Origin of the sequence: Aquirufa antheringensis, from assembly GCF_023921165.1 — a bacterium.
Lineage (GTDB): Bacteria > Bacteroidota > Bacteroidia > Cytophagales > Spirosomataceae > Aquirufa > Aquirufa antheringensis.
The window spans coordinates 2,289,481-2,347,151 of record NZ_CP049835.1 but is presented as its reverse complement, the minus strand read 5'-3'; the positions used below and the strand labels follow the sequence as shown (position 1 = coordinate 2,347,151).

Genomic DNA, 57,671 nt, shown 5'->3' with positions numbered 1-57,671 from the left:
TTTTTAATTCACCTGCAGACGCTAAATAAGGAATTAGGGTCAAGTGAATAAATAAAGTGTTCTTCTCTCCTAAATCCCATTTTAATTGACGCGCAGCCTCAATGAAAGGCAAGGATTCGATATCACCTACACAACCACCAATCTCTGTAATGACGATATCAAACTTACCTGATTCGCCTAAGAGCATAATGTTGCGCTTAATTTCATCGGTAATGTGAGGAACTACTTGAACGGTTTTCCCTAGGTAATCCCCACGACGCTCTTTGGTAATCACATTATGGTAAATACGACCAGTTGTGATATTATTTGCTTGACTAGTAGGCGTATTTAAAAAACGCTCGTAATGGCCTAAGTCAAGATCTGTTTCGGCCCCATCATTCGTTACATAGCATTCGCCGTGTTCATATGGATTCAGGGTGCCTGGATCGATGTTGATATAAGGGTCAAACTTTTGGATTGTACAGGTTAGACCTCGCGCTTGAAGTAGCTTCGCTAAAGACGAGGCAATGATGCCTTTTCCTAACGAGCTTGTTACACCACCCGTAACAAAAATGAACTTGGATTTCTTGGGATTCCCTTTACCAGACATTGAAAGAATTGTTGATTTGGTTACGGGAAACAAAGATAGGTAAATAAAAGCATACCGAATTAATCCTATTTTTATTTTATCTTGCATTCTTAATAGAATTTCGATGAAACCTCAACAAATCACCCTCTTTTCTGCCTCAGCCGGATCAGGTAAAACCTATACCTTGACGATTGAGTATATCAAGATGGCGCTCTCAGAGGTGGAATCGAAGGGATATTTCCGTCGGATTTTGGCCGTCACCTTTACGATCAAAGCGGCGGAAGAAATGCGTCAAAGAATTTTGCAATTTTTAGCAGGAATGGCAGATTATCCCACTTTCACTTATACATCCTCTGCTGAACAATCAAAAGTTTTAGCGATTCTAGATAAGGTGCAATCCGAATTAGCAGAAGACGGTATTCATTTAACAAAAGAACAATTAGCGGAGAGGGCGGGTACCACCTTGCAACAAATCCTTCAAGATTATGGATTGTTCTCCGTGATGACGATTGATTCTTTTGTCCAAAGACTCAGTGCCTCCTTCATTGATGAATTAAATCTCCCTAGTCAATATGAGGTAGTATTAGATTCCAATGGATTGATTCATGAATTAATTAATCGGCTGTTAGATCAGGTAAATAGTACGGGAGATGCCGAACTGAGCGAATTAATTTTATCGTTTGCGAATCAAGAAATAGCGGAAGGACGGAATTGGAATCGAATGCGGGATAGTTTGCATGGTTTTCTAAAGATTTCGTTAGAAGAGAAGTTTTTAGCGATTGAGCCGAATCTATCACTTTTTCAAGTCAGTGATTTTCTTCGTTTAGAAGATCAATTACGCGGCTTACTTCAACAGATGTTACAAGAAGTGAAAGGGGCGGCTGAATCCTTTATAAGGATTATAGATTCGCTTGGTTTACCGGATGCCTTCTATTATTATGGAGGGACCGGTCCAGTGGGAAATATGCGATCCTTTTTGCGTAATCCTGAGATAGCCGATAAAGCTTATGCTAATTTTAAGAAAGCGATTGAGGCAAATATGTGGACTTCAGCTAAAGCAACTGGTGCAGATAAAGCTATAATTGAGCAGCATGCAGCTGAATTAGGTGATTTAGGAAGTCAGTTCATTGACTTGCAGTCGTTGTATGTAAAACGGTATCGTTTTTTGCATTGGGTTTTGAAGGATTTAAAGAAGCTTGCCTTGTTAAATCTAATTCAACGCGAAATGCGGGTTTATCAACAAGAAAATTCCGCAATTCCCATTTCTGAATTTTCTAAACGGGTGTACGAAGTGATTTCACAGGATCCCATTCCGTTTATCTATGAGAAATTAGGCGATCGCTATTTCCATATATTCATTGATGAGTTCCAGGATACCTCCATTTTGCAATGGAAGAACTTTATGCCTTTAGTGGAGAATGCTACATCAGTGGGGAAACGTAGTTTATTAGTAGGGGATGCAAAGCAATCAATTTATAAGTTTAGGGGAGGGGAAGTTAGCTTGATTGCTTCTTTAGCCACTCAGGATGTATCTTTAGTTTCTGACCATTTTGTAGCGGACTCGCTTGATGAACAACGATTTGATTATTTATTAAACCAAATAGGCCCTAAAGCCCTGAATGATAATTACCGAAGTGCCACTGAGATAGTTGAATTTAATAATCGTTTTTACCATTCTTTAGTGGAGAATGAATCAGTTTTAACCTTGTGCCATTTAATAGAGCCTCTTTATGGAGCTAATTTAAAGCAAAATCCGAAAGTGGCTTCATCTGATTTTAACGGTAAGGTTGATTTAATCGTATACCATAAATCTCAAGAGAACTTTGGGTTTACAGAACCAGAAAATGAGTTTATGTTTGAGCAGGTGATGAATTTGATCAGACATAATCGACATATTGGATTTAGGTATGCAGACATCGCTATTTTGGCGCGAAAGAATAAACATGCAAGGTATTTAGCCTTGCGTTTAAAAGAAGAAGGAATTCCTGTTATTTCATCAGACTCTCTTTTAGTCCATTATTCACCTGTTGTAGGATTCATCCTTTCTTTTTTAGCTCTGAAAGAGCATCCTAAAGAATCGCTTTATTTGTATGAAGTGATCTATCAATATGCTGAAATTAAGGGACAGGAGGTTTCGGCTTTGGATTTAACCTATCTGGAAGAATTAGCAGGTGACGCTTTTGAAAAAGCTGAACAGTATTTTTTAAGTAAGGGAATGGAGGTGCCTGCATTTTCCGATCTTTTACGTTGGGTGTATGATGTGGTTGCAGCTTTTGATCTTTTGATTGATAGCACAGGTCAGGAGTATGTTTGGAAGTTTTTAGATATTTTGAATGAATATGTTCTTTTGAAGGACAAATTGGTGGCTGGATTCCTGCTTCATTTTAATCTAAACCGAAATTCGTATTGTATTACTAGTTCTAACCAAGCGGATGCCGTTACTATTTCGAGTATTCATAAGTCCAAAGGTTTAGAATATCCCGTGGTCATTCTGCCTTTCGTCAATTGGACATTCCAAGCTGATTCAGAGAAGATTTGGTATGAAATGGGAGAGGAGGAATCGGAAGATTTAGGTATGGGTGAAATAGCACGCTTAAAACATATATATGGGAGAGTGACCTCCTCGGAGGTTTTGGCTTTTCCTACTTTGGCACTACAAACAAAAAAGGAAAAAGAAGCCATTTTTCTAGATGCGTTAAATATGTTGTACGTCGCAACCACACGACCTAAACAATCCTTGCATCTGCTACTTACTGTCCCAGAGCCTGATATGCACACGAAGACTATTTCCACTTATACTAATTCCGTGGGCAGATTAGTCTATGATTATGCGCAAACGCTATCTGAATCAACCGAATTGCCTCTTTATTTAAAGACAGAAACAGATTGGAAAACTGCCTATTTTACATTTTCAAACGAATCAGTCATTCCGTCATTAACGCATGATGTAACATTTGACCTAGAGAAAAAGGTTCAAATACGTTTAGGAGGTGTCAATGCCCCTGTTTCACTTAGGGTGAATTCAGCTAAATCGGATTTGTATACCTCCGCTTCTAAAAAACGGGAAATAGGAAATCAATTGCATGATTTATTAGCTCAATTGCCTGATATGGAGGCATGGTCACAGGTGAGAGCGAAATCAAAGGTGGATGTATCTTCTTTAGATGCCCTTTTTGAATCTCAGCAAGTGCGTGACTTCTTCGTAAAAGATATTTTAGCCTTTAAGGAAGTTGATTTATTATGCCCGGACGGAAAAATTATTCGCCCAGACCGGGTTAATAAAATAGGAGAGGCTTTACAAGTGATTGATTTTAAAACGGGGAAACAAAAGCCGGAACACCAGGGGCAAATACAACGCTATAAACAAACTTTAGTGGAAATGGGATACCAGGTGACACAAGGAGTTTTAATTTATATTGAAACGAAAGAATTAGTCTATGTATAAGCGTTTACTTTACCTCGCCTTTTTAGTGTTGATTTTAGATTCTTGCTCATTTGTAAAGAGAATTTTTCACCGATCAGGTTCTTCGTATTATAGTAGCTCTGAAATTAAAGCTATCGTGAAAGAGGCGAAAAAATTTAAAGGAGTTCCCTACAAAACGGGCGGCATGGATAAAAAGGGGATGGACTGTTCTGGATTATTATTCACATCCTACGCCGTTAATGATTTCTCTATCCCTCGTGTTTCTTCGGATCAAGCGAAATTTGGGGAAGAAATTAGGTTGAAAGACGTTCAGTTGGGGGATTGGGTGTTTTTTGCAACGGGGAAAGTGGGGCTCATTAATCACGTCGGTTTAGTGACCAAAGACCAACCCGCTATTAGCTTTATTCATGCGAGTACCACGTACGGCGTTCGAGAGGATTTGTTGTACCAAAAGTTTTGGCTCGATCGTATCGTCAAAATTATTCGTCCATTTAAAAATTAATATGGTTTTTAGGCATTGATGTTCTATTTTTGCATTTCTTTTTAAAATGCTATGTCTAAAAAAATTGTAATTATTGGTGCTGGTGGCGTGGGTAATGTAGTCGTAAAGAAATGCGCGATGAATCCTGCTTCCTTTTCTGAGATCGTTTTAGCTTCTCGTACTTTATCAAAATGTGATGCCATTGCCGCTGAGTGTGCTGCGATAGGTTTGCCTACTGCCGTGAAAACACGTCAGGTGGATGCAGATAATGTACCGGAATTAGTGGCTCTTTTCAATGAGGAAAAGCCATTCTTAGTTATCAATGTGGCTTTACCTTACCAAGATTTGACCATTATGGATGCTTGTCTTGAGGCAGGTGTTCACTATTTAGATACCGCGAATTACGAACCTAAAGACGTAGCTAAGTTTGAATATTCATGGCAGTGGGCTTACCAAGAGAAGTTTAAGAAAGCCGGATTAATGGCTTTGTTAGGCTGTGGGTTTGATCCAGGTGTGACAGGTGTTTATACGGCTTATGCAAACAAGCATTATTTCGATGAGATGCATTACCTAGATATCATCGATTGTAACGCAGGAGATCACGGAAAAGCATTCGCTACTAATTTTAACCCGGAAATTAATATCCGCGAGATTACGCAGAAAGGTAAATACTGGGAGAATGGCGAATGGATTGAGATCGAACCGATGTCGATTCACAAGCCCATCGATTATCCGAATATTGGACCAAAAGAATCCTATGTGCTTTACCATGAAGAATTAGAGTCACTGACGAAGAATTTCCCTACGCTAAAGCGTGCGCGTTTCTGGATGACCTTTGGTCAAGCCTATTTAACGCACTTAGAAGTTCTACAAAATGTAGGAATGACTTCTATTTCACCTATTAAGTTTAATGGGATGGATATTGTTCCTTTGGAATTCCTAAAGGCGGTTCTTCCAGAGCCAGGAACCTTAGGAGAGAATTATTCAGGCCAAACTTCGATTGGTTGCCAAATCAAGGGGATCAAAGAGGGGAAAGAAGCAACTTATTACGTTTGGAATAACTGCCACCACGCAGATTGCTATAAGGAAGTTCAAGCACAGGGAGTTAGTTATACGACGGGTGTTCCTGCGATGATTGGGGCCTCTTTAATGATTGATGGTTCTTGGTTTGCTCCAGGCGTATTTAACGTGGAAGAATTTAACCCAGATCCTTTCATGGAATTATTGAACATCCATGGTTTACCTTGGGAGGAACAACATAACATCACTTTACCTCACGAATACTAAAATGACCTATTATCCTTCGATTCCATCTCCTTGTTATGTATTGGAGGAAAATTTATTGGTTGCAAATCTTGCACTTTTGAAGCGAGTTCAAGAAGAAGCAGGTATAGAGATTATTTGTGCATTAAAAGGATTTTCTTTTTACCATGAATTTCCACTCGTAAAGCAGTTTTTAGCAGGTGCAACAGCCAGTTCCCTACATGAAGCGCGTTTAGCTTTTGAGGAAATGGGTGTTAGACCTCACGTGTATTCTCCTGCTTATTTAGAAGCAGATTGGGTTGAATTAGCCTCGTATGCTGGTCACATTACCTTTAACTCACTGAATCAATACCATCACTTTAAGGATCGTGCACACGCTGCAGGAATTTCATGTGGTTTACGTATTAATCCGGAGTATGCAGAAGTGGAAACAGATATGTACAATCCTTGTGTGGCAGGCTCGCGTTTAGGTATTCGTCGTTCTGATTTAGGCGATTTACCGGATGGAATTGAGGGTTTACATTCGCATACGCTATGTGAAAATGATTCCTTTGTATTGGAACGTACGCTTGCGGTTATCGAAGCGAAATTTGGGGATTTGTTACCCAGCTTACAATGGTTGAATTTAGGTGGTGGACACTTGATTACTCGAGCGGATTACGATGTCACACATTTAATTGGATTATTAAAAGGTTTTCGAGAAAAATACCCAAATCTGCAGATTATTCTAGAACCGGGTTCTGCCGTAGGTTGGCAAACAGGTTTTTTAAAATCAACTGTTTTAGATATAGTTGAGTCTGCTGGTATTCTGGTGGCTATTTTAGATGTCTCTTTTGCAGCTCATATGCCAGACACTTTAGAGATGCCCTATAAACCACGGATAAGAGGAGCGAATTTAGAGCCTGAAGCAGGAAAGCCTACGTATCGTTTTGGTGGAATGACCTGCCTTGCGGGTGACTTTTATGGAGATTATTCGTTCGAGAAGGAATTGCAAATCGGTGATGAAATTATCTTAGAAGATATGATTCATTATACGATGGTAAAAACGACAACTTTTAACGGAGTAAATTTACCTAGTATAGGTAAGGTAGATTTTCAAGGGGATTTCCATCTGCTGAAATCATTCGGTTACGAATCTTTTAAAGATCGACTGTAAATGTGGAGAAGATCGGTCTCGAACCGACGACCTCTTGCATGCCATGCAAGCGCTCTAGCCAACTGAGCTACATCCCCATTAAAAATTGACCTTAACTCCCACACCACCTTGGATGTGCAGGAAAAATGGGTTAGGTAGTATTTCTGAATACATCCCTAACTCCGCAAAAAAAGATAGATTAGGCGCATCAATCGGAAAATATTCTAAGCCAGCGATGCCTGCCGCACCTAATCCCCGTTTTGTTTCAGGAAAAACTGAATTATCGGAGAAAAGATTTCTGGATACAAATTGCGGGCCAGCCCCATAATAATAATGTAAATCGGAATTGACTAGGGTAGGACGGTGCCATAAATACAGGGCACTAATAGAAAAACCAATATTCTGAAATGACCCATTTTGGTATGAGCGATTAGTTCCCCAAAGCCCTCCATACGTCCCAAAATTAACTTCAACCGCATTTTTTCCATTAGGTAGGTAGCGCTTAATCATAAATCCACCTGGTTCTCCCACTCTAAAACCAGCTGCCCAATCTTTGATCTGTGCCTTAACCGAAGTCAGGCTACAAAATAAGAATAGGAATAGAATAAAGCGTTTTAACATGTTATGCAGAATAGAATTGTTTAATTAGTTGAACTAATTTATCGTTTTCTTCTGATAACCCAATCGTAATTCGAATAGAATCTTCACATAAGGCGACAGAACTTCTGTTTCTAGTGATTAATTGGGACTCAATTAAGTAATTAAATAACTCAGTAGCACGCTTGAAATGAACTAAAATGAAGTTAGCATCTGATGGGTAGATCTGAATGATATCTGGAATGTTTTGTAAAGAGTCTACAAGCCGAGTTCTCTCTGCCAAAATTAATCGAACAGAATCATTCTTAAATGAAGGGTTTTTTAAGGCTTTAAAAACAATCTCCTGTGTTGCTCCTCCAATATTATAGGGAGGTTTTATTTTATTTAATAATTGAATAAGGGTGGGATGTGCAAAGGCCATTCCTAATCGCAAGGAAGCTAATCCATAGGCTTTGGAAAGCGTCTGCATCACAATGACCTGAGGGTATTTCGCTAATTCTAAAATGAAACTAGGTTCATCTGAAAAATCGATATATGCTTCGTCAATGACGACAAAACCTGTTTTAAAGGATTCAATTAGCGTATAGATATCCGAACGTTTCAATTTGTTCCCGGTCGGATTATTAGGTGAACAAAGAAAAAGCAAACGAGTATTTTGATCAATCGTCTGTAATATTCCCTCCACATCTAATTGATAATTCTTGCTTAAGCTAACTTTACGCTGCTCAATATGGTTGATCGATGCACTCACCTCATACATGCCATACGTAGGAGGGCACAATATAATGTTGTGGACACCTGATTGACATGTCATACGCATGAGTAAATCGATAGCCTCGTCAGATCCATTTCCCAGGAAGATTTGATTCGTAGAACACGATTTGATGGCGGCTAACTGATCTTTAATGGCTAATTGTAACGGATCAGGATAGCGATTCCAGTTCTCAGAAACGCCTGAACCTAACGGATTTTCATTCGCATCTAAAAATATGCCTTCCTTCCCTTTAAACTCATCTCGTGCTGATGAATAAGGCTTTAAGTTCCAAATATGGGGTAATATGAAGTTTTCGAAATTCATACTTAGCTTAATCTAATTTTAACGGCATTCGCGTGAGCTTGCAATGATTCTGCCTCAGCCATATCAATAATGGTCTTACCTAATTGCTCTAAACCTTGTTTAGTGATCGACTGCAAAGTGATTTTCTTCGTAAACGAATCCAAATTAACTCCTGAATAAGCTCTTGCAAATCCATTAGTAGGTAACGTATGATTAGTTCCTGAAGCATAATCACCTGCAGATTCGGGAGTATAATGTCCTAAGAAGATCGATCCAGCATTTCTAATGTGCCCTGAGAATTCTTCCGCATAATCACAAGCCAAAATCAAGTGTTCTGCGGCATACTCGTTTAATAAGTCTATCGCCTCAGATGAAGTATTTACTAAGACAAATTTAGAGTTAGCTAGGGCTTTTTCAGCTAAGTCTCTTCTAGGTAACTCAGCTAATTGAATACGGATCGCTTCCATCGTTTCTTCAACTATAGAAGATGACGTGCTCACTAATATGACTTGTGAATCCGCACCATGTTCTGCTTGCGATAACAAATCGGAAGCGATATAAGCTGGATTAGCCGTGTGATCAGCATAGACAGCTACCTCAGATGGTCCAGCCGGCATATCAATCGCTGTGCCTAATCGGTTAGCATACATTTTAGCCGCCGTAACGTATTGATTTCCTGGGCCAAAGATTTTATAAACAGAAGGAACACTCTCCGTTCCTAGGCTCAATGCGGCAATAGCTTGTGAGCCGCCCACTTTAGCCATCTTCGTTACGCCACATAATTTTGCAGCGTAGAAAATAGCAGGGTGAGTAGCAGGTGTACAAAGAACCACTTCCTGACATTCAGCAATACGAGCCGGAATGGCCAACATCAACACGGTAGAGAATAGGGGAGCTGTTCCTCCGGGAATGTAGATACCCACTTTATCTATGCCTGTTGATTTCTGCCAACAAACTACACCCGGATTAATTTCAATTTTATTGATTTCTAACTTTTGTGCTGCATGAAAGGCATAAATATTAGCATAGGCATGATCGATTGCCTTTTGTAATGCTATATCTGTTTTTGAGGCTAAATCCTCCATTTCTGCGGCCGTATACAGTATATCTGTAATCTCTCTTTTCTCGTAGGTAGCAGTTAATTCCCGTAAGGCTTGATCGCCTTTCGATTTAACTTGGCTAAAAACGTCAGAAATTAAGGCATCTAATTGTCCCTGCTCTAAAGCTGGACGCTGACATATAGCTGCATAATCTATACGAGAAGGATAATTGATTTGTGTAAACATGATTAGAGAATCATTTTTTCAATTGGTAAAACTAAAATACCTTCAGCACCTGCATCACGCAGGTTTTCAATGATATTCCAAAAGTCATTTTCCTCAATCACCGAATGCAATGAGAACCAGCCTTTCGTAGCTAATGGCAAGACCGAAGGAGATTTCATGCCCGGTAAAAGAGCGGTCACTTTATCAATGTTTTGTTCTTGTACGTTTAAAACTACGTATTTCGCATTTTGGCCTCTTTGAACCGAGTCTATTCTAAATAATAGTTTATCTAAAATGGCCTGCTTCTCGGATGATAAGGTCGCGTTTGCGATCATCACGGCTTGGCTTTGGAAAACCGTAGCCACTTCTTTAAGGCCATTGCTTAGTAGCGTACCTCCAGTAGAAACGATATCACATATGCCTTCTGCGAGTCCGATAGAAGGGGCTATCTCTACAGAACCTGAGATCTCGTGCATTTCTGCCTTAACACCGTTCTTGAGTAGGAATTGACTTGTTAGGTTCGGATACGAAGTCGCAATACTTTTTCCTTCGAACTGTTTTAAATCCGTATAGTTCTCACCACGAGGGATAGCTAATGAAAGGCGACATTTAGAAAAGCCTAATTCTTTGACCACATCCACTTTTCGCGTATGTTCCATTAACACATTTAAACCAACAACACCTAAATCAGCTACACCATCTTCCACATAACCCGGAATATCGTCGTCACGTAGGAATAGAAATTCAATCGGGAAGTTGCTCGAAATAGAACGAAGCTTAGAACCACCGGACTCAAACTTAATGCCACACTCCTTGAATAATTTCAAAGAGTCATCGCTAAGGCGTCCTGACTTCTGTACCGCAATTCTGATATTGTTTGTGCTCATCGTATTTAATCTAAAAAAAGCAAGCCTCGAGGTTATTCGAGGCTTGCAGAATCAATTTTATAAAAACATTTTGATTGGGTCCTCTAGGTATTGTTTCAGGGTTAACAGGAACGCAGCTCCTGTAGCACCATCTACCACGCGATGATCACAAGTCAATGTTAATTTCATAATGTTGGTGGCATAGAATTGGCCATTCTTCACACCTACCGTTTCTTTAATTCCACCTACGGCAAGAATACAAGACTCCGGTGAGTTGATGATGGAAGTAAATTGATCAATACCAAACATACCTAAATTAGAAACCGTAAATGTGTTACCTTCCCAATCTTTCGGTTGTAATAATTTACCTTTAGCCTTAGCGCCTAAATCTTTAGCTTCTGCAGAGATTTGTGCGATTGACTTTTCTGATGCAAACCGGATAACAGGAACTAATAAACCGTCTTCAACAGCAACTGCCATACCGATGTGTACATGCTTGTTGACACGGATACGATCTTCCATCCAGTAAGAGTTTACTTTCGGGTGTTTCGCAAGAGATAGGGCAGTAGCCTTAATCACCATGTCGTTAAATGAAATCTTCACCGGGAATGTTTCATTCATGCTCACACGTGCTTCCATTGCTTTGTCCATGTTGATTTCCATCGTTAGATAGAATTCAGGAGCACTGAATTTAGATTCTGATAAACGACGTGCGATGGTTTTGCGCATTTGGCTGTTCGGAATATCCTCGAAGCTTTCTACTCCTCCGGTGAAGTTCGCATTTGCGCCACCTGAATTAGGATTGTATTCTTCCACGTCTGCTTTCGTGATACGTCCACCTTCACCCGTTCCCGTGATCCAGTTTAAGTTATATCCTTTTTCTTTTGCCAAAGCACGAGCTAAAGGACTAGCCTTCAATTCTGCACCTGGTTTTGAAGCTGTTTTTTCTTCCACCACTGGCGCTTTAGTAACGACAGGCGCTGGTGCACTTGCTACAGGAGCAGCTACAGGAGCTGCTGGCGCTGGTGCAGGAGTACTTGCTTTAGGAGCCGCTTCTGCATCCAAGATTAACTGGAAATTAGCACCCGGCTCACCTACAATGGCAATAATACCATCTACAATGACACCTTGTCCTTCTTTTGCACCAATATATAATAGAGTACCATCTTCATAGTTCTCTAATTCCATCGTTGCTTTATCCGTTTCTACTTCTGCAATGATATCGCCATTCTTGATGACATCACCCACCGCTTTTAACCATTTAGCGATGACACCCTCGATCATGGTATCACTCATCTTAGGCATGCGAACTGCCACTGCTTTCACACCACTTAAATCAATGGCAGGAGTTGCAGCTGGCGCTTGCGCTACTGGAGCAGCCGCTGCGGCAACAGGTTCAGATGCTACGGGAGCAGGAGATGTGGCTGCAGCTGGTGCGGCTAATAGTGCTGAATAATCTTCACCTGGTGTACCTACGATCGCAATAATTCCATCTACAGGAACTGCTTCGCCTACTTTTACACCAATATATAATAAAGTACCGTCTTCGTAATTCTCTAGTTCCATCGTTGCTTTGTCTGTCTCGACTTCCGCAATAATGTCTCCAGATTTAATAACGTCACCTTCTTTTTTAAGCCAATTAGCGATCACACCTTCTAACATCGTGTCGCTCATCTTGGGCATTCTAATAATTTCAGCCATCTTATTTTGTTTGAAAGTTTAAAATTACGCTTTAAACCCTGTTTTTAAAAATTTTATGTGATAATTATTCCGTATTAATCTAGTTTAAGAACGGCCATAAATGCCTCTTGTGGAATTTCTACGTTACCGACTTGGCGCATCCGTTTCTTTCCTTTCTTCTGCTTCTCTAATAATTTACGTTTACGAGAAATGTCACCACCATAACATTTGGCCAAAACATCTTTACGCAACGCCTTCACCGTCTCACGAGCAATAATCTTCTGCCCAATCGCCGCTTGAATCGCAATTTCAAATTGCTGTCTCGGTATTAATTCACGTAATTTCTCACATAAACGTTTACCCCAGTCATACGCCTTATCACGGTGTACAATAGCTGATAAAGCATCCACTTTGTCACCATTTAACATGATATCAAGCTTCACCATTTCACCTGGCTCGTAATCTTTGTATTCGTAATCTAGGGAAGCGTATCCTCTCGAAATTGTCTTTAAGCGATCAAAGAAGTCAAATACGACCTCAGATAAGGGCATATCAAACGTTAATTCAACACGATCCGTCGTCAAGTAGATTTGATTCACCAAAATACCTCGCTTATCCATACAAAGGCTCATGATGACCCCCGTATACTCAGATTTGGTAATGATTTGTGCCTTAATATAGGGTTCCTCGATGATGTTAATCAAATTCGGTTCCGGTAAATCAGCAGGAGCAGAAACCCATAATACTTCATCAGCCGTAGTGATCACTTTGAATTTAACGGATGGAACCGTCGTGATCACCGTCATATCAAACTCTCGTTCTAGGCGTTCTTGCACAATTTCCATGTGTAACATGCCTAAGAAACCACAACGGAATCCGAATCCTAAGGCAGCAGAAGTCTCAGGCTCCCATACTAAAGAAGCATCATTTAACTGAAGCTTCTCCATTGCATCGCGCAAATCCTCAAATTCCGATGTTTCTACTGGATAAATACCGGCGAAAACCATCGGTTTTACTTCTTCAAAACCTTGGATCGCAGAAAGGGTAGGGTTTGCCACGTGTGTGATCGTATCACCCACTTTTACTTCCTTCGCCTCTTTAATACCTGAAATCAGATAGCCTACGTCACCGGTTTTAATGATTTGTTTGGGTTCTTGTTCTAATCCCAGCGTACCAATTTCATCCGCGTAGTATTCTTTACCCGTATTAATGAATTTTACTTTATCACCTTTTCTGATTTCTCCATTATACACTCGGAAAATAACCTCAATGCCGCGGTAAGAGTTAAACGTAGAGTCAAAGATCAAGGCTTGTAAGGGCGCTTCAGGTTCTCCTTTAGGAGCAGGGATTCTAGCTACAACCGCATCTAAAATATCCTGTATACCAATTCCTTCCTTACCGGAGGCGTGAATAATATCTTCTTTTTTGCATCCGATTAAATCAATGATTTGGTCCGAAACCTCCTCCGGCATAGCTCCCGGTAAATCGATTTTATTTAAGACTGGGATAATTTCTAAATCGTGGCTGATAGCCAAGTATAAATTGGAAATCGTCTGCGCCTCAATACCTTGTGATGCATCCACAATTAATAAGGCGCCTTCACAAGCAGCAATAGAACGGGATACCTCATAGGAGAAATCGACGTGTCCAGGTGTATCAATCAAGTTAAATGTATACAATTCCCCATCTTTAGGGTATTGCATTTGAATGGCGTGAGATTTAATCGTAATGCCGCGTTCGCGCTCTAAATCCATATCATCGAGCAATTGATTCATCATATCGCGCTTTTGAACGGTATTGGTGAATTCAATTAATCGATCGGCCAAAGTACTTTTACCGTGATCAATATGGGCAATGATGCAAAAATTACGCAGGTGTTTCATATAGAATTATTTCTCCTTAGGGCTTCCCCATAAACTAAGCTACAAATATAGCCAAAACAAGGCATTTAACCCGTTTTATTGATTCATTAAATCTTCAATTTCCTCCCAATCCAACGGAATATTCTTCATTAGATTGATATTCGAACCTGATTGAATGACTAAGTTGTTTTCTAATCTTATTCCTAATCCTTCCTCTTGGATATAGATACCAGGTTCACAGGTAAGAACCATTCCTTCTTGAAAAGGTTTGTATTTATCCCAAACATCATGCACATCTAAACCTAAATGATGCGCCACTCCGTGCATAAAGTATTTCTTAAACAGTGGATTAGCCGAATTTTGTTTTTCTACGTCAGCACGAGAAAATAAACCAAGATCAATTAATTGGCCTTCCATGAAGCGCTCGACCTCTTTTTGGTAATCTACCCAAAACACACCCGGCTGCATGATTTCGGTAGCATAATTTAATACAGCATGGACTGCTTGATATACTTGCTTTTGACGAGGATTAAAACGACCATTTACTGGAATCGTACGCGTCATATCCGCATTGTAATTAGCATAGGAAGCTCCCACATCTAATAAAAGCATATCTCCGTCCCTGCAAGGAAGTGCATTGTCGATGTAATGTAACACGCACGCGTTAGCACCAGAAGCAATAATTGGAGTATAAGCAAAGCCTTGTGATCGATTGCGTGTGAATTCGTGAATGAATTCCGCTTCTATCTCGTATTCTGTTACACCTGGTTTAGTGAAATTTAATACGCGTCTAAATCCTTTATCTGTTATATCGCAAGCGACTTGCAAGGCTTGCAATTCTTCAGGCTCCTTCAGCATGCGTAAATCACTCAAAATAGGAGCGAGGCGACCTATGGCGTGATTAGGATACGTCTTTCGGATGGTATTGCCTAAGCGAGCATTCTGCGTCTGAACGACTGAAGCATTACGTAAATGCTCATTATCAGTTAAATAGATATGATTTGCAGAGTAAACTAAGGTTTTTAGAAGTGATTCAAAATTAGACGACCATTGGATATTCTTAATCCCGGAAGTCTGCGTCACCTCTTCTTTGGTATATTTATGTCCTTCCCAAATTTCAATTAACTCAGATGTCTCCCGAACAAAAGCAATTTCTCGCCACTGTGCTTCTGGAGCATCCGGATACAAGATCAAAAAGGTCTCTTCTTGATCTAAACCGGATAAGTAAAACAAATCACTGTTTTGTCTGAATCCCATCGTCCCATCGGCATTCGTGGGCATGATGTCGTTTGAACTAACAACCACGATGGATTTAGGGGGTAATTGTGCGTACAATTTGGCCCGATTCTTTTTAAATAATTCAGCTGAAAATGGAGTATATCTCATCTTATTTGCGACAAACGTAAATAATCTCTTCTAGTGGCAATGCCATTCTTTGGCTTTCATTCAAACCTAATTTCTCAATTAGATTGACAGGTTCTACCGTAAATCCGGACTTTTCTAATTGTGTACCATAATCACGTCCATAGATGCGCAAATGATCATCTTGTAGGAAATGAATTTCGCGTTCCCGTGGATCTGTGATGCTGGCATCTTCATAGGTCGTTGCCAGATCGTATCGTTGTGGACTTTGGCATAAAGCAAAACCTGTAGGTTTTAATACCCTTCTGATTTCCTGCATACAACGGACATCGTCTTTAACGTGTTCTAAAACGTGATTACAGAACACGGCATCAAATGTGTTGTCTTCGAATGGAATATCATGTAAATCCATTTTCACTTTAGCCAAAGGGCTTTCGATATCAGCTGTAATATATTGATCACCTAAATGCTTCTCGAAACGTTCAATAAAACAATATTCCGGAGCGATATGTAATAATTTAGGCTTCTCTGTAAAAAAGGACGTCTCATTCTTCAGATACAAATACATTAAACGATGACGCTCTAAACTTAAACAAGAAGGACAAAGGGCATTTTCACGCGGAGTTAACCGGCCATAGGGCAGGAAATGACGAAAGGAATGGTCACAAACGGGACAATAAACTTTATTTCCGGTCAAGAAAATACTGTATATTTTGATAAGTCTGTGGGCAAATAATTGAATGAATTTTCTCGGGATAAATCGTAAAACCCAGCTAATGATGTATTTCATAGAAACAAAAAAAGGGAAGGCTTTTATGTTGAAAACCTTCCCTTCAAAATTAAGAAATTAATTACATTTTTCTTAACCAAATATTACGGAAGCTTACTGCATTTCCATGGTCCTGTAAACTAATAGGTCCGGGTCCGTGAACTGGATTCAAAGGCTGTCCAATATATTCAGTCGTTCCTTGAATCTTGGTGTGGTTTTGCACTACAATGCCATTGTGAATCACTGTTATGTACGCTGGAGTCTCAATTCCCCCATTCGTAGTAAATACAGGAGCGGTATAAATGATATCGTAGGTATTCCATTCCCCCATTTTAGAAGTAGCATTCACTAAAGGAGGTGTTTGCTTGTATATTGCGCCTGCTTGACCGTTGCGGTAAGTCGGGTTTTGATAGGAGTTCATCACTTGAACTTCATACATACCTTGCATAAATACCCCACTATTCCCTTTTCCTTGGCTTTTTAATGTCTCTGGTTCGATAGGCGATTGCCATTCGATGTGCAATTGATAGTTCGTGAATTTTTCTTTTGTAGAGATATTTCCCTTGCCACCTACAACGGTCATTTTTCCATCAGCTACTTTCCAAGCTGCAGGAGAGCCATCTTTTGCTGATTCCCAGTTGTCTAAATTTTTTCCATCAAATAGAACGATCGCATCGGATGGAATGGCACCAGGAGTTACCACAGTAATGCTTGGCTCCCAATATTCCGTGTCATTCGGGTTTGTTGGATTTACTTTTACGTGACGATGATCTTGCGCAAGTGTTAACGTTGTTGAACCTAAAAGTAGGGCTGAGATAGCAAATAATGTCTTTTTCATAGTTGAATAGGATTGGATTGAGCATAAAAAAACCGGCAAAAACCGGTTTAAATATAAAGAATATAATTCTTATTTAGCAAAGCTAGCTTTAATAGCTTCTACATCAACTAACTTGATGATAGGTCTTGCTTTTAAAATTTTGATAGCCGCAACCTTGTTGTTAGCTACTGCTTTATTTCTTCTGTCTTTACGTTTTAGTCTAGTTACTGCCATGTCTTTGATAATTTGGTTTGCAAAAATAGCTAAAATCGACTATTATCAAAAATATTATAGCATAATTAATTAAATTTGTTTTTTTAGAAATATGCAGAAACCAGCAAACGCACGAGGTACAAGGGATTTTGGTCCTACAGAAATGGCAAAACGGAATTACGTTTTTGACATCATAAAGACTCATTTTCAAGGATTTGGCTTTCAAACAATCGAAACGCCAGCTATTGAGAACTTGTCTACCTTGACGGGTAAATATGGTGAGGAAGGTGATCAATTATTATTTAAAATTTTGAATAGCGGTGATTATTTGTCCAAAGTGTCGACTTCAGATATCGAGGCTGGTTCTAAATCATTCACTTCTAAAATTTCTGAAAAAGGTCTTCGCTACGATCTAACGGTACCCTTTGCCCGCTTCGTAGCTATGAATCGCAATGACTTAGCTTTTCCTTTCCGACGTTATCAAATCCAACCAGTATGGAGAGCTGATCGTCCACAGCGTGGTCGCTACCGCGAGTTCTATCAATGCGATGCCGATATTATTGGTTCTGATTCCTTAGTAAATGAGGCAGAGCTTATTGCCTTATTTCAATCGATTTTCAATTCATTGAAGCTTCGGGTAAACTTATTCATAAACTCCCGTAAAATATTAGCTGGTATTGTAGATAGCCTTGGGGAAAGTGCCCGTTTTGTGTCATTTGCCGTTGCCTTAGATAAACTGGATAAGATTGGTTGGGAGAATGTAGCGAAGGAATTGATTCAGAATGGATTTACGGAAGAGAAAACGGTTGCTATTAAAGATCTAGTTTTATTCGAAGGATCGAATGAAGAGAAAATTGCCAAATTAACCGCTTTTTTTAATACGAATACCATGGGTTTACAAGGTTTAGTAGAGATTAAAGAGGTTTTGTCATTATCTGAGACCAATGGTTTTTCTTCGGATAATCTTGTTTTCGATTATAAATTAGCCCGTGGCTTAAGCTATTATACAGGGTTGATTTATGAAGGAAAAGCAGTAGACCTTCCTTTTGGCTCCATTGTGGGAGGTGGACGTTACGATGATTTAACGAGCTCCTTTGGATTACCTAATATGTCTGGCGTGGGAATCTCTTTTGGTATCGAACGTATTTTGGATGTCATGGAAGAATTAAAGCTTTTCCCTGAAATTGCAACTAGTGCAAGTGCCATTCTGTTTACCTACTTCGATGAAGAAGGACGCAAAGCTAGTTTAGTTATGGCCAATGAATTACGCAAAGCAGGAATTCCAGCGGAAGTTTATCCAGATATTGCCAAAATCAAAAAGTCGTTCGAATTCGCAGACAAGAAAAAAATCGCCTATGTAGCGGTGATAGGGGAGTCGGAATTGAAAGAAGGTAAAGCGAATGTAAAGAATATGAAAAATGGAGAACAGAACCTGCTCTCCATCTCTGAAATGACTGCTTTGTTAAAAGTCTAATTATCTCCAAGCCTTGAATTGATTGATCAATCCGTTCGTAGAAGAATCGTGGGAATTAATTTTCTCTTCATTCTCTAATTCAGGGAGAATTGAATTAGCTAATTGCTTTCCTAATTCTACACCCCATTGGTCGTAGCTAAAGATGTTCCAAATAACTCCTTGGACAAATATCTTGTGTTCGTACATCGCAATTAAAGAACCCAAGGTAGCTGGATCAATTTGTTTTACCAGGAATGAGTTAGTAGGTTTATTTCCTTCAAACACCTTAAATGGTGCTAATTTCTCAATCTCAGCCTCGCTCAAGCCAGCTTTCTGCAATTCAGTAACAACTACTTCTTTCGACTTTCCATTCATTAATGCCTCTGTTTGCGCAAAGAAATTAGACATCAATAAAGTATGGTGATTACCTATTTTATTGTGCGTTACTGCTGGGGCAATAAAATCAGCTGGGATTAATTGCGTTCCTTGGTGAATCAATTGGTAGAAGGCGTGTTGACCGTTAGTTCCTGGTTCTCCCCAAATAACTGGACCTGTTGCATAGTTAACACGCTTGCCCGTACGATCAATCGTCTTTCCATTTGATTCCATATCTCCTTGTTGGAAGTAGGCAGCAAAACGGTGCATATATTGGTCATAAGGCAAGATAGCGTGTGTAGGCGCGTTGAAGAAATTGACATACCAAATACCTAATAATCCTAAAATAACAGGAATATTAGTCTCAAAGGAAGCTGAAGCAAAATGACTATCCATAGCTTCAGCACCCGCTAATAGTGCCTCGAAGTGTGAATATCCAACGGATAAACAAATAGATAATCCAATCGCAGACCATAAAGAATAACGACCGCCTACCCAATCCCAAAACACAAACATATTCGCAGTATCAATACCAAATTCAGCCACCGCTTTTGTATTTGTAGATAAAGCCACAAAATGCTTAGCAACAGCCGCGTTATCTTTAGCCGCTTCTAAGAACCAATCTCGAGCAGAGAAGGCATTTGCCATCGTTTCTTGCGTGGTGAATGTTTTGGAAGCAATTAAAAATAAGGTTGTCTCTGGATTAACTTTCTTTAATGTCTCTGCAATGTGGGTTCCGTCCACATTACTAACAAAATGTACGTTTAATCGTGTTTTATACGGTTTCAAGGCTTCAGTCACCATGACGGGACCTAAGTCAGAACCACCAATACCAATGTTTACTACATCCGTAATTTCCTTGCCAGAAAATCCTTTCCAAGCACCTGAGATAACTTTCTCAGAAAATTCTTTCATCTGTGCTTTAACCGCTTGAATCTTAGGAATAATATCTTCTCCATCTACTTTGACTGAAGCGGATGATTTAGCTCTTAAGGCTGTATGTAATACGGAACGTCCCTCTGTCTGATTAATCTTATCCCCTGAAAATTGCGCCTTGATGGCTTCTTCTAAACCACACTCTTTGGCTAATTGAATTAAAGATTGAAAACTCTTTTCATCGATTAGATTCTTTGAATAGTCGAAGAAGATACCATTAAATGTTTGGCTATAGGTAGCTTGCCTATTGGAATCGCCAGCGAATAATTGTGCGATGGTAGTGGAAGCTAAACGAGTTTGATCAGATAAGAGTGCCTTGTAGGCAGTGGTAGAAGTAAAATTAATCGTTGATAACATGCGGATTATATTAATGAGCTACAAAAATACGGTTTTAAAATAAAAAATGCCAAAATCCACCAGTAATGAATTTTGGCATTTAAGATGAGTTTCTACCTACTATAAATTCGGTTGAGGTGTTTTGCGTAAATAAGGTTTTACAGAAGTGAAGCCTTTAGGGAATTTAGCTACCGCATCTTCATTCGATACCGCTGGCACGATAATCACATCGTCACCATTGACCCAATCAGCCGGTGTTGCCACTTGGTAATTCGCTGTTAATTGTAAGGAATCAATCACACGCAAAATTTCAGTAAAGTTACGCCCTGTTGAAGCAGGGTACGTAAGTGTCAATTTGATTTTCTTATCTGGTCCAATGACAAAAACCGAACGAACGGTTGCTTTCTCTGAAGCATTCGGATGAATCATATCATATAATAAAGCCACCTTTTTCTCAGGATCAGCGATAATAGGGAAATTCATTTTAACTGAATTTACTTCCTCAATATCTGGTACCCATTTATTGTGGGATTCTAAGCTATCTACTGAAATAGCGATAGGCTTCACGTGACGTTTTTGGAATTCACCATTTAAAAGAGCTGTTTTACCTAATTCTGTGGTACATACAGGAGTGAAATCGGCTGGATGGCTGAATAATAATACCCAAGAATCACCGATGAATTCATGAAAATTAATATGGCCTAATGTGGTGTCTGCACTGAAGTCTGGTGCAATGTCTCCTAATCTTAATGACATAATTTAGGGGTTAAGGTTATTTAAAACTAGTTCGTCTATCAAATATATAGATTACAGGTCAATAAAAAAAGCAATCCTAAAATAAGATTGCTTTTAACATTACACTTCATCAACAAACTAAAAACCAAATTAATTAAAATGCTGTAGGAGAAGGATTCGAACCTCCAAGGTGCAGTTAGCCGCGACACAGAACTGATTTAGTGGTCAACCCATTATGAAGCGTTTATCCTGAACTCACCACCCCCGAGACAGGAGGGCACGTCTGCCAATTTCATCACCCTACAGTGAAAATTATTACCTTTGCAATAATTAGTAGGACAAATATAAAAGGAGATTTTTAATTTTTCAAAAATTTTCAAAAATAAATGTCTTTTTTTGCATAATTTTTAATTCGAACCTGAAATAATTACGAAAATTCAATGGAAAAGAAGTTTGAGCTTGATCCTCTAGATTATAAAATACTGGAAATTTTAGTAAAAGATGCGAATTTGCCTTACACGGAAATTGGTTCTCGCTTAGATGTTTCAGGTGGTACGGTTCACGTACGGATGAAAAAGATGGAATCTTTGGGAATTGTAAAAGGGGCTCAATTGCTCATTGATTATTCGAAAATAGGGTGGGATATAACCGCTTTCTTAGGCATCTATTTGGATAAAAGTAGTTTATATGAAGATGTGGCCAAACAGCTGGAACAAATCCCTGAAGTGGTCAATATCCATTATACGACCGGTATTTATTCCATCTTTGCTAAAATTATCTGCCGTGACACCCAACATCTTCGCGAAGTATTACATGATAAGATTCAGCGCGTTACAGGTATTCAACGGACAGAAACCTTTATCTCTTTGGAAGAAAGTTTAATCAGAAACACGCCTTTATTTTAGTTGTTTAGATTTATTCTAAACTAAGTCTATTTTTCTCCAAAATCCTTTTGTAATTTTGTAGTCTAAATGCAAAATGATGGCAGAGAAAGTAGACGATATTTTACAAGAAGTAACTTCAACCGATTATAAATACGGTTTTGAATCTCATTTCGAGACAGACGAAGCTCCTATAGGTTTAAGTGAATCAATCATTCATTTTATTTCAGAGAAAAAGAATGAACCGGATTGGATGTTGGAATGGCGATTATCCGCTTACCGATACTGGAGAACGTTAGCCGAGCCAGATTGGGCTAATCTATTGTATACTCCCACAAAATACGATGAGTTAAAGTATTATTCAGCTCCGGTTCAAAAGAAGCAATTGAATTCATTGGATGAGATTGACCCCGAATTACGTAGAACTTTTGAGAAATTAGGTATTTCGTTAGATGAACAAAAGCGTCTATCGAACGTGGCTGTGGATGCTGTTATCGATTCTGTATCAGTAGCGACAACGTTTAAGGAGACTTTGGCAGAAAAAGGAGTGATCTTTTGTTCTATTTCTGAGGCTGTTAGAGAGCATCCAGAATTAATCAAGAAATATTTAGGCTCCGTTGTTCCGGTGAAGGATAATTACTTCGCTGCGTTAAATAGTGCCGTATTTTCAGATGGATCGTTTTGTTATATTCCCAAAGGCGTTCGTTGCCCAATGGAATTATCTACTTATTTCCGTATCAATGCATCAGGCACTGGTCAATTTGAACGTACCCTGATCGTGGCGGAAGATGAATCCTATGTTTCGTACTTAGAAGGTTGTACAGCCCCGATGCGCGATGAAAATCAATTACACGCTGCGGTGGTAGAAATTTATGTACATGCGGGTGCTGAAGTGAAGTATTCAACGGTACAAAACTGGTACCCTGGCGATAAAGAAGGAAAAGGTGGTATTTATAATTTCGTAACAAAACGGGGTATTTGTGATGGTGCGCATTCAAAGTTGTCTTGGACTCAGGTAGAAACTGGTTCTGCGGTGACTTGGAAATACCCATCAGTTATCTTAAAAGGGGATTATTCGATTGGTGAATTCTACTCTGTTGCGGTAACTAATAATTATCAACAAGCTGATACCGGCACTAAAATGATTCACTTAGGGAAGCATTCTAAGTCCCGTATTGTATCGAAAGGTATTTCGGCTGGATTCTCTCAGAATTCGTATCGTGGTTTAGTTCAAGTAGCTAGAAAAGCAGATGGATCTAAGAATTTCTCGCAATGCGATTCTTTATTACTAGGAGATAAGTGCGGTGCACATACATTCCCCTATCTTGAGGTAAAGAATAATACGGCATCTGTTGAACACGAGGCGACTACTTCCAAAATTGGGGAGGATCAAATCTTTTATTGCAACCAGCGTGGTTTAAGTACCGAAACTGCGATTGCTTTAATCGTTAATGGATATGCTAAAGAAGTATTGAATCAATTACCAATGGAATTTGCAGTCGAAGCGCAAAAGCTGTTAGCTATTTCATTAGAAGGTTCGGTAGGGTAATTACTTTACACCTCCGGTATGGATGGCCACTAGTTTCGTATTCGGAGCTATGTGGCCATTTTTTATGTGTTCTGTTAAGGCGTAAAACATCCGACCGGTATAAATGGGTTCGATAGGAAAACCGTGTTTCTGATAGAATTCAGCACAAAACAGATCTAATTCATCATTCTGTTTAGCATATTTACCAAAAACATAGGCATCTTCTATGTTCAAATTGGTAGGCAATGAATGCGCCTCTATTTCTGTGCGGTTATTTAATGTCAATACACCTATCACCGGTTTCTTGGTATGCTTTGCAATTCCTATAGCTGTGGCACCTGTTCCAACAGCGGTATATATCAAATCAAAAACAGGTAACTCACTCACTAGATTCTCTAGCCCTTGAATCGCTAATTCGCCAAATCCACCCTCCGCAATGACAGCGTAATTTTCATAAGCAGATGGAATGGATTTAGAACGATAGTCCGTTCTCGAGATAAAATGCAATTGCATTCCCCAAGAATTCATTTGGCTCAAATAGGTATTACTTCCTGCAGTTAACTCTTCACCGCGGATAATTCCAACTGTCGGAATTCCGAGAGAGTGACCAGCGAAGGCTAGGGCATACAGGTGATTAGAGTACGCTCCACCAAAACTTAATAGGCCAGAATGTGTGCTAAATGAAAAGGTTTGGAGATAATTTTTTAATTTGCGCCACTTATTTCCCGATATGATGGGATGGATGAGGTCGTCTCTTTTGACAAACACCTGAATTCCTTTTGAATTCCAGCATTCATCAAAAATCTCTTCTGTCGGAGACGGTAAGTGTAACGCGTCAAATTCAAAATTTGCTATGGCCATCGATCCAGAAATGAGTGCTCCTGATTCCGAAGAGGAAGATGATTTATTTGAGCATTTTAATTTCACCGTTGACAAAGGTCAGCAATTACTCAGAATCGACAAATATTTGATGATTAAAATTGCAGGCACCAGTCGCAATAAAATTCAAGTGGGAATTGATGCGGGGTCTGTGAAAGTAAATGGAGGGTTGATTAAGTCTAATTACCGGGTTAAGCCTCTCGATGCGATTTCTGTATCATTTGCTACTCCTCCACGCGATAAAGAGGTATATCCTGAAGATATCCCAATCGATATTATTTATGAGGACGAACAGTTAATTTTAGTCAATAAATCGCCAGGAATGGTGGTACATCCTGCGCAAGGTAATTGGTCAGGTACGCTAGTGAATGGTTTATTGTTTCATTGCCAAAGTCTTCCCGGACAAAAAGATATCCGTCCTGGCCTAGTACATCGGATTGATAAAGACACATCGGGCATATTGGTGATTGGTAAAACGGAGTTTGCCCTCAATTTTTTAGGCCAACAATTTTTTGAGCATAGTATTGAAAGAACCTATTACGCGATTTGTTGGGGTGTTCCTAAAGAATCAAAAGGTACTTTAAAAGGTAAAATCGGCCGTAGCCCGAAGGATAGAAAAGTAATGACCATTTTCCCAGATGATCATGAATTAGGTAAAATAGCCATCACGCATTATGAAGTGGTAGAATCCTTTGGTTTCGCATCTTTCGTTCGATTTAAACTAGAAACAGGCAGAACCCATCAAATCAGGGCCCATTTTCAATCAATTGGTCACCCTTTGTTCTCGGATGCTACTTATGGTGGTGATAAAATTCGCTATATGTCTTCGATGGCAGGCTATAAATCCTTTATTGACAACGCATTTAAAATTTGTCCAAGGCAAGCTTTGCACGCCTATTCGTTAGGTTTTGTACATCCGACAACGAACGAATTTATGCAGTTTGAGCAAGAATTTCCGGAAGACTTTTTAACCTTATTAACTAAACTAAGAGCTATTAATGGATAAGATAGAAATACGTAGAGCGACTAAAGAAGATATTAGCTTGGTCCGTGATTTAGTGATGGAATTAGCCATTTTTGAAAAGGCTCCCGAAGAAGTTAGTTCCACAATCGATGATTATGTGGCTGGCGGATTTTCTGATAATCCCTTATTTTCCGCGAATCTTATATATATGAATGGAGAATTAGGCGGATTTTCTCTTTGGTATTACCGCTTCTCGACATGGAAGGGTAGACGATTCTATTTAGAGGATTTGTACATCAAAGAATGTTTCAGAGGCAAAGGATTAGGTAAGCGCTTGATTATGGAAGCCATCGATGAAGCAAAGCGCACTAAATGTACGGGTATGATGTGGCAAGTGTTGGATTGGAATCAACCGGCTATAGACTTCTATAACACGCTAGGAGTAAAAATGGATGCAGGCTGGCTCAATGTGCATTTAGATCTATAAGGAACCTCTATCAATAAAATAGAATTCGTTTGACTCACGCCCTTTCTCTCGATTAATGATCATTTGAGCAGCGCGTTGTCCCATTTTCTTAAAATCATTTGAAATGACAGATATGCCTTCGGCGATGATTTCCTTTAACGGTGTATCATCATAGGAAATGATTCCTACGTCTTTTCCGACCTTTAATTTGTTCTTTGTAGTCCAATTAATCATTTTGATCAGATCGTATTCCCTAAAGACGATATAGGCCTGATTCATTTGTAGTTCATAATCGTCATCTAAATCAGGAATGATATCGAATTCTAAGTCATTGACAGTACAGAATTTCGTAAATCCTTGAATGATTCCATCCGGTGTATATTGGAAACTTTTCGAACTTAAAACCAAGTTGATCTGCTGGTATTTCTTAACTTTCTCTAAAGAGGTACTTAGACCTTGGTAAATATTAGATTCAAAGTTTTGGAAAAGAATCGAATAGTCATCACTAAATTCTTTGATATTAATATCCAGCACTAATAATTTATCCTTCGGTATTTTCGATACGATTCTAGCTACACTTATATTAAAGTGGGGTAGGATGATGTAGTGATTGTATTTTCCCAAATTGTTCGTAATTAACTCCTCAAACAATTCCATATCATGGTAGTGGAAGAACAAATTGTGGCTTACGTCTTCTCCTAAGTTTTGGATAATACTTTCGTACAAAATCTCTTTGTAGGGTGTTAAAGCATCCATTAAAATGAAAACACGCAAGGCATTTTTTGTATTCGTACTCGATACATAGAATCCCTTACCGTGATGGGAACTAATTAAACCCTTTTCGCGCAAATCATCGTAGGCCTTTGTCACGGTCATGCGAGCCATATTGAACTCACTAGCCACTTTGTTAATGGAGGGTAATTGTTTTCCATGCTCTAATAAGCCGGAATTAATTCCATCAATGATACCATCAATTAATTGTTGGTACTTTGGTTTGCTGCTGTTAGGATCGAAATATATCATAGTAATACCATTAATGCATGATTACTTGTTTTTCAATGTCTTCCAAATTCGCTCCTTTCGTCTCTGGCATCATAAAAGTCACATAGGCTAATTGAGCTACCATCATCACCGCAAAAAATCCAAAGATGAGTGTACCACCATAACTTTCAGTGAACAAAGGAAAGAAATTAGCCACTAACGCGGCAAACACCCAGTGTGTTAAAGATCCCCAAGCCATACCTGATGCGCGCACAGAATTAGGGAAGATCTCTGAAATAAATACCCAAATAACAGATCCTTGCCCAATTGCATGTGATGCAATGAATGCAAAAATATAAACAGGGACAAAAGTGTAGCTTTCCGTATAGAAGGCATAAGCAATTAAACTTAGCGTAACAATATAGCCAATTGAACCGATATACATCAATATTCGGCGGCCTACACGATCAATTAAATACCAGCCTAGTAAGGTAAATAATAAATTAGCAATACCAATACCGGCTGTGGACAACAAGGCACTTTCTTTTCCTAAACCTGTTAATTCATAGATTCGCGGAGCATAATAGATAATGGCATTGATGCCTGACATTTGGTTGAAAAAAGCAAACAGAAAGGCTAAGGTCAAAGGCCAAACAAATTTCCCTGAAAACAAGCGCTCTTTCTCCGTGCTTTGTTTGGCATTATTTTGAATACGTTCAATCGTCTCTTCTGGATTAGGATCTGCTAATTCTAAAACCTTACGTGCTCCAGCTAGATCATTGCGTTTTAATAATAAAAACTGAGGGGTTTCAGGCGTTAATAAAATCAATACAGAGAATAATAGTGAAGGAAGAGACACAACACCTAACATAATGCGCCAATCGTTTTCCATCCCTTGAATAAAGTAATTAGACACGTAAGCGATCAAAATACCAAGAACGATATTCAGTTGAAACGAGATGACTAATTTACCTCTATGCTTAGCTGGGGCAATTTCTGAGATATAAATTGGAGCTACCACGGATGAAGCTCCAATTCCTAAGCCACCTAAGAATCGGAATAACATAAATAAATTTACGTCAGGTGCGATGGCTGCCCCTATAGAGGAGATAAAAAAGCTTAGACCTATCCAAAATAAAGTCTTCTTACGTCCGAATAGATCAGCCGGAATTCCACCTAGTGCAGCACCTATGACTGTACCATATAAAGCCGCAGCTATGGCTAATCCGTGCGTAAATGAGTCTAATTGCCAAAGTTGTTGAATAGCTAGTTCTGCACCAGAAATGACAGCAACGTCCATACCAAATAAGAGTCCGCCTAATCCAACAGTAATAGACCAAAAAATAACGTGTTTATTCATAGTGATATTTGTTTCACACAAAATTTAGAAATTTTTATGGGATATAAATTGTAAAAAAAGGACAATTATGAATTCTTGTGAAAAATCGAGGTGTAATGAAGCAAATGCTCAGGAGAAATGTATTGCTTAAACTCATCAATGAATTCAGAATCCTTCATGTCAAAAAGACTATTCTTAAGGCTCTTAGGTGTTTTACCGGTATACTTCTTGAACTCATTGATAAAATGAGCGGAATCATAATATCCTAATTGATCCGCTAAATCCTGACTTTTAATGTCTTTAGTCGAAGCGAATAAGGCCAAAGATTGATTAATTCGTTTGATTTGAACGTATTCCTTTGGGCTGATACCTATTACTTCCTGAAATAGTCTGGATAGTGTTTTATAGGAACTAGGCATCGATGTTGAATCACCTTCGAGCTCCTGCAACATCAATAATAATTTCAAATACTTTTTAGCCTGTTTTTCAATCAAATGGGCTAATAAGTAGGCTTCTATTGTTTCGCAACGTTCATCAAAATTGTTTGTTAGACGTAATGATGGGAGATCTGGCAAGAGCGTGTCTGCTGCAGAACTCTCATTATTCGTTGCAGAAATAGGAGAGGGCAAAAAAGCAAATAGCCCTCCCACCCGAAATTTAACACCAAAAATGTGAATACCTGGTTGGTGTTTATAAAAGTTAGGAGCTTGATGCAAACCTTCTAATTGTATTCCATTAATCGGCTGAAAGTGATCTGTGTTAGCATGTGACCGAAAATACTCTATACCCAATGAATAGGTGAGCACTGTTTGATCCTCAGGAAAAATTGTCTCTATATCATAGGGTATAATACCAGTTACGTCCACCTGTTTTTCCCACAAATGGTCAACAAATGGCGCTAAGGCCGCAGAAGGTTTCCGGTATTCGATGATCATTTTTTACTTGCCCAAGTTTTGGAAATAAAAGCCGCTAAGAATCCTAAAACAACAATCAGAAATAATGCTTTATCTAATCCCACGAAATCAGATAAGTAGCCAATTAATACGGGACCTAATAAAAAACCTATATAGGCAATCGTAGACACTCCAGCTATGGCAATGGAAGGCATAATTTCTTTCTGATTTCCCGCTTGTGAATAGATTAACGGGACAATAGTGGATATTCCAATTCCAGTTAAAAAACAACCGCCTATTTTAAGGTAAATGGAGGAAAATAAAAGCGTAAGCAACATCCCTAAGCCTATTAAAATGCCATTTACTATTAATATGTTAGACACACCATATTTCAGTGAAATTTTATCTCCTACAAAACGTCCTAACACCATCGCCGCAGCAAAGAAAGAAAAACCAATCGTAATTGGGAAAGGGGAGTCTGGGCTGTATTCTTTGAAATACAAAGAGATCCAATCCGCCATAGCCCCTTCACATAACATGCCACAAAAAGCAATAAAGGAAAGAATAATCAGATATGGACCTAAATTTAAGATAGAGGATTTTGGTTTGGACTCATCTTGTACTGGCTTATCCGTCAACAGATTCGGAAAACTGAATGGAATTAATAAAATATTAGATAAGGCCACTAAACTAAAATGTTCGGTAGTTGTAAAATGTTCCTTCTCTAAAATTCCACCTAAAAAGGCACCTGCCATTAAACCTATGGAAAACACCGCATGAAAGGACGACATAATGATCTTATTCATTTTAGCCTCTAAACTAACCACCTGTGTATTCATGGCTATATTCATAATATCCCCTGCCATTCCAAAAAAGAAAAGACCCACAAATAAGGTAATAGGTGAGCTCAATAGACTTAAGCTAGGGATTACAATTACATACAGTACTATCGCCATGATACAAATCCAGCGAGAGGCGTACTTAGTCAATAACCAACCTGCAATAGGCAAAGAGACTAATGAACCAATCGGTAGCCCCATCAGAACTGTTCCTAATTGTGCATCAGAAAGGCTTAAAAACGATTTGAAATCAGGAATACGCGTAGCCCAAGTGGCGAAATTTAAACCACAAATAAAAAATAAAATACCAATACTAAAACGCGCCTTTTTCATCAATCTAACAGTAATTTTTCAACTTCCTTCCAATTATTGACCCGCTGGAAATCATGGATATGCAAATTGTGCGGTGCAGTAAATAGGAGGGGAGTGCCCGTAAATGTGTGTAAATTCTTTTCATGATCATCAATCAAGTAATCTGCTTGAATCATGTGTTTATGCCCACAGAAAACGATATGTTTCCACGTGATAAAAGGAAAATATTGCTCCATCCATCCTATTTTCTCTTTTAGTGAATTAGGAAATTCGGTAGCTGCAGAAACGATGAAAACTTCATAGCGTTCCGTTAATTTTTTGACTACCTCTATGGCATCTTCATTTACGGGAATATGTTCAAAGAAACCCGGTTCCCATAAAAAGGAGTTATTAGCTAAATAGTGACTATAAAACTCTTCTTTCACGGATGTATTCCCTGACATTAGTTCTTCGTAACTATATTTTTTTTCAACTAATTGATTAATTCGATCAATGATAACGTGCGTGGTCTTCGCCAAAACGTCATCCATATCAATGGCAATTCTTTTCATACGCTCATATTCAAAAAAAAACTCCCCAAATATGGGGAGTTTTCAAGGATTAATCTAATTAAAATTACATCATTCCACCCATTCCACCGCCACCTGGGCCATGTCCATGAGCTGGTTCGTTTGCCGGTTTGTCAGCAATCACACACTCTGTTGTTAACAACAAGCCTGCGATAGACGCAGCATTTTCTAATGCTAAACGTGTAACCTTAGTAGGGTCAATAATACCCGCAGCGATCATATTTTCATATTTATCTTCGCGTGCATTGTAACCGAAATCATCTTTCCCAGCTTTTACAGCATTGATTACTACAGAACCTTCACCACCCGCATTCGCAACGATAGTACGTAATGGTGATTCAACTGCTTGACGGATGATGTTGATACCTGTTAATTGATCTTCATTTTCGCCTTTTAATTTATCTAAAGCTTGGATAGCGCGAATAAGTGCGACACCACCACCAGCTACGATACCTTCTTCAACAGCGGCACGAGTAGCGTGTAATGCATCATCAACGCGGTCTTTCTTCTCTTTCATCTCTACTTCCGTAGCAGCACCGATGTAAAGAATAGCTACACCACCGGATAACTTAGCTAAACGCTCTTGTAATTTCTCACGATCGTAATCAGATGTTGTATTCTCGATTTGAGCTTTGATCTGATTCACACGATTTTCAATATTGTCTTTTGATCCAGCGCCATTTACAATAGTCGTATTGTCTTTGTCAATGATCACTTTCTCAGCTTGACCTAAATATTCGATCGTTGCATTTTCTAATTTGAAACCTCTTTCTTCTGCGATAACAGTACCGCCCGTTAAGATCGCGATATCTTCTAGCATCGCTTTACGACGATCACCGAAACCTGGAGCCTTCACAGCAGCCACTTTCAATGCTCCGCGCATTTTGTTAACAACTAGAGTAGCTAAAGCCTCTCCATCCACATCTTCAGAGATGATCAATAGGGGACGACCCGTTTGTGCTACTGCTTCTAATACAGGAAGTAATTCCTTCATAGAAGAAACCTTCTTCTCAGAGATCAAAATGAATGGTTTTTCTAATTCAACCTCCATTTTGTCTGTATTTGTTACGAAGTAAGCAGATAAATAACCACGATCGAACTGCATACCTTCTACTGTTTTTACTTCAGTTTCAGTACCACGAGCTTCTTCTACGGTAATAACACCTTCACGACCGACTTTCTCCATAGCTGAAGAAATCATCGTTCCGATTTCAGAATCATTGTTTGCAGAAATCGTTGCTACCTGAGCAATTTCTTTAGAAGTGGTGATCGCACGAGATTGTTTTTTCAAATCAGCTACGATTGCGTCAACCGCCTTCTCTATACCGCGTTTCAAATCCATTGGATTGGCACCCGCAGCTACGTTTTTAGAACCAATGGTGTAGATAGATTGAGCTAATACAGTGGCAGTTGTTGTACCGTCACCAGCCTGATCAGCGGTTTTAGAAGCAACCTCTTTTACTAATTGAGCACCCATGTTTTCCACAGCGTCCTCTAATTCAATTTCTTTTGCTACCGATACACCATCTTTTGTAATCGATGGGGAACCGAATTTCTTATCAATAATAACATTGCGACCTTTAGGTCCTAAAGTTACTTTAACTGCATTTGCAAGGGTATCAACCCCTCTTTTCATCTTTTCGCGCGCTTCGCTGTCGAAAAATAGTTCCTTTGCCATATGATTTTGTAATTAATGAATTGTTAAAATTATAAAACTGCAAAAATGTCAGACTCACGCATGATTAGGTAATCTTTACCGTCAATAGTGATTTCTGTACCAGAGTATTTACCGTACAAAACTGAATCACCTACTTTTACAGTGATAGGCTCGTCTTTCTTTCCATTTCCCACCGCTACGATTGTTCCTTTTTGTGGTTTCTCTTTCGCTGTGTCAGGAATAATGATACCAAATGCTGTTTTTTCTTCAGCTTGAGCTGGTTCTACAACAACCCGATCCGCTAAGGGCTTAATACTTAAATTTGACATGTGTTATAAATTTAATTTTAAATTAGAGATTATACATCCATGCGAACATGGTACAAAGGCTTATACAATAATAATGCCAAAACTCATTGCTGAAATTTTGGCAGTATTAAAAAGACTATATAAGTAAAAACTATTGCTTAGGCGCTACTGGAGCAGGAGCAACAGGTACCGTTTTAGTAGCTGCTTTTTCTACGTTTACAGAAGTACTTGTTTCTTTAGCATCGGATAAAGTGAAATTAGTTACTAAAACTAAAACCAAAATAGCAATGGAGAAACCCCAAGTTAATTGTTCCACAAGATCACCCGTTTTTTGAACGCCAAACATCTGAGTAGCCCCAGAAGAAGAAAATTCTCCGCTAATACCACCACCTTTCGGGTTTTGTACTAAAATAAGCACAACTAACAAGGCTGAAAAGATAACAATCAATGAAATTAATAAAGTAAACATATTTATTCTGTTAGTAAATTTTGTATTTCTAAAATTCGAGTTGCAAAGTAAAGTCTTTTTTCAGGTTTAATCAAACTTAACTTCTCATATAATTCAATCGCTTGTAAATATTTACCTTGCTTTGTTAATAGAATAGCCACCGTTTCAGATACGGGTAGGGCAAACGTTGTGGCTGCTAAATCTTCTTGAGGGGTATCATCTAAATCACTTCTTTTGGGTTTAGCTAAAGTAGGCTGATTTAAAATAAACTGATCAATAAGGGAATCTTGTAGGGCTTTGATTTCTTCTGCAGGAATAATTTCTGGTATTTCTTCCATTTCACTAGAAATATCATAAATAGACTCAAAGTATTGTCTGCGTTGAGAAGACTGAAGCGCAATCTTTTGCTGCTTTAAAATAGAAAAACGCTCATTCCAATGAAGTAAATAGAAATAGGGATAAATAGCTTTATCCTGATTTAGGTCCATTTGATCCGACCGATCAATTTTGTTCAATAAGAACCAAAGCTTTTGTGCTTTCGAAGTTTCCATATTACCAGTCTCCCGCAATTTTATTAAACAAATCTAAAATAATCTGATCTACTAATTTAGGAATCAAAGCTTTTTCCACTTGTGTCAATGTCTGACTTTGTGGAAAATCTTGATAGAATGAAAATTCTTGTTCAAAATTCTTGTCCTCATCTAAACGATTTATCAACCGAAATTGAACACGCAATGTAATGCGATTTAATCCGGCTTTATCATCTCCAGTAGGTGCTTGAGGCGTTAATTCATAACCTACAATACTTCCCTCAATTAATAAATCAGGGTTCTTATTATTAATCTTTAATGAGGTGTTGCGCTGAAAGTACTCTTTTAACTTTTCATTTAATTCCAAACTAAGGTTAGCGGGACCACCAGCTGTTTCCATGCGGATATTGCTGACTTGTATTGTCTTAAGGTTAGGATCTAAACTAGCTCCTTTAAAGCTATAACAGGAGGATAAACCCACTATTACTGCTCCCAAAACGAATACATTAATCCATTTCTTCCAAATCATATTGCTTGATTTTACGGTACAAAGTACGTTCCGAGATTCCTAAATCTTTTGCCGCGTACTTACGTTTGTTCTTATTCTTCTTTAAGGCTCGGATAATGATTTCTTTTTCTTGTTTCTCTAAGGATAACGTCACATCGTTAGCAGGTAAGATGACCTCTTCATAATTCGAATCAATGGGTTCATCTTCATATTTCATCTCCTCTTGCTCGTGTACAGGTAAAGATAATCCAGAAGGTGTATTACTCACTTCAGGATGATTTCTAACATCCTCAAAGATGGCCATATTATCGTGTAGAATCTCGTACGCTTTGGACTGATCTGATTCCACTACTTTCAATAATATCTTTTTCAATTCTGTTACATCTCGCTTTAAATCAAACAAGATTTTATACAAGATCTCCCGCTCATTCATTCCCTCAGGACCGGAAAAAGCATCTGATTTGACGACCGAATTGCCTAATTTGGGCTCATTGAAGTCCAAATAATACTGTAACTGCAATTCATCTATGATTCGATCGCCTAATTCCAAAACTGAAATTTGTTCTGCCAAATTTTTTAATTGACGTATATTACCTGGAAAACGCTGTTTTTGAAGCAAATCTTTTGCTTCTTTCGTCAGCATAATCGGTTTTACTCGATGTGATTCCGAAAAATCAGTCGTAAACTTCCTGAAAAGTAATTCAATGTCATCTCCGCGTTCACGCAAAGGTGGAACGTAAATAGGAACTGTACTTAATCGATAATACAGATCCTCTCTGAATTTTCCTTTTTCAATGGCCTGCTGTAAGTTGAGATTCGTGGCAGCCACAACGCGCGCATTGGTCTTTTGTACTTTAGAGGATCCAACACGGTAAAATTCCCCATTCTCTAACACACGCAACAACCGTGCTTGAGTACCTAGAGGCATTTCGGCTATTTCATCTAGAAAGATGGTTCCCCCATCCGTTACTTCAAAATATCCTTTACGCGCTTCAATAGCACCTGTAAAAGATCCTTTCTCATGCCCAAACAATTCAGAATCAATCGTTCCTTCCGGTATTGCACCACAGTTTACAGCGATAAAGGCACCATGTTTGCGTTTAGAAAGGGAATGAATAATTTTAGAAAAGGATTCTTTACCTGAACCACTTTCCCCTGTAATCAATACGGTCATATCCGTCGCGGCTACTTGTTCCGCTACAGAAATGGCACGCAAAAGGGCAGGGGCATTGCCTATGATCCCAAATCGTGCTTTTATACTGGCAAGATGACTATTATCTAACATAATTCACCTAATAAAGTTCCTGATGTACAATGAGTTACATTGACAAATACATAATCTCCTTTAACTTCATTTCCTTTTGGAAAAACGACTACTTTATTTGAATCAATTTTTCCAAAATGATGTAGTTTCGATTTCTTCGAATCTCCCTCAACTAAAACTTGCACCTTTCTACCCACCCACATTTCATTGCGTTTAGCAGAATGTATGCGTTGTAAATCAATAATTTCCTGCAGACGACGCATCTTTACTTCTTCTGGCACATCATCTGTTAATTTCTTTTCCGCTGGTGTTCCTGGTCGCTCAGAATAAGCAAACATATATCCAAAATCATATTCTACTTCCGCTAACAAGGATAAAGTGTCCTGGTGATCTTCTTCAGTCTCAGTGCAGAACCCAGCAATCATATCTTGAGAAACGCCGCATTCTTCACCTAAAATGTTTCGGATGGACTTAATTCGGTCTAGGTACCATTCTCGAGTATACGAACGCTTCATTAATTCCAAAATTCGATTACTCCCGCTCTGTGCAGGTAAATGAATATTCTTACAGATGTTATCGTATTTCTTCATCGTATACAATACTTCGTCTGTGATATCTTTTGGATGCGAAGTAGAGAATCGAACGCGTAACAAAGGACTGACTAAGGCAACGGCCTCCAGTAAATGGGCAAAATTGACCAATTGACCCTCTTCAGAGGTCCATTTGTAGGAGTCTACGTTTTGACCAAGTAAAGTTACTTCCCGATAACCTTGCTGGAATAATTTCTCGCATTCTGCGATAATTGATGGTAAATCACGTGATCTTTCGCGTCCTCTCGTATAAGGAACAACGCAGAAAGTACACATATTGTCGCAACCACGCATGATACTGACCATAGCCGTAACACCGTTTGAATTTAGTCGAACAGGTTCGATGTTGCCGTAAGTTTCCTCGCGAGAGAGGAAAACGTTGATGGCTTTTTGGCCATTCGAAACTTCGTCTAATAGCGCAGGAAGATCACGATACGCATCTGGACCGGCTACTAAATCGACAATCTTTTCATCATCGATTAACTTGGTCTTCAAGCGTTCCGCCATACAACCTAAAATCCCTACAGTTAATGCAGGATTCTTTGCCTTTAAATGAGTGAATACCTGAAGACGATGGCGAATCTTATGTTCCGCGTTTTCGCGAATGGCACACGTATTTAATAAAATGGTATGGGCTTCTTTAACGTTAGATGTTGTAACGTAACCGTTTTCTTGTAGGATGGCGGTCACGACTTCGGAGTCTGCAAAATTCATTTGACAGCCATAACTTTCGATATAAACCTTTCTTCCAAAAGAGTTCTCTGCCACCTGATCCTCCGAAATTCTTGGAACATCCAAACCCTCTTTCTCTTCCTTCGTCAGTACTTTTAAATCTTGCATTTTACAATCAATGAAATTTAGATTGCAAATTTATGACATTTTGGCAGTAATTCTATTCGATTCTACCGGAATTTAGATAAATAACCTGATCAGAATGGGAGGTTAATTTCTCATTGTGCGTAACCATGATTATCCGTTGTTGCCAAACCGCTTTTAATTCAACAAACAGGGCATACAATGTTTCTGCATTCTTATTATCCAAATTACCTGTGGGCTCATCCGCTAACAAGAGGGTAGGGCGATTAATCAAAGCGCGGGCAACCGCTACTCGCTGTTGCTCTCCACCTGATATTTGTGAAGGTAATTTATGCAGAATGGGTTGAATTCCTAAGGTTTGGACTATTTTATCAAATAGTTCTAAATCAGCTTCACCCAGTTTACCACCTTTAATAAAGAGAGGGAACTTGATGTTTTCTTCACAAGTAAACTCGCCTAATAAATGATGAAACTGAAAGACGAAACCTAGTTTCTTATTTCGGAATGTAGCTTGATCTTTTTCTGATAGCGCAGCATAATCAATCCCATCTAAGTATATTTGACCAGCATCTGCTTTCATTAATAAGCCCATAATCTGCAGCAGCGTACTTTTACCAGATCCTGATGGGCCTAAAATACTCACCATTTCAGACTCCATTACTTGTAAAGAGATATTGTCTAGAATTAATTGAGTTCCATAACTTTTGGAAATATTTTTTAATTCTAACATTTTTTTGTCTTTTTTTTAGAAAATACGAATGAATGACTGGTTATTTAATATTTACGCAAATAAATAGTAATTTCACGAAATTAAAATTTTACTAAATGAATATTCACGAATATCAAGCGAAAGAAATCTTAAAAGGTTACGGAGTGCGCATTCAAGAAGGAATTGTGATTGACTCTGTTGACAACGCTATTTCAGCGGCTGAGCAATTGAAAGCTCAGACTGGCACGGGATGGTTTGTTGTTAAAGCTCAAATTCATGCGGGTGGCCGTGGAAAAGGGGGCGGTGTTAAACTAGCTAAAAGTTTAGATGAAGTAAAAGAGCGCGTTTCTCAAATATTGGGAATGCAATTAATTACGCATCAAACTGGTCCTGAAGGAAAGAAAGTTAACAAAGTTTTAATTTCTGAAGATGTGTATTATCCTGGCGATTCTGAGCCGAAGGAGTACTATTTATCGATCTTATTAGACCGCGCAAAGGCTTGCAATGTCATCATGGCAAGTACGGAAGGTGGAATGGACATCGAAGAGGTAGCGGAGCATAGCCCAGAAAAAATCATTAAAGAATGGATCGATCCACGTGTAGGTCTACAAGACTTCCAGGCACGTAAGGTAGCCTTTGCTTTAGGCTTAAGTGGAGTTGCTTTGAAAGAGATGGTTAAATTCATCCAATCATTGTACCGTGCTTATGTAGAGACTGATTCATCTATGTTTGAAATCAACCCTGTGTTGAAGACATCTGATGATAAAATCTTAGCGGTAGATGCTAAAGTGAACTTAGATGATAATGCTTTATTCCGTCACAAAGACTTAGCGGTTTTACGTGATATCGAAGAAGAAGATCCATTAGAGGTAGAAGCATCTGAAAATGATCTTAACTACGTTAAATTAGATGGTAACGTAGGTTGCATGGTAAACGGAGCTGGTTTAGCGATGGCTACTATGGATATTATTAAATTATCTGGTGGCGATCCCGCTAACTTCCTTGATGTAGGGGGTGGAGCAAACGCGAAAACAGTTGAAGCTGGTTTCCGCATTATCCTACAAGATCCCAATGTAAAAGCAATCTTGATCAATATCTTCGGTGGTATCGTTCGTTGTGATCGCGTTGCAAATGGGGTGGTAGAAGCGTACAAAAATATTGGTGAGATTAATATCCCTATCATTGTTCGTCTACAAGGAACAAATGCAGAAGAAGGTGCTGCGATCATTAATAACTCTGGCTTGAAAGTATTCTCAGCTGTTTTATTAAAAGATGCCGCTCGTTTAGTATCAGAAGTATTGAAATAAGCCATGAAAATTATTTGCATCGGTCGTAATTACGTAGATCATATTACTGAATTATCGAATGAAAGGCCTACTGAACCGGTGGTCTTCTTAAAGCCTGATACGGCTTTAATAGATGCAAATAGTCACTTTTACTATCCTAAATTCTCCTCTGACGTTCATTACGAATTAGAGTTAGTATTTAGGATAGGCAAAGTGGGCAAAAATATTGAAGCTAAATTTGCACACAAGTACATCGATTCTTACGGCTTAGGTATTGACTTTACAGCTAGAGATGTACAGAGTAAATTAAAGGAAAAAGGACTTCCTTGGGAAAAAGCCAAAGCCTTTAATGGTTCTGCCTTTGTTAGTGCAATGCAGCCTTTTGAACCTTCCATTCTGGAAAACCCTATTCACTTTACGTTGCACAAAAACGGAGCATTAGTTCAAGATGGAAATTCTGAGTTGATGATTTGGAATGTAGCAGAACTGATTGAAGAAGTCTCCAAGTATTTTACGCTAAAAACGGGGGATTATATTTTTACCGGTACACCTGCGGGTGTGGGTCCTGTTGCCATCGGAGATGTATTGACTGGGGCATTAGAGGATTCTCCCTTATTTGAATTAGCTATCTCATAATATGAAACTACAAATAGGTAATGCAGCTCCTACCATATCCATGGTGGACTCTGACGGAAACAATTTTGCTATCCCTAGTGGAAAGAAAACAGTCTTGTATTTTTATCCCAAGGATAATACACCCGGTTGTACTGCTCAGGCCTGCAATCTGAATGAAAATCTAGATGCACTTCAAGCCAAAGGTTTTCAAGTAGTAGGAGTAAGTATTGATACCAACGCTTCTCACACTAAGTTTAAAGCAAAATACAATTTAGCTTTCCCTCTTTTATCTGATCCTGAACATCAATTAGCGGAAGCTTTTGGTGTCTGGGTAGAGAAATCGATGTACGGAAAGCAATATATGGGCGTAGCAAGAACTACGTTTATCATCGACGAAAACGGAATTATTATTGACATTATCGAAAAGGTGGATACGAAGAACCACAGTTCTCAAATTCACTAATCACCTACCATGCAAACACAAGAAATACAAAAAATCAGCTCTCAGGTTCGCAGAGACATTTTAAGAATGGTTCACGGTTGCCAATCCGGTCACCCAGGTGGATCATTAGGTTGTACAGATCTTTTAGTGGATCTGTATTTTAGCACGATGAATCTGAAAACAGATGCTGCCGGAAAAGTAGTGTTTGATATGGATGGAACGAATGAGGATTTATTCTTCTTATCTAATGGCCATATTTCTCCATTAATCTACAGCGTGTTAGCTCGTCGTGGTTATTTCCCTACGGCTGAATTAGCTACGTTTAGAAAAATTGATACGCGTCTTCAAGGACACCCAACTCCACATGAGCACTTAGAAGGTATTCGTATTGCGTCAGGTTCGTTAGGACAAGGTCTTAGTGTGTCTATCGGAGCTGCACAAGCAAAGAAATTAAATGGTGACAAGTCTACCGTTTTCTGTTTAATGGGTGATGGGGAACAAAATGAAGGCCAAGTATGGGAAGCTGCGATGTATGCTCCTCATCACAAGGTGGACAATTTGATTGCTTTCATTGATGAAAATGGACAGCAAATTGATGGTCCTACAGAGAAAGTAATGAGCAACCGTGATTTAGAGGCTAAATACAAAGCATTTGGTTGGAATGTGATGCGTATGGACGGTAATAATGCGGTGGATATACAAAATACGCTAATTAAGGCCAAAGCTGAATTAGGAAAAGGATCTCCTATCATGATTATCATGAAAACAGAAATGGGTGCTGGTGTAGACTTTATGATGTATTCACATAAATGGCATGGTGTAGCACCTAATGACCAACAATTACAAGACGCATTAGCGCAATTAGAAGAAACTTTAGGCGATTATTAATCAGATAGAAATGGCATTATTTACCTACGAAACAAAAAAGGATACACGCTCGGGTTTTGGAGCGGGTATGGAGTATTTAAGTCAGCATAACCCTAAAGTGGTCGCATTGTGCGCTGATTTAATTGGTTCATTGAAATTAGAAGGATTTATCAAGAATAGCCCTGAGCGTTTTTTCCAAACAGGTATCGCAGAAGCGAACATGATTGGTATTTCAGCAGGTTTAACGTTAGGTGGTTTTATTCCTTTCGCTACGACCTTTGCTAACTTTGGAACGGGTCGTGTTTATGACCAAATCCGTCAATCAGTAGCCTATTCTGGAAAGAATGTGAAGATCTGTTGTTCTCACGCTGGTTTAACGCTAGGAGAGGATGGAGCAACGCACCAGATTTTGGAAGATATCGGCTTAATGAAGATGTTGCCAGGAATGGTGGTTATTAACCCTTGTGATTACAACCAAACTAAGGCAGCTACTATCGCCATTGCCGATTACGAAGGTCCAGTATATTTACGTTTTGGACGTCCAGTAGTTCCTGTATTCACACCAGAAGATCAAAAATTTGAAATTGGTAAAGCTTTGCATTTAGTAGAGGGTACTGATGTAACAATCTTAGCGACGGGTCACCTAGTTTGGGAAGCTATTCAGGCTGCCGAAGCTTTATTAGAAAAAGGTATCAAAGCAGAGGTGATTAATATTCACACGATTAAACCATTAGATGTGCAAGCTATTTTAGCTTCTGTTAAAAAGACAGGTTGTGTCGTGACGGCTGAGGAGCATCAGTACAATGGTGGATTGGGGGATTCAGTGGCTCAATATTTAGCCATGAACCATCCTACACCAATGGAGTTCGTAGGAGTGAACGATTCTTTCGGAGAATCAGGAAAGCCAGCCGAATTAATGGAAAAATATGGTTTAAATGCCGAAGCTATCGTAGCGAAAGCAATCAAGGTAATGGCACGTAAATAATCCTTAAAAGGGATAGCCAATACCGATATTAAATTCAATTGGGTTTTGTCCTCCTTCGAAAGAAGTTTGTGACAGAACCCATTTTTGATTTACAGGATTAGCCGGATTAATGACTTTAGTGGCTAAATCAAGGCGCAATAGAAAGAAGTCAAAATCCCAACGAAGGCCAAAGCCTGTGCCTACCGCAATCTGATTATAGAAGTCACTCAAATGAAATTGGGTACTAGGATCCGTATTTCCTTGTGTCATATTCCAAACATTACCTGCATCCACGAAGAAGGCTCCATTCATTTGGCCAAATAAAGGGAATAATCTAAATCGATATTCAATCGATGATTCTATTAAAATACTACCCGGCTGCTCTACTAGACTTGACGAGGAAACATAAGAGCCTGGTCCCAAACGACGCGGTTTCCATGCTCTGACGCTAGAAGGCCCACCGATGAAAAAGTTTTTTTCATAAGGTAATTGATAGTCATTTTCATCACCATAGGCATAGGCTACTCCTCCTATGAGTTTAAAAGCTAATTGAGATTTCTGATTTCGACCCAGCATTTTATATTTACGGTAATCAAAATTCAACCGTAAAAAGCGGTAAAACTGGATATCTTGTCCACTATTCAACAGATCAGTTACGAAACTAAATTTATGACTTGGAACTAAATTTAAGGTCGAACCTCCAGATTCGAGCCCAATTTGAAAAATTTTTCCATTCTTCAACTCATTGCTGGGTAGTAAGTCCCGGTAAATGTATTGAAATGACAAACTACTCACAAAACTGGGATTGAAACTTCGGTATAAATTATTCCCTTTACCTTTTAATTCATCTAAATAGGCTTTAAATGAATCTGATGTGGCAGTCTCCGGATAAATGGTATTTAATAAATTGAGGTTAATCAAAGAAAATGTAAAGAAGCTATATTCACTTTTTTGCCAAGTATATCGTTGAAACAAATTCAAATTAGTACGTTGGTATTCCGGACGATTAATGAAATCAAAACCAACACCCACGGAAGTCTTTGCTCCGTAATAGGAACCTAATTTTCCTATCAATGCCTTAGGCAAGTACAGACTAGGGAAGTTGATGGAGGCAGAAACGTTCAATTCTAAATTATTACGCGTATCTGTCGTATTAATAAATCCAGATTGAGCTTCATATCCGATTCGTGTAGAAAAATCAAAATAATCTAAACTCGAAAAAAGCCGTCTGACTTTAAATGAATTCGTTAGAAAAGGCCCTGGTATTCCTCTAAATATGCTACCTCCTAATTCAGAGCTAAAATTGTATTTTTCATTTTGGAATAACTCAATCTTAGGAAACAACCTAGTTCTCGTCGTATCGAATCGAATAGATACCGTTTTAAACTGATCTGTTAGGTAGATATTCTTTAAACTCTGATTAAATAAATCGACTGAATACAAGTCATCTTCCTGAAGGTTGATTAACTTACTTAGACTCTTTAAAGGCGGATGTTCTGCTGGATTTCCAAAAGGATCTGAGATACTAAATTCCGGAACACCTATGCGATAAAGGCGATCATAATTAGCAATAAGTGTATGATTCTTAAACTCCGGTATTTTATAATAAAGCGAAATGCGTCGTAATGTCGAATCTTTCACATCATTAATCCGGATACCTACAGCATCCGGCGAAAAATAATAATAACCTTCGTTTCGCAAATGATGACTTAATTGCTCTTTTTCCTTTTTTAATACCTCTAATTTTAACCGACCCATGGGACGAATTAGACTATTTTCTTTTATGTAAGAATTAACGTGCTCTGCTAAAATGGGATTATCAACCGAAAGCGAGTCCTCTTTTGTGAAATAACTAGGTTCTCCTTCCTCAATCTCAAAAGTTACATTAACTAAATTAGCTATAGAATCTACATTCGACTTTATCTTGGCTTTTAAGAAGCCATTTTCTCGATAATAGCGTTCGATTTGTACCTTGTTTGTCGTTAACCATGCTAAATTATAACTAGGGTTAGGGGACTTAAAGAATTGAATGAAACTAGGTTTAATTTCAAGAGAATCTTTTCTTTTCCTTTTAATGCCCAGATAAGTGTATAATTTTGCAGGCAGTAATCGGCGATATGAATTCTTAACGCCCATTACATTGGTGCGTAATTCAGCTTTAGAAATTTGACGATTACCCGTTAAGTTAATTTGATTTATAACAGGACTCGGGATCTCAAAGGAGTGGTATTGACCACAAGAAATGAGCCCTATACTGAGGATAATAAAACCGATAATTGATTGATTCTTCAAGAGATGCTAACTAATAAACAAATAAAGTTAATTAATTCCCTACATTCTAAAAAAGGAAGAAAAGAGAATGATTTATTTTTAGTGGAAGGGGAGAAGTCGCTGCTTGAATTGTTAAAGTCTGACTTTACAGTAGATTTTTTCCTGTTGAACGAAGTTCATGTTTCTCTCGCCGATCAAATTAGTCAACAATCAAAAGCTCCTATCTATTTTTTGGATGCAGAGAGTATTCAAAAATTAAGCACCTTAGTTAACAATCAGATTGGACTAGCTGTCGTTCAACAAAAGAAATTCCCTCCATTTATCATTCAAGATCGGTATACAATCGTACTTGATGGTATTCGGGATCCAGGTAATTTGGGAACTATTATTCGTATTTGCGACTGGTATGGTTTCAAGCAACTAGTACTTTCGGAGGATTGCACCGAGTTTTATAATCCCAAAGTAATTATTTCTACCATGGGTTCGTTCTCGCGCATCGAATTTACCTACGTTGATTTACCTACTTTTTTCAAAGAACACCCGGAATATAAAAAGATTGGAGCCGTTCTGAATGGCGAAAATATCCATCACTATCAGTTTCCAGATAAGGGTTTCATTATTTTAGGTAATGAATCCAATGGAATTCGAGAGGAAATAATGGAAAGCTTAGATGAGCGAATTACCATTCCTGCTTTTGGTGAAGCAGAATCTTTAAACGTAGGTATTTCAACTGCCGTGATTGCGGATAATTTAAAGCGCTTTATCCTTAGCTAGATACTTTTCAATGGCCCAATGGGCAACATAGAGCAAAGGAGTAAACAAAATAGCCACCACAAACTTATACAAGTAATTGTTGAAGGAAACATTCATCCATTGTGCAAAAGTCCAATTTCCAAAAGCATAGAAAGCAATACCAATTACTAACACGCTATCTATTAATTGTGAAATTAATGTGGAACCAGTAGCTCTCAACCAAATGTGCTTAGAACCCGTTCGGGATTTAATCTTTTCAAAAACCAACGCATCAATGATTTGGCTAACTAAAAACGCGGATAACGATCCCAGAATAATTCCCAATCCTTGACGAAATATTCTCGCAAATGCTGAATTGATATTAAAATTTTCTGAACCCTTGTTTACCTCTACCCAAAAATCCGCTGGTACTAATAAAGTCGCTGTATAAATAATTAAGAAGGAAAATGCGATAAATAGGGCAGTGGTGAAAGAGATGAATCGAACCCCTTTTTTTCCAAAATAATCGTTAATAATATCGGAAGTAATAAATACCAAAGGCCAGTTTAAGGCTCCAGCCGTTTGATTTAAATCCCAAAAATCCCCCCATGGTGTTGCCCAATGTAAAGGCGAAAATCCAAGCGTCCGCTCAATACTAACAATCTTAACACCAATTATCTCCGCCACGATTGCATTCGTTAAGAATACTCCAAAAAGGAATATAAACAGCTTTTGCTTCCGAGAGAATTCGTTAAAAATCATTTACGGTAATTTTCAAAATGTAAGGCAATTTTATCTAAAGCCACACCTAATTGTTCTACATGCGGGAGAAAGACGATTCTAAAGTGATCATTTCCCTTAAAATTAAAACCCTGACCACCTACAACCAGTATTTTTTGCTCTTCCAATAAAGACATCACAAAGTGATTATCATCTTCGAAATTAAATTTAGTCAAATCAATTTTAGGGAATAAATAAAGAGCTCCCTTCGGCTTTACGGCACTTACCCCGTCAATGGCATTAATTCGCTCGTATGCTAAATTCATCTGGCGATTTAAACGACCCTCTTTGGCAACTAAATCATTAATGGATTGATAACCGCCTAAAGCTGTTTGAATACCATATTGCGTAATCACATTGGCGCAAAGACGAGTGCTAAACAAGAAATTCAACCCTTCAATATAGGATTTAGCTTTGTGTTTTGCACCTGTCAAAATCATCCAACCACCTCTAAACCCTGCCGCCCGGTAATTTTTAGACAATCCTCCCATCGTGATAATCAAAATATCATCAGAAAGACCGGCTGCCGTATGGTGAGCTGTTCCATCAAACAAAATTTTATCATATATTTCATCTGCGAAGAGAACAAGCTGATGCTTAGCCGCTAAGGCCACCACTTGCTTCACTGTTTCTTCCGAGTAAACTGCTCCTGTAGGATTATTAGGATTAATTAAAACAATAGCCCGCGTTTTAGCGGTTATTTTAGCTTCCATATCGGCTAAATCGGGAGCCCAATCTTTCTCTTCTGCGCAAATGTAATGCACCGCTTTTCCGCCTGCTAAACCTGCCACAGTCGTCCACAGCGGATAATCTGGCGAAGGGATTAATACTTCATCATCTGTATTCAATAGGGCAGTCATCACTAAGGAAATAAGCTCACTAACCCCATTTCCTATATAGATGTCTTCTATTAAAATATTCTTAACACCTAAGTTTTGGTAATACTGCATGACCGCTTTGCGCGCAGCAAATAGACCACGGGAATCAACATATCCCTGAGCATTTCGTATATTTACAATAATATCATGGACAATCTCGTCTGGCGTTTCAAAGCCAAAGGCGGCGGGATTACCTATATTCAAGGAAGTGATCTTGTAACCCTGATTTTGAAGAGCTAATGCTTTATCATACACAGGTCCTCGAATTTCATATTTTAGGTGATCGAGACGCTTACTTTTTAATATATCCATGCTATTTTTGATAGAATTGTAAAAATAGCAATTTAATTTTAATTGAATTTACCCCCTTTTATGAATTTAAAGGAAATTGGTATTTTATTGGTTGGATTATTTATGGGTTCCTGCCTATTGATTGCTTATAAGTATTATATAGCCAAAGGAAAGGTATTTCAAATCTCGAGAATAGTCGTTTTTAAATATATTCTCCGTTTTATGCTTTTAGTAACCTTTATGGCTCTCTGTCTATACACCATAAATGGAAAGCAAAATAGTGATTCCATAGGCCAAAAAGCGAGTTCGACCTTATTTGTCATCGCTAATAATAGCTCCAGTTTAACATGGAACGCGCTCCGAGATAAATTGAATGAACTACCTGAAAAAGGAAATTACAGCCTAGGTATCTACGAAGGGAAGCGCGATGAATTCTTTCTAGTGATCCCACGAACGAACAAAGAGTCATTTTTAAATTTGCTAGAACAGGCTAATGGATCTAAATTATCTCACCATAAACACGTATTAACACCCACACCACCTAAGCACCCCTCTGAGGATCAGTTTGAGTTGTTTGGTTTAGCTAATGACCGATGGCAAGCTTCTTCGATTGAAAGCAATAAATCTTCAATCTTTTCAACTAATACCCTGAATGGCTGGATTGGAGGCTCCTATGTTAGAGTGTATTTAGTAGTTTTAATCGTTATTTTAGTATTTATTGATAGTGTTTTTACAGCCAAAGCCATTAAAATATAGATGTTTTCTACCTTATTCTATCTTTTTATTTTATTCTATGATGGTATATTCGCTAAATCATCAGAAGAATACAATGCCCAAATTACACTACTTAACAAGCAAATTGCCTCGCATCAATATGAGGCAGCGTTACGTAATGCACAAACTCTTCAACATTTTACGCTCTATACAAACCCGGAAGTCGAGCACCTTATCGCCATTCTGGAATTAAAAACACATAAGAATTCGATTCAGGGAGAACACCTATTTATTAAAGATCAAAGTATCTCTAATGACATTTTATATAGTTATTTTATGGCTTTAAATGGTCACACTCGGGAGGGATATACTGATTTACATCGTTCTATCATTCAAAATGGAAATGTAGATACACTCGTTAAAGCATTTGAATTGTACGCAATCAATTTTCCTCAGAACAAATTAAAGAAACAAGCCAGTTCAGCTCAAATGATCAGCCAAACTCAAAAAATAAATACACAAGAAGCTTTATCTTTACTTGACTTAATGAAGAAGAAGCAAAAAAATCTTATCTATTAATTAGCCAAACCATGATTCCAGCCCCTTATCAATTCCCTAATCAGACGTCTTTCTATAGAGGAAAGGTACGTGATGTCTATGGAATAGGAGACCATTTACTGATGATTACTTCAGATCGTATTTCAGCATTTGATGTCGTTCTTCCTAAGTTAATTCCCTTTAAAGGTCAGGTCTTAAATCAAATTGCCAGCTATTTTCTACAGAAGACGGCTGATATCGTGCCTAATTGGTTAGTGGCCACACCAGATCCTAATGCGGCTTATGGTTTAAAATGCGAGCCATTTGCCATCGAAATGGTTATTCGGGGTTATTTAGTAGGACATCTTTGGCGTGAATACAAAGCTGGAAAACGAAGCGTTTGTGGTGTCACCTTACCGGATGGTTTAGTAGAGAATCAACAACTGCCTTCTCCTATTATTACGCCCACCACAAAGGCAAGTGAAGGACACGACGAAGATATTTCTGTAGCGGCGATTATTGAACAAGGCATTGTTTCAAGAGGCCACATGGATGAACTATGTGCCATCACACATCAATTGTTCCTAAGAGGGCAGGAAATGGCAGCTGAAAAAAACTTGATTTTAGTCGATACGAAATACGAATTTGGTCTTTATGAAGGGAAGATCATGTTAATGGATGAAATTCACACACCTGATTCGTCTCGTTATTTTTATAAGGAACCGTATGCTGAATTATTCGCGAAAGGAGAGGCTCAGAAACAATTATCGAAAGAATTCGTTCGTGAGTGGCTAATAGCTAATGGTTTCCAAGGAAAAGAAGGTCAGAATATACCCACCATTACAGATGAATTCGTTCAGCAAATTTCTGAACGTTACATTTTGTTATACGAGGAAATCACAGGCTTACCATTTCACAAAGAACCTCAAGAAGATATTTATAACCGTATTTATAACAACACAATCCAGTATTTGCAACATGTCTAATATGAATTCATTTCAACTCGAACAAAACGAAAGTTATGCCGTTATTGATTGGAAGGCAGAACAATTAGGATCAACTAACGCTGAGGAATTAGAAAATGCTATCCGTCTTTTGTTTAAAAAAGACTATGCTAACATGATCTTAAATATAGGTAAAATTGAAGATTTAGATGGATTTGGGGTTTCCGCTATCCGCAAAGGGACTAAAATTTGTACTAATGAAGGTGGACTTTTTGTTGTGGTTACTAAAAGCGATCCAATTGCTGAACGATTAGATGCAGCTAAAATTGAAAACCTTACCTTGTTGAATACCGTGCAGGAGGGAGTCGATGCTATTTACTTAAATGACCTTGAAAATGAGTTTCAGGATGAGGACGATACAGAGGGAGAGAGCGAATTTGGAGAGTCTTATGGAGAGGATTATGATTAAAATTGCACTATAGCAAGATTTTTTGTGTTGCATTTCTGATAATTCAAATTCAGAAGAATATTTTGTCTATAGATCGTTTTGCCAAATTTATTTTTAATTAAATTTGAAATTAGGTATATTATCTATCTGAAATGACCCAGTAGTCAGGTTCAGGTATTTTCGATTCATTATTATTTATATTAGAATATTTATAGTTTCCTATGAGAAATCCGAATGAAGTAGGTTTGTACAGAAAAGAATTTGAACACGATGCATGTGGTATTGGATTTGTTGCCAGTTTAAAAGGTATCAAATCGCATCGCATTGTTCAAGATTCCATCAAAATGTTGATTCGTATGGATCACAGAGGGGCTTGTGGTTGTGACCCTAATTCAGGAGACGGCGCAGGTGTCTTAGTGCAACTCCCTCACGAATTCTTCTTAGAAGAAACTAGTTCTTTAGGTTTTGCTTTACCTTCATTAGGAAACTATGGAGTAGGGATGGTCTTTTTCCCTAAAGACGAAACGCTTATTAAAGAATGCAAAGAAGTCATTGAGCGTAAGTCTAAGAAATTAGGATTACGTATTTTAGGTTATAGAATAGTTCCTGTAGATAATTCGGAAATCACAGGAGCAGATTCAGGCAACGCAGAGCCGTCTATTCAACAATTGTTTATTGAAAGACCAGCAGATTGCGCGACTGAAATTGATTTTGAAAGAAAGCTTTATGTTTTCAGACAATATGTGTCTAAGTTGTTAAATGAAACAATTGCGGGCCTAAACAATAAGTTTTATTTTGCCTCTTTGTCTTGCCGTACCATCATTTATAAGGGTATGTTAACGACCATGCAGGTTCCGGGTTACTTCTTGGATTTATTCCAGGAGAACTTTACTTCGGCTTTGGCCATCGTACACTCCCGATTCTCTACCAATACCTTCCCAGAGTGGAAATTAGCTCAACCATTCCGCTTTATCGCGCACAACGGAGAGATCAATACGGTAAAAGGTAACTCATCTTGGATGCAAGCGCAATCCGCTTTATTCTCAAGCAAATACTTTACTCAAGAAGAATTAGACATGATTCTTCCGGTTTGTAGCTTAGGACAATCCGATTCGGCGATTTTAGATAACGCCATTGAATTATTGTATTTAACTGGCCGCTCTTTACCGCACGTCATGATGATGTTAATTCCTGAGGCGTGGGATGGTAATGAGAGTATGGAGAAATACAAAAAGGATTTCTATGAATACCATGCCGCGATGATGGAACCTTGGGATGGCCCAGCTAGTATTTCGTTCACGGATGGAAAAATGATTGGCGCTACATTGGATAGAAATGGATTGCGTCCATCTCGCTATTGGGTAACGTCAGATGACCATGTTATCATGGCATCAGAGGCAGGAGTTTTAGATTTAGATCCAGCTACCATTGTTTCTAAAGGCCGTTTACAACCAGGTAAAATGTTCGTAGTGGACATGGAGCAAGGACGTATCATTCCAGACGAAGAATTAAAAGAAAAGATTTGTCAACAACAACCGTATGGAGAATGGTTAGTTAATAATAAGATTCGCGTAGAAGATCTTCCAGAAGCGGGTTCAGAGTATAGACAACCGAAGGCGATCGAGCTAGTTTCTAGACAGCAAATTTTTGGGTTTACAACTGAAGATATCCGTATCGTTTTAGCCCAAATGGCTGAAACTGGGAAGGAGGCCTTAGGGTCAATGGGTATTGATACGCCGTTAGCGGTCTTATCTGAAAAGGCCCAACATTTATCCTCTTACTTTAAGCAATTGTTTGCCCAGGTAACTAATCCTCCGATTGACCCCATCCGGGAGAGAATGGTTATGTCTCTTTTGTCTGATATCGGAGGTCTATCGAACTTATTAGAGGAAAGTCCTACCCATTGTCGTCAAATCGAGATCCAACAACCTGTTCTTCGTAACAAAGAGGTGGAGAAGATCCGTTGGATTGACCATGAAAATTTCCAAACGAAATCCATTCACATGACTTTCCGCGCTTCTGAGGAGGAAGGAGTTTTGAAAAAGGCTTTGGACCGTATTAATCAATACGCAGAAGATGCGGTGGATGATGGTTATTCAATCATTTTATTAACAGATCGTGGTATTGATAGTTCACATGCGCCTATTCCGTCTTTATTAGCATTGGCTTCTGTTCATAATCATTTGATTCGTACGAAAAAAAGAGCAAAAGTAGGTATTATTATCGAAGCAGGGGATGTGTGGGAAACACACCATTATGCGACGTTGATCGGTTATGGTGCTAGTGCGGTAAATCCGTATATGGCCTTTGAGACGATCAAAGCGATGAAGGATCAAGGATTTGTGAACAAAGACTTGAGCTATGATAAATTAGAATACAATTATATCAAAGCCGTTAATGGAGAATTATTAAAGATTTTCTCTAAAATGGGTATTTCTACTTTACAGTCTTATCAAGGCGCTCAAATTTTTGAAATCCTAGGTTTAGGAAAAGAGGTAGTAGATACTTATTTCAGTGGTTCTATCTCTCGTATAGGCGGAATTAGCTTAGATACGATTGCCAAAGAAGCCCTTGTTAAGCATACTTCTGGTTATCAATTGCGCAAGCAAGAGTCGCCTAAATTAGAAGTAGGTGGTATTTACCAATGGAAACAAAGAGGAGAGGAGCACTTATTCAATCCAGCAACAATTCACTTATTGCAGCAAGCCACGAAGCAGAATGATTATTCTGTGTATAAGAAGTATGCGCAATTAATTGATGACCAAAGCAAAAAGTCCATCACCTTGCGTGGTTTATTGAAATTCAAATCAAGTAAAGCGATTTCGATTGATGAAGTAGAGCCGGTTGAAAATATTTTAGCCCGTTTTGCTACAGGAGCTATGTCTTTTGGATCCATTTCGTATGAAGCCCATACCACATTAGCTATCGCGATGAACCGTATTGGTGGTAAATCAAATACCGGTGAGGGTGGAGAGGATCCAATTCGTTTTGAAAAAATGGCGAATGGAGATTCAATGAATTCAGCTATTAAGCAAGTGGCTTCTGGTCGATTTGGTGTAACGGCGCATTATTTAACCAATGCGAAAGAACTTCAAATCAAGATGGCGCAGGGTGCAAAGCCAGGAGAAGGAGGTCAATTACCAGGACACAAAGTAGATGACTGGATTGGTAAAACTCGTCATAGTACGCCAGGAGTAGGTTTAATTTCACCTCCTCCGCACCACGATATCTATTCAATTGAAGATTTAGCACAATTAATCTTTGACTTAAAGAATGCGAATAGAGCCGCTAGAATCTCTGTAAAATTAGTTTCTGAAGCGGGTGTAGGTACAATCGCAGCCGGTGTAGCGAAAGCACATGCTGATCACATTTTGATCGCAGGTTATGATGGAGGTACTGGAGCATCGCCTTTATCTTCAATCCGTCACGCTGGTTTACCATGGGAACTCGGTTTAGCTGAAACGCACCAAACCCTAGTGAAAAACAAATTACGTGGACGTGTGACCATTCAAGCAGATGGTCAAATCAAAACAGGTAAGGATATCGCAGTAGCGGCCTTGTTAGGAGCAGAGGAATTTGGTGTAGCCACCGCAGCTTTAGTAACAGCAGGTTGTATTATGATGCGTAAGTGTCACTTAAATACCTGTCCCGTAGGTGTAGCTACTCAAAATCCAGAATTAAGAGCCTTATACACGGGTCAAGCAGATCACGTTGTGAACTTATTCCATTTCTTAGCACAGGAATTACGCGAAATTATGGCTGAATTAGGCTTCCGTAAACTAGAGGAGATGGTGGGTCGAGTGGATCTATTAGAAATGAAAGATTTATCGGGACACTGGAAGTTTAAAAATATTGATTTGAGCCCAATTTTGGCCCCAGCAGCATTAGAAGAAGGCGTTGCTGTATTCAAATCAGAGGAACAAGATCATGGATTAGCAGATCAATTAGACTGGGAATTATTGAAAATAGCTCAACCTGCGATAGATAAAGGTGAAAAAGTAAATGGTGAATTAGATATCATCAATGTTAATCGTTCAGTAGGAACCATTTTATCGAATGAAATAACGAAGAAGTATGGTGAAAAAGGTTTGCCTGTTGATACCATAAATATCAAGTTCAAAGGAACGGCTGGACAATCATTTGGAGCATTTTCTGTGAAAGGTATCAAATTCGAAATAGAAGGAGATGCAAATGACTACATTGGTAAAGGACTTTGTGGCGCGACTCTCGTAGCCTATCCTTCGCCATTAGCTTCTTTCAAAGCCTCTGAGAATTCGATAGTGGGCAACGTGTCATTCTACGGAGCTACTTCTGGTGAGGCTTATTTAGCGGGTATGGCAGGTGAACGTTTTTGTGTCAGAAATTCAGGTGCTAAAGTTGTCGTAGAAGGTATTGGTGATCATGGTTGTGAATATATGACAGGAGGTTTGGTGATCATTTTAGGAAATACAGGCCGTAATTTCGGGGCAGGTATGTCTGGTGGTGTAGCCTACATCTTGGATGAACAAAATACGTTTGATGCGAAAGTGAATCGCGAAATGGTAGAAATTACCGAATTGACGCCAGAAGATAAAAACATCATATTGATGTATTTGGAAAAACACGTTGCTCTTACGGGTTCAGTGAAAGGAAAGCTAGTGTATGATAATTTCAATGCCTTAGCAAGCCAATTCAAGAAAGTATTACCTGTAGATTACAAGAATGCCTTAAGTTCTAGAAAACTAAGCATCTCTGATGTGTTAGCAGACAAAAACAAAGTGTATCAAGATATTAAAGTAGATTTAAAATAAGATAGAATGGGTAAGCCAACCGGATTTTTGGAAATTGAACGCAAATTAGCTCCTAAAAGAGCTGTTTCTGAGCGCGTGAATGATTACAAAGAAATTGAGCAATTAAACTCTATAGCTGAAACAGAAGCGCAAGCGAGTCGTTGTATGGATTGTGGTACACCATTCTGTCATAATGGATGCCCTCTAGGGAATATCATTCCTGAATTCAACGATGCGGTTTATGAGCAAAATTGGAAGTATGCCTATGATATTTTGAGTACGACCAATAACTTCCCTGAATTTACGGGACGTATTTGTCCAGCTCCTTGTGAATCAGCTTGTGTATTAGGTATTAACAAACCAGCAGTGGCTATTGAATTGATCGAGAAATCAATCATTGAAAAGGCTTATTCAGAAGGGTGGGTTGTTCCATTTATTCCTAAAACGCGTACGGGTAAAAAAATAGCTGTTATCGGTTCAGGTCCAGCGGGTTTAGCTGCTGCAGCGCAATTAAATAAAGCTGGTCACTTAGTTACGGTTTATGAGCGTGCAGATCAAATTGGAGGATTATTACGTTATGGTATTCCTGATTTTAAATTAGATAAATCGGTAGTTACTCGTCGTGTAGAAGTAATGAAGCAAGAAGGTATTACCTTCATTACGAATGCTAATATCGGAACTACGGAGAAGTTAGCTAACTTAACGAATGATTTTGATGCCGTTTTAGTAGCTACAGGAAGTACGACTCCCCGTTTTATCTCAGCAAAGGGAAATGATGCCATTGGTATTTATCCTGCGATGGAGTTTTTATCGCAGCAGAATAAGCGAAATGCGTCTATTGCGTTAGAAGTAAACCACAAAGGAGAGAAATATGCGAATGCAGATATTCATGCCAAAGGAAAGCATGTAGTCGTAATAGGCGGTGGAGATACTGGTTCTGATTGTGTAGGGACTTCTAATCGCCATAAAGCTGCTTCCATAACACAAATTGAAGTAATGCCTAAGCCTCCAGTGGCTAGAGCAGAAAACACACCTTGGCCTAATTGGCCTAATATGTTGCGTACTTCAACTTCCCACGATGAAGGAGCGGAGCGTTTATGGTCTATTTCGTTACAAGAATTTATCAAAAATGATAAAGGTGAGCTAGAAGCTTTACTCATTGGAGACATCGTTTATAATATGAAGGATGGAAAAATGGAGCAAGAGGTAATGAATATCAGAAAAATTCCATGTGATTTAGCTTTAATTGCGGCTGGTTTTTTACACACGGATCACACGGGTTTATTCGAGCAATTAACCGCTATGGGAGTGAATGCAGATGAGCGTGGTAATCTGGCCGCTAATGCTTCTTATCAATCTGATAATGAGAAAGTTTTCATTGCAGGTGATGCGCGTCGTGGTCAATCATTAGTGGTTTGGGCAATCTCAGAAGGACGTGAAGCAGCTAGAAATATCGACTTGTTTTTAATGGGTAAAACAAGTTTAGAAGGTAAATCTATTTCAAGTTTTGATGTAATGGCGAAATAATTTTTTCGCCATATATTTCATTTAATAAATATATTTACTACATTTGTGCTCTCTTAAATGCTAGGAGAGATGCCTGAGAGGCCGAAAGGACATGTTTGCTAAACATGCGTACTGGTAACGGTACCGAGGGTTCGAATCCCTCTCTCTCCGCAGTCAATTTTCGGGGTGTAGCGTAGCCCGGTATCGCGCTTGGTTTGGGACCAAGAGGTCGTAGGTTCGAATCCTGCCACCCCGACAAAAGTCAATTTATGAGGACGTGTTTTACACCAATTATAAATTGACTTTTTATTTTGATTAAGGTTCCGTAGCTCAGTTGGATAGAGCAACTGCCTTCTAAGCAGTAGGTCTTTGGTTCGAATCCAAACGGAATCACACAGTACATCTAGCATTAACGAAAAGGATTTATTCAAATCCTTTTTTTTATTTCCCTTCCTAAAATCTGCTAAAATTCGTAAATTGAGCTAATTAGCACAATTTTACGCATGAACATACCTGAATTAAGAAACAAAATAGATCACATTGATGATTCGATTCTTTCCCTATTGGTGCAAAGAATGGAATTTGTAGAGGAGATAGGTAAATTAAAACGAGAATCTAATTCAGTTATCTACCATCCAGATAGAGAAAAAGAAATCATTGATCGTTTAGCTAATCAATACACGGGTAAATTGAAGAAAGAGGCTATCGAGGCAATTTTTCTAGAAATTTTTGGTGTATCGCGTAATTTAGAATTACCTGAAATTATTTGTTATTTAGGGCCTGAAGGTAGTTTTACGCATCAGGCAGCAGAAAACCGTTTCGGTGCGGTAGCTGATTACATCTCGTTGCCTTCCATAAAATCTGTTTTTGAATCGGTAGAAACAGGTCGTGCCAAATACGGTGTAGTTCCCATTGAGAATAATCAAGAGGGGATGGTAAAGGAAACGATGGATCTTTTAAATGAAAAGAATTTATTCGTCATATCAGAAATTATTATTCCAGTTAACTTCTGTTTGGCCTCTAAGCATAATGGAATTCAGGGCATTAAAAGGATTTATTCGAAAGACATTGCCTTCCAACAATGTAAAGGCTTCTTAAACGACTATTTCTCTGGCCAGGAGGAAGATTTCTTTGTTCAAGTTGATTCAACCTCACGTGCGGCTAAATTAGCCGTAGAAGAAGAGGATGGAGCTGCTTTGTGTTCGCACATCGCTGCTAAGATCTATTCTTTACCTATTTTGTTTGATAACATTCAAGATAACGATGCGAATCAAACTCGTTTTTTTATTATTTCCAAAGCGGAAAATTTAAAGAAAACAGATAAGGATAAGACGAGTTTGGCCATTAAGCTAAAGAATGATGATAAACCAGGAGCTTTACTTTCTCTTTTACAAGATTTTGAGACGAGAGGTATCAACTTATTGAAAATAGAATCGAGACCTCAGAAGGACACGAATGAATTTAAATTCTGGTTCTTTATTGATATTGAAGGCAATAAATTAGATCAAAAAATACAAGAATTATTAACGAAAAGAGGGGACGAAATAGTCTTCTTGGGTAGTTATATGAATTTATGCTAAATACAATTTAGCCCAAGCTAAATCCGCGGCGATTTGATTCTTTAATTCTTCAAAGGAGTCAAATCGCTTCTCAGACCTAATTTTTTCCATAAATCGAATCTCGATTCCTTGTCCATACAGGTCTCCATCGTAACCTAAAATATGTGTTTCGATGTGAATTCCTTCATCTTTATTTAACGTAGGACGATATCCCATATTAGTCAAGCCGTAGAAGCTACCTTCTTTTAGATGCACTTCGCATAAATAAACTCCTAATTGTGGAATGAATTTATTATCTGCGTTTAGCGACATATTTGCGGTAGGGAAACCGATTTTCCGGCCATTCTGATTCCCATGAACCACAATGCCAGAAATAGCAAAGTATTGGCCTAA

53 protein-coding genes and 4 tRNA genes (2 of these 57 only partly in view) are annotated in these 57,671 nt (G+C 38.6%); 25 read left to right on the top strand and 32 right to left on the bottom strand.

Going from position 1 to position 57,671, the window contains the following annotated elements:
* Nucleotides 1–589, bottom strand: partial view of a CTP synthase gene (locus G9X63_RS10610; protein WP_130896747.1) — the 5' end (the start) only. The gene continues 1,061 nt to the left of window position 1, outside the view; the window shows 589 of its 1,650 coding nt (coding positions 1–589); the start codon lies at nt 587–589; its stop codon lies off the left edge, out of view.
* Between the two features lie 103 nt (nt 590–692).
* Between G9X63_RS10610 and G9X63_RS10605 the strand changes: the two genes are divergently transcribed.
* Genes G9X63_RS10605 through nspC form a run of 4 tightly spaced genes read left to right on the top strand, consistent with a single transcriptional unit; the run spans nt 693 to nt 6,892 of the window.
* Nucleotides 693–4,013, top strand: coding sequence for a UvrD-helicase domain-containing protein (locus tag G9X63_RS10605; RefSeq protein WP_252622965.1), 3,321 nt, complete (start codon nt 693–695; stop codon nt 4,011–4,013).
* Nucleotides 4,006–4,494: a C40 family peptidase gene (locus G9X63_RS10600; protein ID WP_130923302.1), complete on the top strand. Its 489-nt coding sequence runs from the start codon at nt 4,006–4,008 to the stop codon at nt 4,492–4,494. Before G9X63_RS10605 ends, G9X63_RS10600 begins: the two co-directional genes overlap by 8 nt.
* Nucleotides 4,495–4,545: 51 nt before the next feature.
* Nucleotides 4,546–5,760: a saccharopine dehydrogenase family protein gene (locus G9X63_RS10595; RefSeq protein WP_252622963.1), complete on the top strand. Its 1,215-nt coding sequence runs from the start codon at nt 4,546–4,548 to the stop codon at nt 5,758–5,760.
* A 1-nt stretch (nt 5,761) separates the two neighbouring features.
* A complete protein-coding gene (gene nspC / locus G9X63_RS10590; RefSeq protein WP_252622961.1) occupies nt 5,762–6,892 on the top strand; it encodes a carboxynorspermidine decarboxylase in 1,131 nt (376 codons plus the stop codon).
* Between the two features lie 3 nt (nt 6,893–6,895).
* On the opposite strand, the gene G9X63_RS10585 is transcribed toward nspC, so the two are convergent.
* The 11 genes from G9X63_RS10585 to G9X63_RS10535 form a co-directional block, all read right to left on the bottom strand.
* Nucleotides 6,896–6,969, bottom strand: a tRNA-Ala gene (locus G9X63_RS10585).
* Nucleotide 6,970: 1 nt separating this feature from the next.
* A complete protein-coding gene (locus tag G9X63_RS10580; protein WP_252622959.1) occupies nt 6,971–7,492 on the bottom strand; it encodes a hypothetical protein in 522 nt (173 codons plus the stop codon).
* 1 nt (nt 7,493) lies between these two features.
* On the bottom strand, nt 7,494–8,546 hold the full coding sequence (gene hisC, locus G9X63_RS10575; RefSeq protein WP_252622957.1) for a histidinol-phosphate transaminase: 1,053 nt from the start codon (nt 8,544–8,546) through the stop codon (nt 7,494–7,496).
* Between the two features lie 2 nt (nt 8,547–8,548).
* A complete protein-coding gene (hisD, locus tag G9X63_RS10570; RefSeq protein WP_252622955.1) occupies nt 8,549–9,811 on the bottom strand; it encodes a histidinol dehydrogenase in 1,263 nt (420 codons plus the stop codon).
* A 2-nt stretch (nt 9,812–9,813) separates the two neighbouring features.
* Nucleotides 9,814–10,677 (bottom strand): ATP phosphoribosyltransferase, encoded by an 864-nt coding sequence (gene hisG, locus G9X63_RS10565; RefSeq protein ID WP_130923308.1) that lies wholly within the window; start codon nt 10,675–10,677, stop codon nt 9,814–9,816.
* A gap of 57 nt (nt 10,678–10,734) precedes the next feature.
* On the bottom strand, nt 10,735–12,357 hold the full coding sequence (locus G9X63_RS10560) for a 2-oxo acid dehydrogenase subunit E2 (RefSeq protein ID WP_252622953.1): 1,623 nt from the start codon (nt 12,355–12,357) through the stop codon (nt 10,735–10,737).
* A gap of 74 nt (nt 12,358–12,431) precedes the next feature.
* The gene (gene lepA, locus G9X63_RS10555) at nt 12,432–14,219 is read right to left on the bottom strand and encodes a translation elongation factor 4 (RefSeq protein ID WP_130896737.1); all 1,788 of its coding nucleotides are present in this window, start codon (nt 14,217–14,219) and stop codon (nt 12,432–12,434) included.
* A gap of 75 nt (nt 14,220–14,294) precedes the next feature.
* On the bottom strand, nt 14,295–15,584 hold the full coding sequence (locus tag G9X63_RS10550; protein ID WP_252622951.1) for an aminopeptidase P family protein: 1,290 nt from the start codon (nt 15,582–15,584) through the stop codon (nt 14,295–14,297).
* Between the two features lies 1 nt (nt 15,585).
* The gene (locus G9X63_RS10545; protein WP_252622948.1) at nt 15,586–16,350 is read right to left on the bottom strand and encodes a class I SAM-dependent methyltransferase; all 765 of its coding nucleotides are present in this window, start codon (nt 16,348–16,350) and stop codon (nt 15,586–15,588) included.
* A 61-nt stretch (nt 16,351–16,411) separates the two neighbouring features.
* Nucleotides 16,412–17,167, bottom strand: coding sequence for a 3-keto-disaccharide hydrolase (locus G9X63_RS10540; RefSeq protein ID WP_252622947.1), 756 nt, complete (start codon nt 17,165–17,167; stop codon nt 16,412–16,414).
* Between the two features lie 69 nt (nt 17,168–17,236).
* Nucleotides 17,237–17,380: a hypothetical protein gene (locus G9X63_RS10535; RefSeq protein ID WP_201737843.1), complete on the bottom strand. Its 144-nt coding sequence runs from the start codon at nt 17,378–17,380 to the stop codon at nt 17,237–17,239.
* A gap of 91 nt (nt 17,381–17,471) precedes the next feature.
* On the opposite strand from G9X63_RS10535, the gene hisS reads away from it, so the two are divergent.
* Nucleotides 17,472–18,833, top strand: coding sequence for a histidine--tRNA ligase (hisS, locus tag G9X63_RS10530; RefSeq protein WP_252622946.1), 1,362 nt, complete (start codon nt 17,472–17,474; stop codon nt 18,831–18,833).
* Here hisS and pgi read toward each other — a convergent pair whose 3' ends face one another.
* Nucleotides 18,834–20,480, bottom strand: coding sequence for a glucose-6-phosphate isomerase (gene pgi / locus G9X63_RS10525; RefSeq protein ID WP_252622945.1), 1,647 nt, complete (start codon nt 20,478–20,480; stop codon nt 18,834–18,836).
* A gap of 99 nt (nt 20,481–20,579) precedes the next feature.
* Nucleotides 20,580–21,215, bottom strand: a complete 636-nt coding sequence (locus G9X63_RS10520; RefSeq protein WP_130896731.1) for a peroxiredoxin — start codon at nt 21,213–21,215, stop codon at nt 20,580–20,582.
* Nucleotides 21,216–21,634: 419 nt separating this feature from the next.
* Here G9X63_RS10520 and G9X63_RS10515 point away from each other — a divergent pair, with 419 nt between their 5' ends.
* On the top strand, nt 21,635–22,099 hold the full coding sequence (locus G9X63_RS10515) for an Lrp/AsnC ligand binding domain-containing protein (RefSeq protein ID WP_130896730.1): 465 nt from the start codon (nt 21,635–21,637) through the stop codon (nt 22,097–22,099).
* Nucleotides 22,100–22,175: 76 nt separating this feature from the next.
* Entirely contained in the window at nt 22,176–23,624 is a 1,449-nt protein-coding gene (gene sufB, locus G9X63_RS10510) for a Fe-S cluster assembly protein SufB (RefSeq protein ID WP_130896729.1), read from the top strand.
* Here sufB and G9X63_RS10505 read toward each other — a convergent pair whose 3' ends face one another.
* Nucleotides 23,625–24,464 carry a 1-aminocyclopropane-1-carboxylate deaminase/D-cysteine desulfhydrase gene (locus G9X63_RS10505; RefSeq protein WP_252622944.1) on the bottom strand — a complete coding sequence of 280 codons (840 nt, stop codon included), beginning with the start codon at nt 24,462–24,464 and terminating at the stop codon, nt 23,625–23,627. It abuts the gene before it with no gap.
* Between G9X63_RS10505 and G9X63_RS10500 the strand changes: the two genes are divergently transcribed.
* The gene (locus tag G9X63_RS10500) at nt 24,457–25,488 is read left to right on the top strand and encodes an RluA family pseudouridine synthase (protein WP_252622943.1); all 1,032 of its coding nucleotides are present in this window, start codon (nt 24,457–24,459) and stop codon (nt 25,486–25,488) included. The genes G9X63_RS10505 and G9X63_RS10500 overlap by 8 nt on opposite strands.
* On the top strand, nt 25,481–25,933 hold the full coding sequence (locus G9X63_RS10495) for a GNAT family N-acetyltransferase (protein ID WP_252622941.1): 453 nt from the start codon (nt 25,481–25,483) through the stop codon (nt 25,931–25,933). The genes G9X63_RS10500 and G9X63_RS10495 overlap by 8 nt, the downstream gene beginning before the upstream one ends.
* Here G9X63_RS10495 and G9X63_RS10490 read toward each other — a convergent pair.
* The 13 genes from G9X63_RS10490 to G9X63_RS10430 form a co-directional block, all read right to left on the bottom strand.
* The gene (locus tag G9X63_RS10490; protein ID WP_252622939.1) at nt 25,928–26,935 is read right to left on the bottom strand and encodes a GntR family transcriptional regulator; all 1,008 of its coding nucleotides are present in this window, start codon (nt 26,933–26,935) and stop codon (nt 25,928–25,930) included. The two genes, G9X63_RS10495 and G9X63_RS10490, sit on opposite strands and share 6 nt — an antisense overlap.
* Before the next feature lie 10 nt (nt 26,936–26,945).
* Nucleotides 26,946–28,259 carry a sugar porter family MFS transporter gene (locus G9X63_RS10485; protein WP_252624877.1) on the bottom strand — a complete coding sequence of 438 codons (1,314 nt, stop codon included), beginning with the start codon at nt 28,257–28,259 and terminating at the stop codon, nt 26,946–26,948.
* 59 nt (nt 28,260–28,318) lie between these two features.
* Nucleotides 28,319–29,167: an AraC family transcriptional regulator gene (locus tag G9X63_RS10480; protein ID WP_130896724.1), complete on the bottom strand. Its 849-nt coding sequence runs from the start codon at nt 29,165–29,167 to the stop codon at nt 28,319–28,321.
* Complete coding sequence (locus tag G9X63_RS10475; RefSeq protein ID WP_252622937.1) at nt 29,164–30,297, bottom strand: MFS transporter; 1,134 nt, start codon at nt 30,295–30,297, stop codon at nt 29,164–29,166. Before G9X63_RS10475 ends, G9X63_RS10480 begins: the two co-directional genes overlap by 4 nt.
* Nucleotides 30,297–30,827 carry a 5' nucleotidase, NT5C type gene (locus G9X63_RS10470; protein ID WP_252622935.1) on the bottom strand — a complete coding sequence of 177 codons (531 nt, stop codon included), beginning with the start codon at nt 30,825–30,827 and terminating at the stop codon, nt 30,297–30,299. The genes G9X63_RS10475 and G9X63_RS10470 overlap by 1 nt, the downstream gene beginning before the upstream one ends.
* A gap of 64 nt (nt 30,828–30,891) precedes the next feature.
* Nucleotides 30,892–32,523 (bottom strand): chaperonin GroEL, encoded by a 1,632-nt coding sequence (groL, locus tag G9X63_RS10465; RefSeq protein ID WP_130923324.1) that lies wholly within the window; start codon nt 32,521–32,523, stop codon nt 30,892–30,894.
* 29 nt (nt 32,524–32,552) lie between these two features.
* The gene (locus G9X63_RS10460; protein WP_223130676.1) at nt 32,553–32,831 is read right to left on the bottom strand and encodes a co-chaperone GroES; all 279 of its coding nucleotides are present in this window, start codon (nt 32,829–32,831) and stop codon (nt 32,553–32,555) included.
* Between the two features lie 130 nt (nt 32,832–32,961).
* Complete coding sequence (secG, locus tag G9X63_RS10455; RefSeq protein WP_130896719.1) at nt 32,962–33,279, bottom strand: preprotein translocase subunit SecG; 318 nt, start codon at nt 33,277–33,279, stop codon at nt 32,962–32,964.
* Nucleotides 33,280–33,281: 2 nt separating this feature from the next.
* Nucleotides 33,282–33,773 carry a hypothetical protein gene (locus G9X63_RS10450; RefSeq protein ID WP_252622932.1) on the bottom strand — a complete coding sequence of 164 codons (492 nt, stop codon included), beginning with the start codon at nt 33,771–33,773 and terminating at the stop codon, nt 33,282–33,284.
* Nucleotides 33,774–33,810: 37 nt separating this feature from the next.
* Nucleotides 33,811–34,317, bottom strand: a complete 507-nt coding sequence (locus tag G9X63_RS10445; RefSeq protein ID WP_130896717.1) for an LptE family protein — start codon at nt 34,315–34,317, stop codon at nt 33,811–33,813.
* Entirely contained in the window at nt 34,295–35,581 is a 1,287-nt protein-coding gene (locus G9X63_RS10440; RefSeq protein WP_130896716.1) for a sigma-54 interaction domain-containing protein, read from the bottom strand. Before G9X63_RS10440 ends, G9X63_RS10445 begins: the two co-directional genes overlap by 23 nt.
* Entirely contained in the window at nt 35,575–36,990 is a 1,416-nt protein-coding gene (gene miaB / locus G9X63_RS10435) for a tRNA (N6-isopentenyl adenosine(37)-C2)-methylthiotransferase MiaB (RefSeq protein ID WP_252622930.1), read from the bottom strand. The genes G9X63_RS10440 and miaB overlap by 7 nt, the downstream gene beginning before the upstream one ends.
* Before the next feature lie 52 nt (nt 36,991–37,042).
* Nucleotides 37,043–37,696 (bottom strand): ABC transporter ATP-binding protein, encoded by a 654-nt coding sequence (locus G9X63_RS10430; RefSeq protein WP_252622928.1) that lies wholly within the window; start codon nt 37,694–37,696, stop codon nt 37,043–37,045.
* A 95-nt stretch (nt 37,697–37,791) separates the two neighbouring features.
* On the opposite strand from G9X63_RS10430, the gene sucC reads away from it, so the two are divergent.
* From sucC to G9X63_RS10405, 5 genes are read left to right on the top strand one after another with little or no spacing between them, the layout of a single operon-like run.
* Nucleotides 37,792–38,982, top strand: a complete 1,191-nt coding sequence (gene sucC / locus G9X63_RS10425) for an ADP-forming succinate--CoA ligase subunit beta (protein ID WP_130896713.1) — start codon at nt 37,792–37,794, stop codon at nt 38,980–38,982.
* Nucleotides 38,983–38,985: 3 nt separating this feature from the next.
* A complete protein-coding gene (locus G9X63_RS10420) occupies nt 38,986–39,597 on the top strand; it encodes a fumarylacetoacetate hydrolase family protein (RefSeq protein ID WP_252622926.1) in 612 nt (203 codons plus the stop codon).
* Nucleotide 39,598: 1 nt separating this feature from the next.
* Complete coding sequence (bcp, locus tag G9X63_RS10415; RefSeq protein WP_130896711.1) at nt 39,599–40,039, top strand: thioredoxin-dependent thiol peroxidase; 441 nt, start codon at nt 39,599–39,601, stop codon at nt 40,037–40,039.
* 9 nt (nt 40,040–40,048) lie between these two features.
* Complete coding sequence (locus G9X63_RS10410; protein WP_252622924.1) at nt 40,049–40,906, top strand: transketolase; 858 nt, start codon at nt 40,049–40,051, stop codon at nt 40,904–40,906.
* Nucleotides 40,907–40,916: 10 nt separating this feature from the next.
* On the top strand, nt 40,917–41,870 hold the full coding sequence (locus G9X63_RS10405; protein ID WP_130923334.1) for a transketolase family protein: 954 nt from the start codon (nt 40,917–40,919) through the stop codon (nt 41,868–41,870).
* Nucleotides 41,871–41,873: 3 nt separating this feature from the next.
* On the opposite strand, the gene tamL is transcribed toward G9X63_RS10405, so the two are convergent.
* Nucleotides 41,874–44,141: a translocation and assembly module lipoprotein TamL gene (tamL, locus tag G9X63_RS10400; RefSeq protein ID WP_130923335.1), complete on the bottom strand. Its 2,268-nt coding sequence runs from the start codon at nt 44,139–44,141 to the stop codon at nt 41,874–41,876.
* A 3-nt stretch (nt 44,142–44,144) separates the two neighbouring features.
* Here tamL and G9X63_RS10395 point away from each other — a divergent pair, with 3 nt between their 5' ends.
* A complete protein-coding gene (locus G9X63_RS10395; RefSeq protein WP_130923336.1) occupies nt 44,145–44,894 on the top strand; it encodes a TrmH family RNA methyltransferase in 750 nt (249 codons plus the stop codon).
* Here G9X63_RS10395 and G9X63_RS10390 read toward each other — a convergent pair.
* Together G9X63_RS10390 and G9X63_RS10385 are read right to left on the bottom strand one after the other, a co-directional pair.
* Nucleotides 44,871–45,614, bottom strand: a complete 744-nt coding sequence (locus G9X63_RS10390) for a queuosine precursor transporter (protein WP_252622922.1) — start codon at nt 45,612–45,614, stop codon at nt 44,871–44,873. The genes G9X63_RS10395 and G9X63_RS10390 overlap by 24 nt on opposite strands.
* Nucleotides 45,611–46,822, bottom strand: coding sequence for a pyridoxal phosphate-dependent aminotransferase (locus tag G9X63_RS10385; protein WP_252622920.1), 1,212 nt, complete (start codon nt 46,820–46,822; stop codon nt 45,611–45,613). The genes G9X63_RS10390 and G9X63_RS10385 overlap by 4 nt, the downstream gene beginning before the upstream one ends.
* A gap of 219 nt (nt 46,823–47,041) precedes the next feature.
* On the opposite strand from G9X63_RS10385, the gene G9X63_RS10380 reads away from it, so the two are divergent.
* From G9X63_RS10380 to pheA, 10 genes are all read left to right on the top strand, one after another.
* The gene (locus G9X63_RS10380) at nt 47,042–47,557 is read left to right on the top strand and encodes a hypothetical protein (RefSeq protein WP_252622918.1); all 516 of its coding nucleotides are present in this window, start codon (nt 47,042–47,044) and stop codon (nt 47,555–47,557) included.
* Nucleotides 47,558–48,094 carry a hypothetical protein gene (locus tag G9X63_RS10375; protein ID WP_252622914.1) on the top strand — a complete coding sequence of 179 codons (537 nt, stop codon included), beginning with the start codon at nt 47,558–47,560 and terminating at the stop codon, nt 48,092–48,094.
* A gap of 11 nt (nt 48,095–48,105) precedes the next feature.
* Entirely contained in the window at nt 48,106–49,038 is a 933-nt protein-coding gene (locus tag G9X63_RS10370; protein WP_252622912.1) for a phosphoribosylaminoimidazolesuccinocarboxamide synthase, read from the top strand.
* Nucleotide 49,039: 1 nt separating this feature from the next.
* Nucleotides 49,040–49,465 (top strand): STAS domain-containing protein, encoded by a 426-nt coding sequence (locus G9X63_RS10365; RefSeq protein WP_130923342.1) that lies wholly within the window; start codon nt 49,040–49,042, stop codon nt 49,463–49,465.
* Nucleotides 49,466–49,665: 200 nt separating this feature from the next.
* Nucleotides 49,666–54,234, top strand: coding sequence for a glutamate synthase large subunit (gene gltB / locus G9X63_RS10360; RefSeq protein WP_252622910.1), 4,569 nt, complete (start codon nt 49,666–49,668; stop codon nt 54,232–54,234).
* 6 nt (nt 54,235–54,240) lie between these two features.
* Nucleotides 54,241–55,740, top strand: a complete 1,500-nt coding sequence (locus tag G9X63_RS10355; protein WP_252622907.1) for a glutamate synthase subunit beta — start codon at nt 54,241–54,243, stop codon at nt 55,738–55,740.
* 63 nt (nt 55,741–55,803) lie between these two features.
* Nucleotides 55,804–55,890 (top strand) — tRNA-Ser (locus G9X63_RS10350).
* A gap of 11 nt (nt 55,891–55,901) precedes the next feature.
* Nucleotides 55,902–55,975, top strand: a tRNA-Pro gene (locus tag G9X63_RS10345).
* Between the two features lie 63 nt (nt 55,976–56,038).
* Nucleotides 56,039–56,112, top strand: a tRNA-Arg gene (locus G9X63_RS10340).
* 110 nt (nt 56,113–56,222) lie between these two features.
* Nucleotides 56,223–57,299 (top strand): prephenate dehydratase, encoded by a 1,077-nt coding sequence (gene pheA / locus G9X63_RS10335; RefSeq protein WP_252622905.1) that lies wholly within the window; start codon nt 56,223–56,225, stop codon nt 57,297–57,299.
* Here pheA and ribF read toward each other — a convergent pair.
* Nucleotides 57,291–57,671, bottom strand: the final stretch of a protein-coding gene (ribF, locus tag G9X63_RS10330) for a riboflavin biosynthesis protein RibF (protein ID WP_252622903.1). The gene runs 540 nt beyond the window's last position; only the last 381 of its 921 coding nucleotides appear in the window; its start codon lies off the right edge, out of view; the stop codon is at nt 57,291–57,293. The genes pheA and ribF overlap by 9 nt on opposite strands.

What these genes read in the sequence shown, in the direction of transcription:
- G9X63_RS10605 (WP_252622965.1), top strand. Translation starts at nt 693, where the DNA reads ATGAAACCTCAACAAATCACCCTCTTTTCTGCCTCAGCCGGATCAGGT.
- G9X63_RS10600 (WP_130923302.1), top strand. Translation starts at nt 4,006, where the DNA reads ATGTATAAGCGTTTACTTTACCTCGCCTTTTTAGTGTTGATTTTAGAT.
- G9X63_RS10595 (WP_252622963.1), top strand. Translation starts at nt 4,546, where the DNA reads ATGTCTAAAAAAATTGTAATTATTGGTGCTGGTGGCGTGGGTAATGTA.
- nspC (WP_252622961.1), top strand. Translation starts at nt 5,762, where the DNA reads ATGACCTATTATCCTTCGATTCCATCTCCTTGTTATGTATTGGAGGAA.
- G9X63_RS10580 (WP_252622959.1), bottom strand. Translation starts at nt 7,492, where the DNA reads ATGTTAAAACGCTTTATTCTATTCCTATTCTTATTTTGTAGCCTGACT.
- hisC (WP_252622957.1), bottom strand. Translation starts at nt 8,546, where the DNA reads ATGAATTTCGAAAACTTCATATTACCCCATATTTGGAACTTAAAGCCT.
- hisD (WP_252622955.1), bottom strand. Translation starts at nt 9,811, where the DNA reads ATGTTTACACAAATCAATTATCCTTCTCGTATAGATTATGCAGCTATA.
- hisG (WP_130923308.1), bottom strand. Translation starts at nt 10,677, where the DNA reads ATGAGCACAAACAATATCAGAATTGCGGTACAGAAGTCAGGACGCCTT.
- G9X63_RS10560 (WP_252622953.1), bottom strand. Translation starts at nt 12,357, where the DNA reads ATGGCTGAAATTATTAGAATGCCCAAGATGAGCGACACGATGTTAGAA.
- lepA (WP_130896737.1), bottom strand. Translation starts at nt 14,219, where the DNA reads ATGAAACACCTGCGTAATTTTTGCATCATTGCCCATATTGATCACGGT.
- G9X63_RS10550 (WP_252622951.1), bottom strand. Translation starts at nt 15,584, where the DNA reads ATGAGATATACTCCATTTTCAGCTGAATTATTTAAAAAGAATCGGGCC.
- G9X63_RS10545 (WP_252622948.1), bottom strand. Translation starts at nt 16,350, where the DNA reads ATGAAATACATCATTAGCTGGGTTTTACGATTTATCCCGAGAAAATTC.
- G9X63_RS10540 (WP_252622947.1), bottom strand. Translation starts at nt 17,167, where the DNA reads ATGAAAAAGACATTATTTGCTATCTCAGCCCTACTTTTAGGTTCAACA.
- G9X63_RS10535 (WP_201737843.1), bottom strand. Translation starts at nt 17,380, where the DNA reads ATGGCAGTAACTAGACTAAAACGTAAAGACAGAAGAAATAAAGCAGTA.
- hisS (WP_252622946.1), top strand. Translation starts at nt 17,472, where the DNA reads ATGCAGAAACCAGCAAACGCACGAGGTACAAGGGATTTTGGTCCTACA.
- pgi (WP_252622945.1), bottom strand. Translation starts at nt 20,480, where the DNA reads ATGTTATCAACGATTAATTTTACTTCTACCACTGCCTACAAGGCACTC.
- G9X63_RS10520 (WP_130896731.1), bottom strand. Translation starts at nt 21,215, where the DNA reads ATGTCATTAAGATTAGGAGACATTGCACCAGACTTCAGTGCAGACACC.
- G9X63_RS10515 (WP_130896730.1), top strand. Translation starts at nt 21,635, where the DNA reads ATGGAAAAGAAGTTTGAGCTTGATCCTCTAGATTATAAAATACTGGAA.
- sufB (WP_130896729.1), top strand. Translation starts at nt 22,176, where the DNA reads ATGGCAGAGAAAGTAGACGATATTTTACAAGAAGTAACTTCAACCGAT.
- G9X63_RS10500 (WP_252622943.1), top strand. Translation starts at nt 24,457, where the DNA reads ATGGCCATCGATCCAGAAATGAGTGCTCCTGATTCCGAAGAGGAAGAT.
- G9X63_RS10505 (WP_252622944.1), bottom strand. Translation starts at nt 24,464, where the DNA reads ATGGCCATAGCAAATTTTGAATTTGACGCGTTACACTTACCGTCTCCG.
- G9X63_RS10495 (WP_252622941.1), top strand. Translation starts at nt 25,481, where the DNA reads ATGGATAAGATAGAAATACGTAGAGCGACTAAAGAAGATATTAGCTTG.
- G9X63_RS10490 (WP_252622939.1), bottom strand. Translation starts at nt 26,935, where the DNA reads ATGATATATTTCGATCCTAACAGCAGCAAACCAAAGTACCAACAATTA.
- G9X63_RS10480 (WP_130896724.1), bottom strand. Translation starts at nt 29,167, where the DNA reads ATGATCATCGAATACCGGAAACCTTCTGCGGCCTTAGCGCCATTTGTT.
- G9X63_RS10475 (WP_252622937.1), bottom strand. Translation starts at nt 30,297, where the DNA reads ATGAAAAAGGCGCGTTTTAGTATTGGTATTTTATTTTTTATTTGTGGT.
- G9X63_RS10470 (WP_252622935.1), bottom strand. Translation starts at nt 30,827, where the DNA reads ATGAAAAGAATTGCCATTGATATGGATGACGTTTTGGCGAAGACCACG.
- groL (WP_130923324.1), bottom strand. Translation starts at nt 32,523, where the DNA reads ATGGCAAAGGAACTATTTTTCGACAGCGAAGCGCGCGAAAAGATGAAA.
- G9X63_RS10460 (WP_223130676.1), bottom strand. Translation starts at nt 32,831, where the DNA reads ATGTCAAATTTAAGTATTAAGCCCTTAGCGGATCGGGTTGTTGTAGAA.
- secG (WP_130896719.1), bottom strand. Translation starts at nt 33,279, where the DNA reads ATGTTTACTTTATTAATTTCATTGATTGTTATCTTTTCAGCCTTGTTA.
- G9X63_RS10445 (WP_130896717.1), bottom strand. Translation starts at nt 34,317, where the DNA reads ATGATTTGGAAGAAATGGATTAATGTATTCGTTTTGGGAGCAGTAATA.
- G9X63_RS10440 (WP_130896716.1), bottom strand. Translation starts at nt 35,581, where the DNA reads ATGTTAGATAATAGTCATCTTGCCAGTATAAAAGCACGATTTGGGATC.
- miaB (WP_252622930.1), bottom strand. Translation starts at nt 36,990, where the DNA reads ATGCAAGATTTAAAAGTACTGACGAAGGAAGAGAAAGAGGGTTTGGAT.
- G9X63_RS10430 (WP_252622928.1), bottom strand. Translation starts at nt 37,696, where the DNA reads ATGTTAGAATTAAAAAATATTTCCAAAAGTTATGGAACTCAATTAATT.
- sucC (WP_130896713.1), top strand. Translation starts at nt 37,792, where the DNA reads ATGAATATTCACGAATATCAAGCGAAAGAAATCTTAAAAGGTTACGGA.
- G9X63_RS10420 (WP_252622926.1), top strand. Translation starts at nt 38,986, where the DNA reads ATGAAAATTATTTGCATCGGTCGTAATTACGTAGATCATATTACTGAA.
- bcp (WP_130896711.1), top strand. Translation starts at nt 39,599, where the DNA reads ATGAAACTACAAATAGGTAATGCAGCTCCTACCATATCCATGGTGGAC.
- G9X63_RS10410 (WP_252622924.1), top strand. Translation starts at nt 40,049, where the DNA reads ATGCAAACACAAGAAATACAAAAAATCAGCTCTCAGGTTCGCAGAGAC.
- G9X63_RS10405 (WP_130923334.1), top strand. Translation starts at nt 40,917, where the DNA reads ATGGCATTATTTACCTACGAAACAAAAAAGGATACACGCTCGGGTTTT.
- G9X63_RS10395 (WP_130923336.1), top strand. Translation starts at nt 44,145, where the DNA reads ATGCTAACTAATAAACAAATAAAGTTAATTAATTCCCTACATTCTAAA.
- G9X63_RS10390 (WP_252622922.1), bottom strand. Translation starts at nt 45,614, where the DNA reads ATGATTTTTAACGAATTCTCTCGGAAGCAAAAGCTGTTTATATTCCTT.
- G9X63_RS10385 (WP_252622920.1), bottom strand. Translation starts at nt 46,822, where the DNA reads ATGGATATATTAAAAAGTAAGCGTCTCGATCACCTAAAATATGAAATT.
- G9X63_RS10380 (WP_252622918.1), top strand. Translation starts at nt 47,042, where the DNA reads ATGGCTCTCTGTCTATACACCATAAATGGAAAGCAAAATAGTGATTCC.
- G9X63_RS10375 (WP_252622914.1), top strand. Translation starts at nt 47,558, where the DNA reads ATGTTTTCTACCTTATTCTATCTTTTTATTTTATTCTATGATGGTATA.
- G9X63_RS10370 (WP_252622912.1), top strand. Translation starts at nt 48,106, where the DNA reads ATGATTCCAGCCCCTTATCAATTCCCTAATCAGACGTCTTTCTATAGA.
- G9X63_RS10365 (WP_130923342.1), top strand. Translation starts at nt 49,040, where the DNA reads ATGAATTCATTTCAACTCGAACAAAACGAAAGTTATGCCGTTATTGAT.
- gltB (WP_252622910.1), top strand. Translation starts at nt 49,666, where the DNA reads ATGAGAAATCCGAATGAAGTAGGTTTGTACAGAAAAGAATTTGAACAC.
- G9X63_RS10355 (WP_252622907.1), top strand. Translation starts at nt 54,241, where the DNA reads ATGGGTAAGCCAACCGGATTTTTGGAAATTGAACGCAAATTAGCTCCT.
- pheA (WP_252622905.1), top strand. Translation starts at nt 56,223, where the DNA reads ATGAACATACCTGAATTAAGAAACAAAATAGATCACATTGATGATTCG.